61 protein-coding genes and 3 pseudogenes are annotated in these 55,971 nt (G+C 46.7%); 47 read left to right on the top strand and 17 right to left on the bottom strand.

The window, feature by feature from the left end; all coding sequences use genetic code 11:
- Positions 1 to 726 precede the first annotated feature (726 nt).
- Positions 727 to 1,194, bottom strand: a complete 468-nt coding sequence (gene smpB / locus WBA89_RS04855) for an SsrA-binding protein SmpB (protein ID WP_006631384.1) — start codon at positions 1,192 to 1,194, stop codon at positions 727 to 729.
- Between the two features lie 138 nt (positions 1,195 to 1,332).
- On the opposite strand from smpB, the gene xrtO reads away from it, so the two are divergent.
- Entirely contained in the window at positions 1,333 to 2,874 is a 1,542-nt protein-coding gene (gene xrtO / locus WBA89_RS04850) for an exosortase O (protein WP_424404403.1), read from the top strand.
- Positions 2,861 to 5,728, top strand: a complete 2,868-nt coding sequence (locus WBA89_RS04845) for a TIGR02921 family PEP-CTERM protein (protein WP_424404402.1) — start codon at positions 2,861 to 2,863, stop codon at positions 5,726 to 5,728. The genes xrtO and WBA89_RS04845 overlap by 14 nt, the downstream gene beginning before the upstream one ends.
- Positions 5,729 to 6,066: 338 nt before the next feature.
- Here WBA89_RS04845 and WBA89_RS04840 read toward each other — a convergent pair whose 3' ends face one another.
- Complete coding sequence (locus WBA89_RS04840; protein ID WP_424404401.1) at positions 6,067 to 6,366, bottom strand: Rieske (2Fe-2S) protein; 300 nt, start codon at positions 6,364 to 6,366, stop codon at positions 6,067 to 6,069.
- A 36-nt stretch (positions 6,367 to 6,402) separates the two neighbouring features.
- Positions 6,403 to 7,071, bottom strand: a complete 669-nt coding sequence (locus WBA89_RS04835) for an HAS-barrel domain-containing protein (protein ID WP_424404400.1) — start codon at positions 7,069 to 7,071, stop codon at positions 6,403 to 6,405.
- Between the two features lie 291 nt (positions 7,072 to 7,362).
- On the opposite strand from WBA89_RS04835, the gene WBA89_RS04830 reads away from it, so the two are divergent.
- A complete protein-coding gene (locus WBA89_RS04830; protein ID WP_424404409.1) occupies positions 7,363 to 7,533 on the top strand; it encodes a YkvA family protein in 171 nt (56 codons plus the stop codon).
- Between the two features lie 152 nt (positions 7,534 to 7,685).
- Here WBA89_RS04830 and WBA89_RS04825 read toward each other — a convergent pair whose 3' ends face one another.
- Entirely contained in the window at positions 7,686 to 8,000 is a 315-nt protein-coding gene (locus WBA89_RS04825; protein ID WP_424404399.1) for a zinc ribbon domain-containing protein, read from the bottom strand.
- Between the two features lie 536 nt (positions 8,001 to 8,536).
- Here WBA89_RS04825 and WBA89_RS04820 point away from each other — a divergent pair.
- The 3 genes from WBA89_RS04820 (at position 8,537) to WBA89_RS04810 (ending at position 11,380) form a co-directional block, all read left to right on the top strand.
- A complete protein-coding gene (locus tag WBA89_RS04820; protein ID WP_424404398.1) occupies positions 8,537 to 9,862 on the top strand; it encodes an RNA-guided endonuclease InsQ/TnpB family protein in 1,326 nt (441 codons plus the stop codon).
- Positions 9,863 to 9,901: 39 nt separating this feature from the next.
- Positions 9,902 to 10,483 (top strand): hypothetical protein, encoded by a 582-nt coding sequence (locus WBA89_RS04815; RefSeq protein ID WP_424404397.1) that lies wholly within the window; start codon positions 9,902 to 9,904, stop codon positions 10,481 to 10,483.
- A gap of 423 nt (positions 10,484 to 10,906) precedes the next feature.
- Positions 10,907 to 11,380 carry a TspO/MBR family protein gene (locus WBA89_RS04810; RefSeq protein WP_424404408.1) on the top strand — a complete coding sequence of 158 codons (474 nt, stop codon included), beginning with the start codon at positions 10,907 to 10,909 and terminating at the stop codon, positions 11,378 to 11,380.
- 223 nt (positions 11,381 to 11,603) lie between these two features.
- Here WBA89_RS04810 and WBA89_RS04805 read toward each other — a convergent pair whose 3' ends face one another.
- The 5 genes and pseudogenes from WBA89_RS04805 to WBA89_RS04785 all read right to left on the bottom strand — a co-directional run bounded on the left by WBA89_RS04805 (position 11,604) and on the right by WBA89_RS04785 (position 18,474).
- On the bottom strand, positions 11,604 to 11,873 hold the full coding sequence (locus tag WBA89_RS04805; protein ID WP_424404396.1) for a hypothetical protein: 270 nt from the start codon (positions 11,871 to 11,873) through the stop codon (positions 11,604 to 11,606).
- A gap of 177 nt (positions 11,874 to 12,050) precedes the next feature.
- Positions 12,051 to 13,287, bottom strand: a pseudogene (locus tag WBA89_RS04800) (RNA-guided endonuclease InsQ/TnpB family protein).
- 135 nt (positions 13,288 to 13,422) lie between these two features.
- On the bottom strand, positions 13,423 to 15,492 hold the full coding sequence (locus WBA89_RS04795; RefSeq protein WP_424404395.1) for a hypothetical protein: 2,070 nt from the start codon (positions 15,490 to 15,492) through the stop codon (positions 13,423 to 13,425).
- Positions 15,493 to 16,097: 605 nt separating this feature from the next.
- Positions 16,098 to 16,997: an Hsp33 family molecular chaperone HslO gene (hslO, locus tag WBA89_RS04790; RefSeq protein WP_424404394.1), complete on the bottom strand. Its 900-nt coding sequence runs from the start codon at positions 16,995 to 16,997 to the stop codon at positions 16,098 to 16,100.
- Between the two features lie 1,036 nt (positions 16,998 to 18,033).
- Positions 18,034 to 18,474, bottom strand: a complete 441-nt coding sequence (locus WBA89_RS04785) for a pentapeptide repeat-containing protein (protein WP_194065082.1) — start codon at positions 18,472 to 18,474, stop codon at positions 18,034 to 18,036.
- Between the two features lie 21 nt (positions 18,475 to 18,495).
- Here WBA89_RS04785 and WBA89_RS04780 point away from each other — a divergent pair, with 21 nt between their 5' ends.
- Together WBA89_RS04780 and WBA89_RS04775 are read left to right on the top strand one after the other, a co-directional pair.
- The gene (locus WBA89_RS04780) at positions 18,496 to 18,684 is read left to right on the top strand and encodes a hypothetical protein (protein WP_424404393.1); all 189 of its coding nucleotides are present in this window, start codon (positions 18,496 to 18,498) and stop codon (positions 18,682 to 18,684) included.
- A 322-nt stretch (positions 18,685 to 19,006) separates the two neighbouring features.
- On the top strand, positions 19,007 to 22,366 hold the full coding sequence (locus WBA89_RS04775; RefSeq protein ID WP_424404392.1) for an EAL domain-containing protein: 3,360 nt from the start codon (positions 19,007 to 19,009) through the stop codon (positions 22,364 to 22,366).
- A 423-nt stretch (positions 22,367 to 22,789) separates the two neighbouring features.
- On the opposite strand, the gene sipA is transcribed toward WBA89_RS04775, so the two are convergent.
- Together sipA and WBA89_RS04765 are read right to left on the bottom strand one after the other, a co-directional pair.
- On the bottom strand, positions 22,790 to 23,011 hold the full coding sequence (sipA, locus tag WBA89_RS04770; RefSeq protein ID WP_424404407.1) for a regulatory protein SipA: 222 nt from the start codon (positions 23,009 to 23,011) through the stop codon (positions 22,790 to 22,792).
- A 135-nt stretch (positions 23,012 to 23,146) separates the two neighbouring features.
- On the bottom strand, positions 23,147 to 23,572 hold the full coding sequence (locus WBA89_RS04765) for an NUDIX domain-containing protein (RefSeq protein ID WP_424404391.1): 426 nt from the start codon (positions 23,570 to 23,572) through the stop codon (positions 23,147 to 23,149).
- A gap of 199 nt (positions 23,573 to 23,771) precedes the next feature.
- On the opposite strand from WBA89_RS04765, the gene rbfA reads away from it, so the two are divergent.
- From rbfA to WBA89_RS04750, 3 genes are all read left to right on the top strand, one after another.
- Positions 23,772 to 24,221 (top strand): 30S ribosome-binding factor RbfA, encoded by a 450-nt coding sequence (rbfA, locus tag WBA89_RS04760; protein ID WP_424404390.1) that lies wholly within the window; start codon positions 23,772 to 23,774, stop codon positions 24,219 to 24,221.
- Positions 24,222 to 24,330: 109 nt separating this feature from the next.
- On the top strand, positions 24,331 to 26,007 hold the full coding sequence (locus WBA89_RS04755) for a glycoside hydrolase family 3 protein (RefSeq protein ID WP_424404389.1): 1,677 nt from the start codon (positions 24,331 to 24,333) through the stop codon (positions 26,005 to 26,007).
- Between the two features lie 355 nt (positions 26,008 to 26,362).
- Positions 26,363 to 26,596: a DUF4327 family protein gene (locus tag WBA89_RS04750; protein ID WP_424404388.1), complete on the top strand. Its 234-nt coding sequence runs from the start codon at positions 26,363 to 26,365 to the stop codon at positions 26,594 to 26,596.
- 74 nt (positions 26,597 to 26,670) lie between these two features.
- Here WBA89_RS04750 and WBA89_RS04745 read toward each other — a convergent pair whose 3' ends face one another.
- The 3 genes and pseudogenes from WBA89_RS04745 to WBA89_RS04735 all read right to left on the bottom strand — a co-directional run.
- Complete coding sequence (locus WBA89_RS04745; RefSeq protein WP_424404387.1) at positions 26,671 to 27,078, bottom strand: hypothetical protein; 408 nt, start codon at positions 27,076 to 27,078, stop codon at positions 26,671 to 26,673.
- Between the two features lie 428 nt (positions 27,079 to 27,506).
- Positions 27,507 to 28,640, bottom strand: coding sequence for an ABC transporter ATP-binding protein (locus tag WBA89_RS04740; protein ID WP_424404386.1), 1,134 nt, complete (start codon positions 28,638 to 28,640; stop codon positions 27,507 to 27,509).
- A gap of 429 nt (positions 28,641 to 29,069) precedes the next feature.
- Positions 29,070 to 29,445: pseudogene (locus WBA89_RS04735) on the bottom strand (HD domain-containing protein); the annotation flags it as partial.
- A 234-nt stretch (positions 29,446 to 29,679) separates the two neighbouring features.
- Between WBA89_RS04735 and WBA89_RS04730 the strand changes: the two are divergent.
- From WBA89_RS04730 to WBA89_RS04715, 4 genes are all read left to right on the top strand, one after another.
- Positions 29,680 to 30,306, top strand: coding sequence for a Uma2 family endonuclease (locus WBA89_RS04730; RefSeq protein WP_424404385.1), 627 nt, complete (start codon positions 29,680 to 29,682; stop codon positions 30,304 to 30,306).
- Between the two features lie 86 nt (positions 30,307 to 30,392).
- A complete protein-coding gene (gene thyX, locus WBA89_RS04725; RefSeq protein ID WP_424404383.1) occupies positions 30,393 to 31,115 on the top strand; it encodes an FAD-dependent thymidylate synthase in 723 nt (240 codons plus the stop codon).
- Positions 31,116 to 31,271: 156 nt separating this feature from the next.
- A complete protein-coding gene (dut, locus tag WBA89_RS04720; protein WP_424404381.1) occupies positions 31,272 to 31,706 on the top strand; it encodes a dUTP diphosphatase in 435 nt (144 codons plus the stop codon).
- A 38-nt stretch (positions 31,707 to 31,744) separates the two neighbouring features.
- Complete coding sequence (locus WBA89_RS04715) at positions 31,745 to 32,317, top strand: deoxycytidylate deaminase (RefSeq protein ID WP_424404379.1); 573 nt, start codon at positions 31,745 to 31,747, stop codon at positions 32,315 to 32,317.
- Positions 32,318 to 32,533: 216 nt separating this feature from the next.
- On the opposite strand, the gene WBA89_RS04710 is transcribed toward WBA89_RS04715, so the two are convergent.
- From WBA89_RS04710 to WBA89_RS04700, 3 genes are all read right to left on the bottom strand, one after another.
- On the bottom strand, positions 32,534 to 33,040 hold the full coding sequence (locus WBA89_RS04710; protein WP_424404377.1) for a salt stress protein, Slr1339 family: 507 nt from the start codon (positions 33,038 to 33,040) through the stop codon (positions 32,534 to 32,536).
- Positions 33,041 to 33,113: 73 nt separating this feature from the next.
- Positions 33,114 to 33,719 carry a vWA domain-containing protein gene (locus WBA89_RS04705; RefSeq protein WP_424404375.1) on the bottom strand — a complete coding sequence of 202 codons (606 nt, stop codon included), beginning with the start codon at positions 33,717 to 33,719 and terminating at the stop codon, positions 33,114 to 33,116.
- A 118-nt stretch (positions 33,720 to 33,837) separates the two neighbouring features.
- On the bottom strand, positions 33,838 to 34,314 hold the full coding sequence (locus WBA89_RS04700; protein ID WP_194062265.1) for an NAD(P)H-quinone oxidoreductase subunit N: 477 nt from the start codon (positions 34,312 to 34,314) through the stop codon (positions 33,838 to 33,840).
- A 547-nt stretch (positions 34,315 to 34,861) separates the two neighbouring features.
- On the opposite strand from WBA89_RS04700, the gene rplC reads away from it, so the two are divergent.
- The 32 genes and pseudogenes from rplC to WBA89_RS04540 all read left to right on the top strand — a co-directional run.
- Positions 34,862 to 35,497, top strand: a complete 636-nt coding sequence (gene rplC, locus WBA89_RS04695) for a 50S ribosomal protein L3 (RefSeq protein WP_424404373.1) — start codon at positions 34,862 to 34,864, stop codon at positions 35,495 to 35,497.
- Positions 35,498 to 35,688: 191 nt separating this feature from the next.
- Complete coding sequence (gene rplD / locus WBA89_RS04690) at positions 35,689 to 36,321, top strand: 50S ribosomal protein L4 (protein WP_194062278.1); 633 nt, start codon at positions 35,689 to 35,691, stop codon at positions 36,319 to 36,321.
- Positions 36,314 to 36,622, top strand: coding sequence for a 50S ribosomal protein L23 (locus tag WBA89_RS04685; RefSeq protein ID WP_193973604.1), 309 nt, complete (start codon positions 36,314 to 36,316; stop codon positions 36,620 to 36,622). Before rplD ends, WBA89_RS04685 begins: the two co-directional genes overlap by 8 nt.
- A 162-nt stretch (positions 36,623 to 36,784) precedes the next feature.
- The gene (gene rplB, locus WBA89_RS04680; RefSeq protein ID WP_424404406.1) at positions 36,785 to 37,648 is read left to right on the top strand and encodes a 50S ribosomal protein L2; all 864 of its coding nucleotides are present in this window, start codon (positions 36,785 to 36,787) and stop codon (positions 37,646 to 37,648) included.
- 99 nt (positions 37,649 to 37,747) lie between these two features.
- Positions 37,748 to 38,020 (top strand): 30S ribosomal protein S19, encoded by a 273-nt coding sequence (rpsS, locus tag WBA89_RS04675; RefSeq protein WP_194062282.1) that lies wholly within the window; start codon positions 37,748 to 37,750, stop codon positions 38,018 to 38,020.
- A 99-nt stretch (positions 38,021 to 38,119) separates the two neighbouring features.
- Entirely contained in the window at positions 38,120 to 38,479 is a 360-nt protein-coding gene (gene rplV / locus WBA89_RS04670) for a 50S ribosomal protein L22 (RefSeq protein ID WP_193973606.1), read from the top strand.
- Between the two features lie 208 nt (positions 38,480 to 38,687).
- Complete coding sequence (gene rpsC, locus WBA89_RS04665; RefSeq protein WP_424404371.1) at positions 38,688 to 39,416, top strand: 30S ribosomal protein S3; 729 nt, start codon at positions 38,688 to 38,690, stop codon at positions 39,414 to 39,416.
- A gap of 114 nt (positions 39,417 to 39,530) precedes the next feature.
- A complete protein-coding gene (rplP, locus tag WBA89_RS04660; protein WP_193973608.1) occupies positions 39,531 to 39,950 on the top strand; it encodes a 50S ribosomal protein L16 in 420 nt (139 codons plus the stop codon).
- Between the two features lie 158 nt (positions 39,951 to 40,108).
- Positions 40,109 to 40,417 carry a 50S ribosomal protein L29 gene (gene rpmC, locus WBA89_RS04655; RefSeq protein WP_424404369.1) on the top strand — a complete coding sequence of 103 codons (309 nt, stop codon included), beginning with the start codon at positions 40,109 to 40,111 and terminating at the stop codon, positions 40,415 to 40,417.
- A gap of 38 nt (positions 40,418 to 40,455) precedes the next feature.
- Entirely contained in the window at positions 40,456 to 40,704 is a 249-nt protein-coding gene (rpsQ, locus tag WBA89_RS04650) for a 30S ribosomal protein S17 (protein ID WP_194062287.1), read from the top strand.
- Between the two features lie 82 nt (positions 40,705 to 40,786).
- Positions 40,787 to 41,155: a 50S ribosomal protein L14 gene (gene rplN, locus WBA89_RS04645; RefSeq protein ID WP_424404367.1), complete on the top strand. Its 369-nt coding sequence runs from the start codon at positions 40,787 to 40,789 to the stop codon at positions 41,153 to 41,155.
- Position 41,156: 1 nt separating this feature from the next.
- The gene (gene rplX / locus WBA89_RS04640) at positions 41,157 to 41,519 is read left to right on the top strand and encodes a 50S ribosomal protein L24 (RefSeq protein ID WP_424404365.1); all 363 of its coding nucleotides are present in this window, start codon (positions 41,157 to 41,159) and stop codon (positions 41,517 to 41,519) included.
- Positions 41,520 to 41,680: 161 nt separating this feature from the next.
- Complete coding sequence (rplE, locus tag WBA89_RS04635) at positions 41,681 to 42,226, top strand: 50S ribosomal protein L5 (RefSeq protein WP_424404363.1); 546 nt, start codon at positions 41,681 to 41,683, stop codon at positions 42,224 to 42,226.
- Between the two features lie 22 nt (positions 42,227 to 42,248).
- Positions 42,249 to 42,653: a 30S ribosomal protein S8 gene (rpsH, locus tag WBA89_RS04630; RefSeq protein ID WP_194010353.1), complete on the top strand. Its 405-nt coding sequence runs from the start codon at positions 42,249 to 42,251 to the stop codon at positions 42,651 to 42,653.
- Between the two features lie 252 nt (positions 42,654 to 42,905).
- Positions 42,906 to 43,454, top strand: coding sequence for a 50S ribosomal protein L6 (rplF, locus tag WBA89_RS04625; protein ID WP_194062295.1), 549 nt, complete (start codon positions 42,906 to 42,908; stop codon positions 43,452 to 43,454).
- A gap of 2 nt (positions 43,455 to 43,456) precedes the next feature.
- A complete protein-coding gene (gene rplR, locus WBA89_RS04620) occupies positions 43,457 to 43,819 on the top strand; it encodes a 50S ribosomal protein L18 (protein ID WP_424404360.1) in 363 nt (120 codons plus the stop codon).
- A gap of 211 nt (positions 43,820 to 44,030) precedes the next feature.
- The gene (rpsE, locus tag WBA89_RS04615; RefSeq protein ID WP_194010356.1) at positions 44,031 to 44,579 is read left to right on the top strand and encodes a 30S ribosomal protein S5; all 549 of its coding nucleotides are present in this window, start codon (positions 44,031 to 44,033) and stop codon (positions 44,577 to 44,579) included.
- A 149-nt stretch (positions 44,580 to 44,728) separates the two neighbouring features.
- The gene (rplO, locus tag WBA89_RS04610) at positions 44,729 to 45,175 is read left to right on the top strand and encodes a 50S ribosomal protein L15 (protein WP_424404358.1); all 447 of its coding nucleotides are present in this window, start codon (positions 44,729 to 44,731) and stop codon (positions 45,173 to 45,175) included.
- Between the two features lie 102 nt (positions 45,176 to 45,277).
- On the top strand, positions 45,278 to 46,582 hold the full coding sequence (secY, locus tag WBA89_RS04605; RefSeq protein ID WP_424404357.1) for a preprotein translocase subunit SecY: 1,305 nt from the start codon (positions 45,278 to 45,280) through the stop codon (positions 46,580 to 46,582).
- Positions 46,583 to 46,587: 5 nt separating this feature from the next.
- A complete protein-coding gene (locus WBA89_RS04600) occupies positions 46,588 to 47,169 on the top strand; it encodes an adenylate kinase (protein ID WP_424404355.1) in 582 nt (193 codons plus the stop codon).
- Positions 47,170 to 47,596: 427 nt separating this feature from the next.
- Entirely contained in the window at positions 47,597 to 47,821 is a 225-nt protein-coding gene (gene infA / locus WBA89_RS04595) for a translation initiation factor IF-1 (RefSeq protein WP_006276978.1), read from the top strand.
- Between the two features lie 365 nt (positions 47,822 to 48,186).
- A complete protein-coding gene (gene rpmJ / locus WBA89_RS04590) occupies positions 48,187 to 48,300 on the top strand; it encodes a 50S ribosomal protein L36 (protein WP_015178722.1) in 114 nt (37 codons plus the stop codon).
- Positions 48,301 to 48,383: 83 nt separating this feature from the next.
- On the top strand, positions 48,384 to 48,767 hold the full coding sequence (rpsM, locus tag WBA89_RS04585) for a 30S ribosomal protein S13 (protein ID WP_193973618.1): 384 nt from the start codon (positions 48,384 to 48,386) through the stop codon (positions 48,765 to 48,767).
- 84 nt (positions 48,768 to 48,851) lie between these two features.
- Positions 48,852 to 49,250, top strand: coding sequence for a 30S ribosomal protein S11 (gene rpsK, locus WBA89_RS04580; RefSeq protein ID WP_006634980.1), 399 nt, complete (start codon positions 48,852 to 48,854; stop codon positions 49,248 to 49,250).
- Positions 49,251 to 49,424: 174 nt separating this feature from the next.
- Positions 49,425 to 50,369, top strand: a complete 945-nt coding sequence (locus WBA89_RS04575; RefSeq protein ID WP_339384149.1) for a DNA-directed RNA polymerase subunit alpha — start codon at positions 49,425 to 49,427, stop codon at positions 50,367 to 50,369.
- Positions 50,370 to 50,507: 138 nt separating this feature from the next.
- Complete coding sequence (gene rplQ, locus WBA89_RS04570; RefSeq protein WP_424404405.1) at positions 50,508 to 50,858, top strand: 50S ribosomal protein L17; 351 nt, start codon at positions 50,508 to 50,510, stop codon at positions 50,856 to 50,858.
- Between the two features lie 29 nt (positions 50,859 to 50,887).
- Positions 50,888 to 51,730 carry a tRNA pseudouridine(38-40) synthase TruA gene (gene truA / locus WBA89_RS04565; protein WP_424404350.1) on the top strand — a complete coding sequence of 281 codons (843 nt, stop codon included), beginning with the start codon at positions 50,888 to 50,890 and terminating at the stop codon, positions 51,728 to 51,730.
- Between the two features lie 199 nt (positions 51,731 to 51,929).
- Positions 51,930 to 52,385 (top strand): 50S ribosomal protein L13, encoded by a 456-nt coding sequence (gene rplM, locus WBA89_RS04560; protein WP_424404348.1) that lies wholly within the window; start codon positions 51,930 to 51,932, stop codon positions 52,383 to 52,385.
- Complete coding sequence (gene rpsI, locus WBA89_RS04555) at positions 52,385 to 52,795, top strand: 30S ribosomal protein S9 (RefSeq protein WP_194062311.1); 411 nt, start codon at positions 52,385 to 52,387, stop codon at positions 52,793 to 52,795. The genes rplM and rpsI overlap by 1 nt, the downstream gene beginning before the upstream one ends.
- A 209-nt stretch (positions 52,796 to 53,004) precedes the next feature.
- Complete coding sequence (rpmE, locus tag WBA89_RS04550) at positions 53,005 to 53,313, top strand: 50S ribosomal protein L31 (protein ID WP_424404346.1); 309 nt, start codon at positions 53,005 to 53,007, stop codon at positions 53,311 to 53,313.
- A 338-nt stretch (positions 53,314 to 53,651) separates the two neighbouring features.
- Entirely contained in the window at positions 53,652 to 54,746 is a 1,095-nt protein-coding gene (gene prfA / locus WBA89_RS04545; protein ID WP_424404344.1) for a peptide chain release factor 1, read from the top strand.
- A gap of 266 nt (positions 54,747 to 55,012) precedes the next feature.
- A pseudogene (locus WBA89_RS04540) lies at positions 55,013 to 55,971 on the top strand (chromosome partitioning protein ParA); the annotation flags it as partial.

Genomic DNA, 55,971 nt, shown 5'->3' with positions numbered 1-55,971 from the left:
AGCCTATTTCTCATTTCTGGTTTGCAACTCCACAGCCGAATGCTTGCGTAATGCTGCCACTACCTAGATGTATTCGAGCATAGGTTGATTCTTCGCGGGGCTCCAACACCTATCCGGATCATTTCAGAAAAAAGCCAGAAAAAAGCCGCAAGCCCTCAGCCTGAAAGGAAAAAGAGCCTGGACTGCTGCGGATGTTGTGAGTAATAATACTTAGTTGTGGGGCGATCGACAATAGACTTATTGTATATAGCAATCCTAAATCATTTGTGAATTTCTTACTCCCTCCCCGAACTCGCGGGGAGGGTTGGGGTGGGGTAAAAATATTTACGACTCATGCAAGGATTGCTATATAGCCTTTCAAGCTCTCATATGAGATACTATCCTGTATAGGGCATAGGGCATAGGGCATAGGGCATAGGGCATAGGGCATAGGGCTATCCTCACCACGCTTGAAAACCGCAGATGTATTTCACTAACAGAAAGAGAATGAAGAGCAATTCAAATCTAATGATTAATCGCTAATTACTAGACTTGAGTTGCACTAAAACACAGATAATATTGAATTATCTGCATCCGTCAGTGTTTATCTGCCTAAAATCTGCAGTTAACAGAGGAATATTTATGCAACTCAAGTCTACTAATTACTAACAGACATAAATGATAACTCATGGTGATCGGACTCGAAAAGCCTGTTTTTTACAGGCTTTGATAAGATTCGTCCCATCACTAAAATTGCTTCATCGCGCGTTCCATATCCCGCTTGTCTTCGCGTTTCTTCAAATCTTCGCGCTTGTCATACAATTTTTTACCTTTACCCAAACCGATATCGAGTTTAACCCAGCCGCCTTTCAAATACATTTTTAACGGCACTAAAGTCAAACCTTTTTCTTCCACTTTGCCAATTAGTTTACGAATTTCCTGCTTGTGCATCAGCAATTTGCGAGTTCGTCTGGGTTCGTGATTAAAATAGTTGCTAGCACTTCTCCAAGGCGAAATATGAACGTTTATCAGCCACAGTTCGCCGTTCCGAACTAAGCCGTATCCGTCCCGCAAATTCGCTTTTCCTTCCCGAATAGATTTAACTTCGGTTCCTTTCAACTCGATGCCCACCTGATATGTCTCTATAATTTCATAGAGATGCCGCGCTTGTCGGTTATCGCTAACAATTTTGTATCCCGGACTTTTTTCGCTCATTTTTACCTCCGCTGAAATTATTATAACGCTAGCTTGTCTGTAGAAAAAATAAAAGCTTGACAAAACTTAAATTTCAGGTCTAGGCATTACCAATGTTGCTGAGCTAAGATGTCACCAACGTGAATGTCAAGCGGTATCATGCAGCGCACCAATATTCCCGATTCTGGAATTCCAGATTCTGTTACTCCTTATCCTGCGGTTAATTTGGTTTGGCTAGCTCCTTCTTTACTGTCGCTCACTTGGTTTTTTGCCAATATCTCGGCAGTTAAATGGCTGTTATCCTCGTTTGTTGAGATACCGACACTGTACAAGATAGTAATTAGTTTTCTGATTGTAGCATTAGTAGTGCGATCGCTCAGTTCGGGAACTCGCCCGCCCGCATTGTCCCCCAAATTCGTTGTGAGGCGCTATCCGCTGGTATTAATGTTGGGTGCGAGCGTTTGCTCGATCGCCGCAGGGTGCATAATAGACATCAAACAAATTACCATCCTGCTATTTATCCTCGGAACCTACGGGCTGTACGGCTTAATGGTAGAGCCGAACTTTTGGCGAAAAAACCTGCCCATAGCGGGGCTGCTAGCTTGTATTTTACCATTCAACACTCAGCTCAATAGCGGATTGGGTTTGCCGGCGCGAGTGCTGACAGCTCAGGTAGTAGAAAAATTGCTATCGGTTTTCCAAATCGGGGCTATTTCTTCCTACGATATCATCGTCTTAGAAAACGGCATCGCTCAAGTAGACGTACCTTGCAGCGGCATTAAAACCCTCTTAGTAGGGACACTATTTTTGCTGGCTGCTACCTGGTTAGAAAGCCGCCAACTGGGTTTAAAATGGCTGGCAGTATGCGCCCTCAACTTCATAATGTTAGTTTCGGCTAACGCTTTGCGGGTAGTAGTATTAGTATTAGTTGCCCAAGTTTTTCAACAGCCAATTTATGCCGAAATCCTGCACGTACCCCTGGGAATAATCGGTTTAGTTAGCGCTTGTTTTTTGAGTTGGTTGATGCTGCAAAAAATACCAAAAATTTCCGCAGCCAAACAAATTAATCTTGAGTCCCAACGGGATGCAGAAATCCTCAAAAATCAGCCCTTAGCAAAAGCCGGACTAATTGCGGCCGTCGCTGTGTTGGCAGCAATTTCTCAATTGTATCATGTAGAAAGCGAACAAGTAGCGATCGCCCCCCTAAAATTTCCCGAACAAATCATATCCGAACCAATCCCCCTGAATCCCAGCGAACAAAAATTTTTCGGCAATTACCCAGACACAAAAACAGAAAAAAAGAGATTTATCTCCGGTAACTTGCGCGGTTCCATGCTAACCGTAGCCAGTAAATCCTGGCAGACTTACCACGCACCAGAGTTGTGCTTTATCGCCAGCGGCATCCCCGTCAACCGCATAGAAAGAAAACAGCTAACTCCTGCCATCCCAGCCCGCTGGCTGTCTGTCAAAGACAACCAACTCTCTGCCACCTACTGGCTGCAATCTTCCCAGCAAACAACCGATAACTTCTTGGCCCGAATCCGCAGCGACATCAACCACAAAAATCATACTTGGGTGCTTGTGTCAATTCTTTTTGACAATTCCGTAAACCCCGAAAGTTCCGAAGTCCAATCTTTTGCTAAAAACGTACACAACACCGTTAATTATAGCTTAACAACAGCAAAAAATGAAAAAATTTAAGCTGGCATTGAACATAATTTTTCAGTTAATATTTTGGCTGTGGAACCTGACATTTTTGTCAATTGTTTATCTAGGAATTTTGCCCTACCTGGCAATCCCGTTAATCCAAGCCACAATAGACGGAATTATCCCCCTGGAATTTGCCTTAACCTTAACAGCACTGATAGCAGTACCGACAGTATTTACAATCCTCGGATTCAAGCGTTTTCGCAAGCAACCATTGCAGCTAATGCGTCTGTTTTACGGCGTAGAAGCGCCCTTATTTTTGCTCTGCTCAATCAGGTTATTTCTGCTGCGAGAACTGAATCCACCGAGCTCTCAAATTATTTGGACAATAGGATTGTGCATCGCAGGATTTTTAGTAGAAATTCTCTACGGATATTTGGGGAGAAAAGAAAATATTCAAGATATTTCAATATCTCAAGATGCTGAAAGCAAACCGCAACCTGCGAGTGGATTAATTGGCAACAAACAAATTGCCTGGATGCAGTTAGGAGTTCACAGCTTAATGTTGCTAGTTGGCATTTGGGCGGCCGCATTGCTGATGTTTTACGCTGTACCTGTCGCAAGCGTTATCGTAGTTGGATTTTTTAGTTTTGCTTGGGTGACACCGCTGATAGAATCTTTAAAGTACAGTTCATTTGAAATAATTTGGTGGCTGCCATTATCCTTAATCTTGTTTGGTTTTACCTCCAGCTTGTTCGTAGTAATGCCTTCGCTTTACGGCTTTCTCTACATCCAATCTGCCCGCAAAATATTAAATAGTTTTGCTTCGCAATACGGAAAAAATCAAGCAATCGCGGGCAGCTTGGGAGTGATGGCAGCTTGGCTGGCTATTTTCTCCGCTTTGCAGCAGCAGCCGCAAATTCAAGCAATGAAAATTCTGGAAACTCCCGCAGCTAATGAGACGGCGCGTCAAACTTTATTAGCCAAGTCTGATATGATTCGATCGGGCTTAGTTAACGCCTATTTGTCTCCTTACCGCTACCTGAGCACTGTGGGAGAAAATAACCACATTTACGCGCTGTACAAGAATACTTTAAATTTGCCTGACAAAGCAGCTCGCAACGTACAGAACAGCTATAATATTTTAATGTCGCCGTTTTTGTATCAAGGCTCGAGTTCCGATGTCAAAAAAGCCGAAAAACTTTACGCTGGATTCTTCGATACTGAAATTCAAAAAGGTGACACAGAAGCAGTAAAACACGCGGTGCAGTCAACATCTAACCGGGAAGAAGCTAAGGCTGGTTTGTTGAATGTCAATGAGGAAAAAGTATGGTTGGATTCCCAAGAAGTTACCCTCAAAGAAAACGGCGATTGGGCTGACGTTCAAATCTACGAAGTTTACAAAAATCAAACGCCCAACTTGCAAGAAGTATTTTATTACTTTTCTCTGCCGGAAAGCGCCGCAGTTACAGGAGTTTGGCTGGGCGATACTGGGGATTTGAACAAGCGTTTTGCTTTTACTGTGTCGCCCAGAGGTGCTGCACAGCAAGTTTACAACCAGCAGGTAGTAGAAAGGGTAGATCCGGCTTTGCTCGAACAAATTGGCCCGAAACAATACCGCTTGCGAGCTTTTCCTGTTCCGCCTAAACGAGAGTTTGCACAAACTAACGGGCCGACGGAAATGCACTTGTGGCTGACTTACAAAGTGATGCGACAAGCACAGGGTTGGGCGATGCCAAGTTTAGCGGAAAAACGCAATATTTATTGGGATGGAAATACTCGTCGCACTATTGCGGGCAAACAAGTAAATTACAGTGGTAAAGAGGCAAAAGAAACTTGGCTTCCAGCGTTTGTACCCGCAGTTGCTCAGCCCAAAATAATACCGCATCTAGCGAAGTTGTTGCCGGGAGAAAATAGTATTTTGGCTCAGCCATTGATTGATATAAATTACTTTTTGCCACAAGTGAAAAAATTAGCCTTGGTGCTGGATACTTCTCGGAGCATGGCGGCGGAAAGTAGAGAACTTAAGGAGACTTTTGACTGGTTAAAAAAGAATAGTTTAGCCACAAACAATGTGGATTTATATGTGTCGAGTGCGGCGGGTGTGCCACCGAGGTTGGTGGAAAATCTACGCAGTTTAGATGTGGGAAAGTTGACGTTTTACGGTACAATTCAACTTAAGGATATTCTGCAACAGTTTGCACAGTTGCGCGCCGATCGCACTTATGATACTGTATTCTTGGTGAGCGATCGCCACAGTTACGAGTTATCGGACGATCGCAAAACCAGCGTTTCTCTAACCGCACCTTTATGGACAGTGCATTTAGGAGGTTTGCCCCCTGGCTATGACGACGCTACTTTAAAGGTGATTCAAGATAGCGGCGGCGGAGTTTCTACCGATATCAAAGAAGCAATGCAGCGAGTGGCGACGATGGCGGCGTCGGGGAAATCTGTAGTTAATGTTGTTGATGGTTATGCTTGGAGTTATGCCAAAACTCCGAAGGTGACTGCAGGGGTTCCGAAAATAACTAATGATGAAAATGAAGGTTTTAAACCGATAGCGGCGCGGCAGTTGATAACCGCACTTAGCAAGCAGAAAACTGCTAATCAATTGACTCAATTGGATGCGATGCACTCGCTTGCTAAAACTTTTAAAGTCGTCACGCCCTATTCTTCGATGATTGTGTTGGTTAATGACGAGCAAAGAGCGCAGCTAAAGGCGGCGGAAGGTAAAAACGATCGATTTGAACGCGAGGTAGAATCGGGTAAGGAGGAGTTGACGAAACCGAGCAATCCTTTGAATGTTTCGGGGGTTCCTGAACCGGAAGAATGGCTGCTTTTGATGGTTGGGGCGATCGGGCTTTTGGCGATTTTCCTCCGCCAGCGGCGCGCAAAAACGGTAGTTTGAAAGATGGTTCGGCGGTTGAAACCTGTTGACCTCAAATTCGTATGTGGCGAAGCGCCCGTCATACGAATTCGAGGTCAAACTACAAAAACAAAGTCTGCCTCCGCAGACTAACAGAGTGAGGGGGTGTTTAAGCCGGACTTGATATCATATCAAATCCGGTAGCATCGGAATGATTCAGATATATATTCTCGGACTCTGTGTACTCTGTGTACTCTGCGGTTAAATCATTCCGATGCAAGCGGAAACGATATCACATATTAATTTACAGTCGTCTTGAGACGACTTTAGCTATGAGACAGGGGTTTAAACCCCTGTCGGACTTAATGAATAACGAATAACTAATCAATTTCCACAAAAACCCGATCGCCCTCAATTTTTACCGGATAAGATTCCAGCGAATCCGGTGAATTCAAACACTTACCAGTATCCAACTTAAACCTAAATTTGTGAAACGGACAGGTAATGATGCCGTTATCAACCTTCCCCATATCGATCGGATATTCTAAATGCGTGCAAGCATTGCGGTAACAAGTGATATTTGCACCTTGGCGATTCAAAATTAGCGAAATATCCTCAACTTTTACTTTCAAAATATCCCGTTCGGGAATCTGATTTAGCGCTGCGATCTCTACCCACATAAAAAATTATACTTTTCTATTTACTTATCCCATATTCTACGGATGAATCTGACTCAAAATCACCCGCAACCGATCGTAATCATCCTTCAACAAAACACTCAAACTCCTGCCCGCTTCCACCAACCAAGATCGATCGCGCATCCGCAACTGATAAATCTCCCGAATCGTCGCCGCCGCCAGCGCATCCACCGGCGCATTAGTCACCCCCAGCAGCGTCCTCAAAAAATCCAACTGCACGGTAAAATCAACCACCTCATCCGGTTCGCAGCGATAAACCGCCTGGTGAATTTGCGGCGGGCGCGGCGGCAAATACTGATAAATTGTACCCCTCGACGGGCCGTGACCGTTGAACCTTTCCGGCGCAGCCTCAAACCCGACAATCGCCACTCGAAACTCGGTTTTGAGCATCGCAAAAATCTGCGGTTGTTCTTCCCGCAACTCTTCCAGCGACAAACCCAAGGCGCGAGCTCTGTGCACCGAGTCGATCGGGCTAGTCGTCGCGTAATAAACCACGCCGTAGATTTGATTTTTCGACTCTTCATCCTCGGCCTTAACCCAACTCCCAAAAGGCGGCATCACCGGAAAACTCAAGTCATCCGGTTCCAAACATTGAGCCATAAACTCCGAAGTTGCCGTCTCGATTACCTCAGCAATGCGATCGGGATGGCGCTCTTTTGTAGCAAATTGGGGTAAAGGTAAACGCATGATTTTTTTTATTTTTTATTTTTTATTTTTTATTTGTTGTTTGTTGGTTCTAATTTCCAGTTAAGCTGTTGCGACATTTAAATTCTATGTCAAAAAACAATTCCCCAATGAGTGGGGTGTCCCGCCCTGAATTTACAATAGACCTATTGCAAAATAATTTTATGCTACAATCAAGGGTTTGGCTTAAGTAGAGTAGATTGCCGATTAGATCGGCACTTTACAATTACGACTGAGCTTCGTGAGCCTAAAATTCAAAACCTTTAATTGTAACATAGATTTTTTTGGCAATAAATCTATTTTATATCTCCTGTCGATAGCATCCCCGATATATTAGCCGACATCGGATTTACAGACGATTTGGGAGTATTGCTGGCTGCGGTCGCGACTGTTTCAGTATACATCAATGCTGAAACTAAAGCACAAGCCAAACAAAAAATGAATGATTGGTTTGGTGGTAAATAATACGATCTGCGTTTAATTGCCCGCAGTCTAACAAGTTTGCAGTCAGGAATTTAGCTCGATCAACCTAAAAGTCAACAAAAGACCCAAGTCTTCGCTACAAACCTATCTCAGAGGACTCAAGTCCTCACTGCAAACTCGATCGATCTGGATTCTCAGTCTTTAAGCGGCTTGCCTTCTCGATTGACGATACGGCTTTCACCATCCTTAGCCGTGACATTTTCATAAACTCCTTCATCCCGCTTCACGTACTTGCTGAAACCCGAATTTTTATAATCGGTGTCGGATGTCGGCTTCATCAACCTCGGAGCGCTCAGCAAACGGCGCACCGGAGCATCTGCGGGAGTGTCTCCGGGTTCGCACTTAGCCAACTCGCACAGTTGGCCCCAAGTCGAAACTTCCTGGTTCATGCTGTGCGAAACTTCTAACTGCTGGTTGTTTTTGGGACAAAAATAATCGTATACAGGCATACTAAGAATCTCGTTTGCAACTACTAAAATTACTAATTGCACGGTTGTTGAGACTATTATAGCTCGCTCTTACTAACTGTTGAGGCAAAAAAACATAAAATTTACTATTTTTAACGGTTGGTGAAACACTAAATCAGCTATATAATTAACCCCGTGCAGTTGCTCCCAAATGCGATCGAGACTGAGCCCAAAAGTACCCTACCGTGAAATCGTCTCGCGCGATCGCTCGATCGACGGTTAGCAAATGCCCGCAAGACTTCCCTAAATGCAGTCAAAAGAGCGATCGTCAATTTCAGACTGCACCCAAATAACACATTTTAGATTTCAACTATAACAGCAGGATTCTCCCACCATACCGCCTCGGTTGGTGGCGGGTCCGACAAGCGCGTGAGGCTTGTGATTGCACCGCATATTGAATCGATCAGCGCAGCGTTCGACTCTCGATGCGGTGCATGAGTGAACGAACAAGATTTGTTACGAAGTGGTTGCTTTCTCAAACTTCACGAGTTATATTTATCTTAGAGTTTAGTGAACCCATGAGCCAAGTTATCACCGCAAAGCTAAGGTTGAATCTTACCGCCGAACAGAAGTTGGCGGTGCGTGATACTGCGCTGGCTTACCGTGATGCTTTGAACTATACTGCCATGATTGCTTTCGGCAATAGTAAGTCTAATAATGGCACTAAATTACAAAAACTCGTCTATACCCACCTGCGCTCCGAGTTCAAACTAGGTGCACAGATGGCGTGCAACGTACCTAGACAGGTGGCGGCAACCTTTAAATCCTTGTCAACCAAGCTTAAACAGAACAACGAAGCTATTAAAAAGGGATACACCAAGAAGCGCTTCAAGGGGCTTGATAAAGCTCCTAAATACGCATCTCGGACTGTGACCTTGAATTATCAGCGAGATTACACGTTTAAGTCCGATCAACAGGTCAGTATCGGAACGTTAAACGGTCGAATTGTTGTGCCTTACGAGGGTTGGAATAAGCATTTAGATTTGATCGAAGTCTGTCCCAATATTGGTGCAGCAAAGATAGTCTACCAGCGTTCTTCCAAGATTTACTATTTAATGGTAAGTCTTGAAATAGAACTACCGGACATCGACCCAACAAGTATTACCCGAATTTCTGGTGTTGATGTTGGGATGAGATATTTGGCAGTAGAAACAGATTTAAACAATAGGTCTGCATTCTACTCTGGCGCTTCATCTCGACACAAAGCCAATCAATATCAGAAGGCTCGAAGAAGTCTACAGCGTAAAGACACCCGTTCGGCGAAGCGACGACTAATCGCTTTGTCAGGACGGGAGAGACGGTTTATCGCTGATGTGAACCACCAAATCAGTAAAGAAGTTGCCAAGCCTAACAGCTTGATTGGACTAGAAAACTTGACTGGAATCCGTGATAGAACAAAATCCAAGTCTGGCAATTCGGCAAGCAAGAAACAGCGTAGGGCTAATCGAAACAAAGCTAAATGGTCATTTGCCGAATTGCATGGCTATATCGACTACAAAGCTAATTTGATTGGCAGCCTAGCAACTAAAGTTCCAGCACATTATACTTCTCAGAGTTGTCCTAAGTGTGGGCATACCTCGAAGGCTAATCGATCGAACAAGGGGCTAATGTTTCGTTGTGAATGTTGTGGGCATGAATTACACGCTGATTTGGTGGGAAGCAGAAATATTGCATTAAGAACGTTGCTCGTTCGGCAAGACTGGACGAGTACGGGGAGCTTGTCAGTATCCCCCGATGTGTCGCGCGATGAAACTAAAGCTGATCTCCTGCAAAGGTTTTCAGAATTGCGGTGGAGCGTAGATACAAGCCCTCATCATATCGGTATCCCGATTGATGACGGGTAATTGACGTTTATTCATCTACTCACCAGCGAGGATTTACCGATGAGCGATTTCAAAGTTACACCAGAAGTAGAGCTCAACATGGCTCAAATGTTGGAGAGATACCAACTGCAAGACGAGACAATTCTGCGGCGCTGGGCAAAACTGCACGGTATCAACAGCACTCGCGGTTTCTTCTATCCCGGTGAAGTAGATTTGATGGATCACGCTCACCACCACATTTATAATTTGGGAATGAGCATTGGTGAATATCAAAGTCTTTTAGACCGCCGCCGCAGCAATTCCCACACATCGGGCGATCGCAATCAAACAGTAGCAACTCAAGTTGCTGACGAAGCTTATGATGCCATAGAAATGCTGAAAGAACAGTATTCTGAAGCAGTTGATTTAATGGGAGAACGTATAGCAGACCATTTCATCGATGAACTAGATTTATCAGTGATGCGACACCTTTCTCAAAAAGTAAAAGAGCGCCGCGCTCTCAACGGTCAAGCTAAAAAACCCAACCGTTTTCTGCAAGTGATTAAAGCCGTATTGCAACCGAGCAGCGAAAATACGCTTCTAGTTCCCAGAAAAGATGATGACTCTAGTTTAGAGTTAGAACAGCATCACCGGCTCGGCTAACCGATTTAGTTGCAAGGCGAAGGGCTACTTATAGCGGTAAGGTGCGCCCGCGCACCCTACACCATGCCGGTTCTGGATTTAGGACAGGACTGTGAAGGCAATAAATGTGCTGTTTTAAATAAGTATAATTTACGTTCGCGTTATAAATTTCAGACTGGAGAGAGATGTATTTATCGCCTGATTTACCTAAAATATCTGCTTAAATATAGCAATCCTGGCATCAGTTGTACCAATATGTAGGGTTCTTGGTCTCGCGCTCGTGCGTTCGCGCTTGCATTCCCGAAGGGTAGCTATCGAGATCGCGAATATCCCCGAATATCCCGATCGATCCTAGGTAGGCACGGGTACACTACCGCTACATATTTACACAATTCCTGACCGATCGCTATAGAACCCGTCAACGTCACCCAATTGATAAAGATGATGATTAAATCCTGGATGGTAATTGGAGGTGTCGCCTTTGCGGTAGCACTGTTGGCTAACTTGCTCTCGCCCAGCGACATCCAGTGGTTCAACCGCTTGCAGCGTCCGAAATGGCTAGTATTTGAAAAAGCAATTCCCATCATTTGGACAGTAATTTTTATTTGTGCAGCTTGGTCAGCAGTGATTGTTTGGGAAAAAGAACCGGGAACTCAGGAGACTTGGCTGAGAATGGGTTTGTACCTGCTTTTAGAAATAGTAACCATATCTTATACCTCTGTGATGTGCAAACTTAAGAGCCTAAAAGTCGGCACAATCATCGGCGGAACGGGCGCTATTTTAAGCGTAATACTCGCTTTAAGCGTGTTGCAAGTTTCGCAACCCGCCACCCTGTTATTGCTGCCTTACATACTCTGGAGTCCGATCGGCACTTACACGACTTGGGCAATGATGCACCTGAATCCGGCCGATGTTTAGCATTTCATGGAATTAGTCATTTTAATGGGGTTGCAAGCATCAGGAAAAAGCACCTTTTAAACCTAAAAGGCGCTCGCTGTTATATCCCCGGCTTCTTTAATGAGTCCGGGATCGGGGTATTCTGTTTTTGGAAATTTGGCAATTAACGATCGCATATCTCAAACCAGATCGACTGCCATAAACTTTAATTCTTTCTTTCTACCTTAAATTTATCACAATAGTTTTATGTATCAGAGCGCAAGTTTTCGATCGCGGAAATGAGTTGTTGCAGTAGCTCACCCAAGCCAGCCATCTGTTCATCAAAAGCATCGCCATTCATTACATAAAGGTCGTTCTTTCGTTCACTTTCAAGCACTTCCTTTGCAGCTATAACTTCTGCGACACTAATGCCATGCTTCTTGGATAATTTGACTGTCACTGCAATAAAAGCATCCAGATGTGAATCTTCTACTGTGCAGTAATTTCGCTCTTTCTGGCTAAATAAAGTGCCCATCTGGTTTCTCAAAATAGTTATTTCTTAAAAATACCACAATTATTCATGATATTCATTTTTAATAAAGACTAAAACAGCAAAAAAATCTGTACAAATTAACGCTACAAATTAACGCTTGCTTTTACAGATAATTGACATACTCCCCGACCTAAAGGCACGGGGATTCTAATTCATGGTTCACAGAAGTCCACTTGCTATATCAGATTGCTCATCAATAGTAGAGGCGGTATTCTCCCCATGCTTTCCCTCTTCCGAGGCGGATTCTTCTTGCCCAGAAGTACCGTTTTTCTGCCACTGGGTACCCAGTAGATTCATGCCTTTCTGCAAAATATTGAGAGCCGCATTGGTATCACGGCACAGTTCAATTTTGCAATTAGGACATGAGTGTGTTCTGGTACTGAGTGCTTTCTTTGCTCTGTGACCACAATTAGAACAATCTTGCGAAGTATAGTTAGGCGATACAGCCACAACTGCTTTATCCCAAATCTTGCCGTAGTAGTCCAGCCATTGAGTGAATTGATACCAACTAGCATCAGAAATAGACTTAGCCAAGCAATGATTTTTTACCATATTGGCAATCTTCAAATCTTCATAGACAACCACATCGTTAGAGTGGACTACGTACTCCCGCTTGCTTAATCGCCCAGTCTTTACGCTGCCTCTGAATTTTTAGATGGATTTTACCCAGTCTCTTCCTTTGCTTGTGATAGTTCTTTGATTGGGGTTTAGCACCCTTGACAAATTTCTTACTCAGGCGGCGTTGGGCTTTCTTCAGTCGCTTTTCTGACTTTCGCAGGAATTGTGGATATATCACGGCGTTATCGTTTTGGTCTTTGGTGAAGAATTTCAACCCCAAATCTAACCCGACAACATTGCCTGTATATTCCCCTTTCTCTTTACGGTCAACATCAAAGCAAAACTGAGCATAATAACCGTCCGCTCTTCTCACTACCCGCACCCGATTAATTTTTAATCAAGGCCAAGTCTTCCTGAGTTTCATTATTGCAAAATATAGAGAAAGTTCCAGCCTCAAAACCATCAGTGAAAGTAATTAACTTACAATCTTCTGACAACTTCCATCCTGAAACTTTATACTCTACCGAGCGACAATATTTCTTAAACTTTGGATAGCCTTTCTTTCCCGCACCTTTTTTACACCGGGAATAAAAGCTAGAGATAGCAGCCCAAGCCCGTTCAGCACTAGCTTGTCTAGCAGCAGAGTTTAACTTCTTTGCAAAAGGAAACTCAGACGCTAAGTCCTTGCATAGTACAAAACAGCTTTACTAACCCCTTGATTATCCATCCAAAAACGCACGGCTTTATTTCTAATAAACTGTGCTGTACGGATAGCCTCATCAAGTGCTAAGTATTGCTCTTTCGTTCCGTTCTTTAGCTTTGCTTCTCTTACTATCATGTTCTAAGTATAACATATTTATCTGACATTATAGTGGATAAATATAGTAGAATAATCAAAGCCGTCCTAGAAGGACGGGGCTTTAGACCCAAGTTTTTGGTAAAGATATTAGGTAACAGTTTCTCACCCTCAAATTTAGGGACTCGGAGACGGGATCGGAGGCTCGGTTTCCGGCGGATCGGGAACCGGAGACGGAGAGTCAGCAGCCGGAGGATTCAGCGACTCCTCCCAAACTTTGATTTGCGATCGAGCTTGCTCGAAAGCCCTAGCTCCCGAGGGAATTTTCTTCAAAGTGGCGATCGCCCCAGCCAGATCCGACGACGACTGTTCCACAGCAAGGGCCAAAATCCGCTGGCTCCATTCATCAATCGCCTCACTCGCCTGCCAGCGGAGCGAACTCGACTCTGGAACCTGAAGGGCAAGGGAAATAGCCCTTTCCAGAGCGTCAGCAGTCCCCGGTATGGCTGCGGTACGGGCGCTCTGCAAACCTTGTTCGCCCAAAAATTGAGCCTCCCAAGTCCGAATGTTCGATCGAGCTTCCCCATAAAGCACCCGTCCCGATCGAATCCGGCGGGCCATCTCAATTGCCTCACCCAAATTGCCCCCAGCCGCTAGCTGCTGAGCTCTATCCAAAAACGGCTGGTCTTGAAGGCGCTGTCTTCTCTCGATCCAAGCTTGTATTTTGGCTTGAGCTTCCCCGTAAAGCGCCCTACCTCTAGAAATCCGAGAAGCTTGAGCCACGGCGGCTTCCAGAGAATTCGGATCGCCCGCGACGGCCAAATCGTTAGCTCTTTGCAGGTACGGACTGTCTTCCAACAGCTCGATTTGACGGCTCAAGCCAGCAATTTGACTGCGAGCTTCCCTAGAGCGGGGATTTGATTGGGGGACTGTTTGCAATTGGGCGATCGCAGCCCTCAAATCATTTACCCCTCCCGGCGCCGCCAGCCTGCTTGCGGCATCCAAAGTTTTGACATCAGCCATTTCTTGCTGCCAGCGGCCGACCAAATCTTGAGCTTGTTTGTATAAAGGGCGGCCCTCCTTCAACTTTTTAACAATTTCGATCGCCTTAGACAAACCCTCAACAGAGCCAGTCAAAGCCTGAGCCGTACCGCTCGCCAACTGATTAAAATCCTGAACTTGTTCGTTTAAATTTGCCGAGTCTGGAATCTTGGACGCGATCGCGACCGCCTCCTGCCAATCCCCTGCCTGCAAGCGTTTTTGGGCGATCGCCATAATTTTATTGCTAAATTCCGCGATCAGCTTATTAGCAGCTTGATACAAATAACTGCTTCGATCGATTCCCTGAGCCAGCTTAATTGCCGTCACCAGATTCTCCAGCCCTCCCTCCGAGGCTGTGTTTCGGGCTTTTGTCAACTTGTTGCCCTCTGCCTTGGTCGTCTCAATTGCCTGAGTCAGTTCCTCATACTTAGTCGATTCCCAGAAAGTATTTCCCGTATCCAACAGCAGAGTAGCTTTGCTGAAAGCCTTAGTCCACTCTTCCTGACGCAAGAAATCTACCGCAGTGCGGTAAATTTTCTCTGCATCGTTCCAGATCGACTGCCACTGTTCAACCTGCTTTTCCACCGTCGCGTAAGCCGGAACATTTCGAGGAACCTTGCGAGCGATCGCGATCGCCTCATCGAGTTTCCCTTCTTGGAACCTAGCATTTCCCAACCTGAGAATATCCTGCGACCAGCGATCGATTTGACCGTTAATTCTCGGTCGCAGCGGGTGATCGGACGGCAAAGCATTAACTAATTCGATCGCCCGCAGCAAATCATCTACCGTCCGCTTGCTAGCTGCTTCTTGAGCGCAAAAAAAGCGATCGTTAGCAGAAGCCGTCGGCCAAAAAATCTTCGAGCAATTCGACTGCGCTGTCAGGTTGAGCAAAGACGAAATTGCCACAAACCCCATACCTACCGACAGCATCAAACTCACCGCCAGCCAAAACTGCCACTTTTGCGACCACCTCCGCCACAGCGGACTGTGTTCTCCGGGAGACTGCCAGTTTTCCCCAGACTCTGTGGGCCGCTGTTCCAAATACCCTTCCGGCTGTTTTCCCGAAGTAACCAACTCACGGATCTCTTTCAGTCGCTGGGCCCGGTTTTTCCTAGCGGGAATTGGCACCAGCGAGGAAGTATCCTTTTTGGGATCGAAGGATTCTGATGCAGACCAACGGCCTGGTGTTTTGCGATCTTGACTCATACATTGCTTACCACAAACAACAACCAGGAAGTCTTAAATACTTCAAAACAGCGAGGGCTACTATTTTCCTGATAATTTTTACATCTCAACCGTGTCAACTTGCCTTCTTTCTGCTGACTCCAATCACCCAAGACTTACGCGCGCGCCGTCTGTCCAATTTGAGATTTGAGATTGAACAATCAGAGATTTGCTTTGCGGATGAATCTGGGAGCAAGAACCGCCTTCTAAAATTTGGAGCTTGCAACGATAGGAGTACGCGACACGGCATTCTGTTTTGGGCGGGATGAAAAACCCGATATTTGACGAGATTTCAAGCCGCTCCATCCAACTTTTCGAGCCATTCCTGGTTTTTCAGGTCAGCGCGTCCTACAATTTTTGAGTCCACCACACAAATTCCAGTTTGGCGATGGGTGAGTCCCTGACGGCAAAACCGAGTTTGATGTACGAAAACCTCTCGTGGAGCGCCATCGCTCCGGGTTAAACAAACTCTCAATCTCGATCGCGGTCGCGTAAGTCCCGTAGGTAATTGATAATGTGTAATTGGCAATTGGTCAAGGCCTCGCTCCGCAACTCGCATTCAAAGGAACCAATTACACATTATCGTCTCAAGAACCCGAGTTCGATCGCAAATCCCCGATCAGTTCAGCCAATTCGTCGCTGCTAGCCTTGTAAACCTCGTTGCAGAAATGACAAGTAGCCTCAGCCCCGCCATCTTTTTCGATCATGTCTTGGAGTTCAGCTTCGCCCAACATTTTCAGAGCTCCCAAAACTCGATCGAACGAACAGCCGCAGTGAAAGCGCACCATCTGAGTTTCCGGAAAAATTTCCAGCCCCATATCACCGAGTAACTCTTCCAGAATCTGGTGCAGCGTTTTACCCGATCGTAGCAGCGGCGTAAAACCCGACAGTGCAGCCACTCTAGATTCTAGAGTTTTCACCAATTTTTCATCCCTTGCGGCCTTCGGCAGCACCTGCAACAGCACGCCCCCAGACGCTTGCACCCCGCCCGCCCCCACAAACACCCCCAACACCATAGCCGAAGGAGTCTGTTCCGAGGTTGCCAAATAGTGAGTCAAATCGTCGCCAATTTCGCCGGAAACCAATTCTACCGTACTCGAGTAAGGGAAGCCGTATCCAACATCCCGCACCACGTACAAATAACCGTCACCTATAGCGCCGCCGACATCAAGTTTGCCTTTAGCATTAGGTGGCAATTCCACTGCGGGATTGCTCACATAACCTCGAACCGTCCCATCAAGTCCCGCATCAACCAGCAGTCCACCCAGAGGCCCATCTCCTTTAATGCGAATGTTGACTCTCGATTCGGGCCGTTTCATGCTGGAGACGAGTAACAGCCCCGCCGACATCGTGCGTCCAAGGGCGGCTGTAGCCACGTAGGAGAGCTTGTGCCGCCCTCTTGCTTCTTCGGTGAGACTTGTGGTAATCACCCCTACAGCGCGAATTCCGCCGTCTGCGGCTTTGGCGCGAATTAATTGATCTGCCATGAAAAACCTTACTTTGTCTTTTGATACCTTCTCGAACTATTTTAGAAGTTATTGAAAATTGTGGCAGCAGGTAGCAGCAGTTGACTTAGCGCAGCCCGGAGCGCGATCGAACTTATTTTAACTCTCAAAGCAATAATATTACCTTTGGCAATTTATGTCGATAAAAACTTAATTTACATTGAAAAAAATTACAAGCCGTGTACGCTTGGCGACATAGAAAAAAAAACAGTATAGCAGTTTTCAGTAAAATGAGGTACGCACAACCGAGCGGTAATAGGTAGTAATAGGTAATTGCAGAATTGGCAATTTGAGTTCGGGTTAGCTACCAGCTATGATTTCTGTCCTCCGCTTTGCTTGCTTCGCCCATTACCGATTACCCATTACGGGAGCGTACCTCACCTAACTGAGAAAAGCTATAAACGAGACATCATTCAGGTAGTTAACGATCGAGACAAACCCACTTATTATACAGTATTAAATCTGCACATACAATAATTATTGTGAGTCATTTCAAATTCGGTAGCATCCCAATTGTAAAATTTAGTCAACAGTCAACCGCAGACGCCGCAACCGGAATCGATCTAATTCATCTGCGTTAATCTGTGTTTATCGGCGGTCTGTATCTGCGGTGAAAAAAAAAGAGAATGTATAACCGCAGATGACAATTGATTCACGCCGATTCGCGCAGATGCAGAAAAGAGATATATGAAGAATTCCGATATTAACAGATTTGAACTGGCATCTGTACACACTTCTCGATAGTTAAACGATTATTTCAGTTCATTTAGACCTGCTACAGAATCAAGTTGTTCTTTGTTGAATACTCGTTCCATTAAGTCGCGTACCGTGAAACAGAGATGACTCTGCTTGACAAATCGTTCTTTGATGGCATCTAACATTTACCTGCTCAGTGATAAGGAACACCTTAACAGGGCTGGGTTTGCAGCGAACAGCCTACAAAAAGACTAAAAACCCGGTTTCTGGGCAGAAACCGGGTTTTTAACTGAAAATGGGTTGTTTGCATTCTTGGAACGAGTTATTGGTCGTAGCTGCCGCCGACACCGATTTGTGTATTGTAGATTTTGGCATCAGTGATGGTCATATCTTCCATTGATGCACCGGATACGTCAGCCGTGTTAATGATGGCTGCGGTCAGATTTGCCCGATCGAGGTCTGCATTGTTTAAACTGGCGTTAGTCAGGAAAACTGCCGTCAAGTCAGCCCCCGTCAAGTTGGCCCCCGTCAAGTCAGCACCTTCGAGGTTAGCGCGGTAGAGGTTGGCGCCTTGCAAATTTGCTTCTCTCAAATCTGCGCCAATTAAATGAGCTCCTGTCAAATCTGCTCCCGACAAGTCGCACCTAAAGCATTGGCCGGTTGACAGTAACTGTTTGACTTGAGCCGGATTTTCGGCGCGAGCCGGGCCGCCGAACAGTAGGGGACTAATTAAAAGAGTAGCGGCTAAAAGATGGCGTTTCATATTTTTTTTCCTCGGTTTATTATGTATTTAAGTTCTGCTGTTTATATCTACAATTTTACCACGGTGGTTTTCGCAACTTGCGATCGCATTCACAGATATGTTGTGACATCGATTCCCCTTGACAGCGCACAAATGGTTTCCGAAAGCTCGCAAAACTTGTATGTCGCAAAACTTAACACTGCTGAACTACAAGACAGTGCTGTTTTGTAGTAATATGTTCTATGTTAGCTAAAATTGCCCACAAATGTGTCTTTCTAAAGATGGATAAGTTCGGCAATGGGATAGATAATTTTAGCAGGTAACTCGATCGCGAAAAATCGAAAAGAAATACATTTTTTTTAATAAAAGTGTCGCGAGACAGAAAAATCAACTTAAAATAAAGATTGACTTATAACTTTATAGGTAGAGGGTGAGCCGTCACCGGCGAGTTCCCCAGCCAAAAATCGGGTTATTTTTCACGAGAAATTTTTTATTAGGTCTCAGCAGCGCTGTAACAGTCAACGTAGTGCTTGGAAAGCAGCGCTTTTTTGGAATGTCGCAAAGTCTGCGCGATCGCAAAAATCAATTAAATATGTTCAAAAACGACTCCTCCAAGTATCTGCCGACTTTAGATCGAGTAATTGACCGATCGCCCTTGACAGTTGCGCCCGATACCCCATTAGCAGAAGTAATTACCCTGATGGGCCAACAGCGCCCGAGTTGCTCTCTAAACGCAGGCACTCCGCCAACCGATATCTACCAGCAGCTAACAGAAATCGCAAATCCCCCCAGCTCAAACGTCCTCAGAGATGCCAGAGGTATCTGCGTCTTTGTTGTGGAAACATTTTTAGACAAATCAGACCGGCAATCTGCTCAAAAAAATAGTCAATTGCAAGGAATTTTCACCGAGAGGGATCTCGTCGATTTGATTGCTTCAGGCAAAAACTTAAAAAATGTCACCGTCGCAGAGGTGATGCGACAGCCTGCGGCAACTCTCACCCAAGATGAAAATCGAGACATTTTTAGCGCCATAATTCTGCTGGGCCAACACAAAATTCACCACCTGCCAGTATTGGATGGCGCAGGTCAACTCTTGGGAGTAATTACGCCCGAAAGCATTCGCCAAGCGATGGTGCAACCGGCAAATATCTTAAAAATGCACAGCGTCAAAGAAGTAATGACTGCAGAAGTCATTCAAGCGCCTGTCACCGCGTCGGTTATTAGTTTGGCGGAGTTGATGGCGCACCACCGCGTTAGCTGCGTGGTAATTACAGAGTTATCGGTGAATTTGCCGTTTCCTATTCCTGTAGGTATCGTCACAGAACGGGATATTGTGGAATTTCACGCTTTAGATATAGATTTGTCGCAAACGATCGCCCAAACTGTGATGAGTACCCCTTTGTTTAGCCTTCAACCAGAAGACTCGCTGTGGGTAGCCCATCAGGAAATGCAGCAGCGTTTAGTCCGCAGGTTGCTAGTAAGGGGGGAACGCGGAGAACTCCTGGGAATAGTTACTCAAACTACTTTGCTGCGCGTACTCGACCCAATGGAAATGTCCGGGGCGATCGACATTTTACACGCCAGCGTCCAAGAACAGACTAGCGAATTGCAAAAAGCGATCGCATCCCTGAGCTTGAGTAACAGCCGGCTGGAAAAAGAAATCGCTATTCGCCAGCAGGCAGAGGTGCGGCTGCAACTGCTAGAATCTGCGGTAGTTAACGCTAACGACGCGATCGTGATTATGGATGCGGGAAACCGCGATATCTCCGATCCGGCCATTATCTACGTCAACGAAGCTTTTACCCAAATGACCGGTTATCGGCCCGAAGAAATTATCGGCCAAACGCCCAGTTGTCTGCGGGGCCCCGATAGCGACGGCGCTCAAGTTGCTAAAATTCGCCGCGCTTTCTCTCGCCTTGAACCGCTGCGCTTGGAATTGATCAACTACCGCAAAGACGGTTCAACTTATTGGGTGGAACTCAACAGCGTACCCGTTGCTGACGAGTTGGGGAATGTCACTCACTGGGTGTCCGTGCAGCGGGATATTAGCGATCGCAAGCGCATGGAACAAGCATTTTTTGAAGAAAAAGAACTCGCTCAAGTTACTCTACATTCGATCGGCGACGCAGTAATCGCTACTGACAGCGGCGGCTGCATTTCCACCCTCAATCCTGTTGCTGAAAAACTCACCGGTTGGTCTACTTCGGAAGCTAAAGGTTTGCCCCTGGCTAGGGTGATGAGAATTGTTGACGAAACTACCCGGATGCCGATCGAAAATATCGCCGAAATCGCTTTGTACGAAGGTCGAATAGTTGACCAAGGACACAACAGCTTGCTGGTGGCGCGCCACAACCGCGAATTTGCCATCGACCACTGCGTCGCCCCCATCCACGCCAGCAACGGCCAAATTGTCGGGGCCGTGGTTGTGTTCCGAGATGTCACCCAAGTGCGAACTCAAGCGCGACAACTCACCTGGCAAGCGACTCACGACCCCTTGACGCAATTGGTCAACCGCCGCGAATTTGAGTACCAGCTAGAACACGCCCTGCACAGCGCTCAAGGTTACGGCGAAGAACACGTAATGCTTTACCTCGACCTCGATCGCTTCAAAATAGTTAACGACACCGCAGGTCACGTTGCAGGCGACGAACTGCTGCGCCAAGTCAGCCAGCTATTTAAAAGCAATATCCGCAAAACCGATATTTTGGCTCGTCTGGGCGGCGATGAGTTTGCTGTACTCCTGTACAATTGCCCCCCAGAACAGGGCTTAGATGTTGCAAAATTGCTGCTTCAAAGCATTCAAAAATTCCGGTTTGGGTGGCAGGACAAAACTTTTTCGATCGGCGTTAGTATCGGTTTGGTGGCAATTAATCCCAAAACAGCATCGACATCTGCGGTGTTGAGCGCGGCCGATCTAGCCTGCTATGCTGCTAAAAATAAAGGCCGCAACCGAGTGCAAATTTATCGATCGGGCGATCGGGATTTAATCAAACAGCACGGCGAAACCCAGTGGGTAGTCCAAATTAATCGAGCTTTAGAAGAGAATCGGTTGCGCTTGTACTCTCAGCCGATCGTACATTTGCTCAACCCATCCACCACCGGCACCCACTGCGAAATCCTGTTGCGCCTCCAACTCGAAACCGGTCAGTTGGTATCGCCGATGGCGTTTATTCCGGCAGCCGAACGCTACAACTTGATGCAGGCGATCGATCGCTGGGTAATTCGCACTTTATTTAGCAAATTATCTAAAATTTTCACGACAAATTTATTAGTCCAAAACCCCGGCGCAGACAGCGATCGAATAGTTACCTTGCCCGCAGGTTCTCTCCTGTCTAATTCGCAATCCTCATTTGCAAAATATCCCAGCCTTTATTCCATCAACCTTTCAGGCGACAGCATTAACGAAGAAAAGTTGATCGAGTTTATTCAGGAGCAGTTTTCAATCCATCAAATACCGCCGGAAATAATTTGTTTTGAAATCACCGAAACCGTGGCGATCGCCAATCTCAGCAAAGCAGCAAGCTTAATTTGGAAACTCAAGGAACTCGGCTGCCAGTTTGCCTTAGACGACTTCGGCAGCGGGATGTCTTCCTTTGCTTATTTGAAAAGCTTGCCGGTTGATTTCCTCAAAATCGATGGCAATTTTATTAAAAATATTGCCGACAATCCTATTGATGTCGCAATGGTGGAAGCTATTACCAAAATAGCTCACGTCATGGGAATTAAAACTATTGCCGAGTATGTGGAAAATCAAAAAATTATGGATAAAATCAAGGAACTTGGGGTAGATTACGCTCAAGGTTATTATTTGGGAAAACCTCAACCTTGTAACTTCATATCTCCTATTTTAGAGGGAGTTTTGGGGGAATTTCCTGTTAATTCTTTGGTTTTGGAGGCTAAGCTGGCTTCTTAAAAATGGAAGTTTGGCAACGAATTTTTTAGAGAATTTAACGGATGTAATGAACACCTATTATAGCCTTTCTCAGAAAGATGAGGTACTGTCGGGCATAGGGCATAGGGCATAGGGCATAGGGCATAGGGCATAGGGCATAGGGCATAGGGCATACCTCACTTTTTTGAGAAAGGCTATACATTCATTCGAGATCATTTTTTAAAATTATCTGCGTCTATCAGTCTTAATCTGCCTTGCATCTGCGGTTGACATATCCATTAAATAAAGATTTATGCAATAAGTCTAGAAAAGAAGCAAAAGGCAAAAAGGAAAAGGCAGATTTTAATTGTGATATCAATTCCCAATTCCCAATTCCCAATTCCCAATGCCAACTAACAACTAACAACTACCAACTGCCAACTGCCAACTGCCAACTGCCAACTGTCAACTGCCAACTGCTTCAATGTACTGACTGTCTAACAGAAAAGCACCTTTTTCAAAGCGAATGCCCCAATAATTGCCGGGACGCCGATCGATCACAACGCCTTCTGCGCCGATCGCAATTACATTCGCAGGCCGCAGCATCGGCATCGGTTCGGCAGTTTTCACGTAGGGCGGCATCGCCACAACTCGCACTTTTTGACCGACAGTAAATTCTTTTTCCATGAGTTTTCTTTCCTTTGACAATCTGCTGAGCTTAGCGGTGACTTTAGTATTAGACATCTCCCATAATTATTGTGGAACAGGCATCCTGCCTGTTCTTGAGTATCTTTTTAGGAGAGGTCTATTGTATGTAACTTTTTATATTAAATACTCCTGCAACAATTTCCAAGCCATTTGAGTACCTTCCCCTGCGTTTACTTTCCTAAAATCTACATCTTTTCTCAAAACCACAAAACCCACACCTTCTTTGATTTCTATGTCCTCAAAATTGCTAACTCTCGCCAAAAATAAGTGATTTTCCTGTATAATTTCGGGATTATTTTGCGTCTTTGGGTGAATAAAAGTTGTGATAAATTCCATTGTGTAATTGGTTTGGAGGCAAGTTTCTTCCTCCAGTTCTCGGACTGCCGCTTGCTTTGGACTTTCTCCAATGTCCACGGCGCCTCCAAAAGTAGACAGCATCCCTTGACTTGCAATACCTGGAATATTATCTCGCAGTTGTGCCACAATCTGACCCTTCGGGAGGATGAGAAAAATGCGAACAATTGACTTAGGAATATTCATATTCGATGTATTTGAGGTTGAGAGTGAGTCCTGGACTAGGTTTGCACAATTGACTAACTGCGCTCGATCGTCCTGCTTCTCCATCCCTGTCATAACTAATCCTAATTTTGGGGCCGATCGCCCGTAACACCGATACCGATCGCGGTACAGTTATAGATCGGGATGAAAACGGCCGATCTAAAAGTAGGGGATAGTTGCTATGGCTACAAGTCGTCGCATTGAGCGCGTAGCTTCAATGATTAAGCGGGAAGTCAGCCTGATGCTGCTGAACGGAATTAAGGACGATCGCGTCGGTGCAGGTATGGTTAGCGTTACCGATGTAATTGTTTCGGGAGACCTTCAGCATACAAAAATCTTTGTCAGCATTTACGGTACTGATGAGGCAAAGGCCGAGACTATGGAAGGTTTGAAATCGGCAACTAGCTATGTCCGCAACCAGTTAGGCCAGCGGGTGCAACTGCGCCGGACACCGGAAGTGATATTTCTCGAAGACCGTTCCCTGGAACGCGGGGATAAAATGCTGGTACTGCTGAATCAGCTTTCTGCCGATCGCAAACCCGGTATGTTTGATGACGAAGAATTGACCGAAGATGGCGAAAAATTGACCAATGATGATGATGATGAAGATTTAAAAACAGACGGGGATTAGTGTCCGAAGCCAACTGACAACCGCCAACTGACAACTAAGAGGGCGGGCCAGGGGGCACCGCCCCTACCAACCGCCAACTGACAACCGCCAACTGACAACTGACAAATTCATGATTGACAATCTTTCCTTGCCCGAATTGGTAGCCCAGATGTTCGTGGTGCGCGCTTCCGGCTGCTTGTTCGACCACCAAATTCGTTATCCCGAATGGGAACCAACAGCCGACAAACTCCGCTATTATCTGGAAAACTTGGGCGTGGGCGGGGTGATTTTGGTGGGGGGAAGTGCTGCAGAGTTGGCAGTTCGATCGCACCAATTGCAGTCTCGGGCAAAATTTCCGCTGCTGCTGGCGGCTGATATTGAGGAAGGTGTCGGCCAGCGTTTCGCCGGGGCGACTTGGTTCGGGCCGCCGATGGCTATTGCCGAAATTGCGCGGCACGATGCAGCGGCGGCCGATCGCTATGCTGAACAAATGGGCGCTGTCACGGCGATCGAAGCTGGGGCGATCGGTCTAAATTGGATTCTCGCACCAGTCGTTGATGTGAACAACAATCCCGACAATCCCGTGATTAACGTCCGCGCTTTTGGCGAAACGCCGGAAATTGTCGGCAAATTAGCTGCGGCTTTTATTCGCGGCGCAGGCGAACACCCGGTTTTGACAACAGCTAAGCATTTTCCCGGCCACGGCGATACGGCGGTTGATTCTCACTTGGAATTGCCGGTTTTGCCGCATTCGCCCGATCGATTGGCCGAGGTTGAGTTGCCTCCTTTTGTCCGGGCGATCGCCAGCGGAGTCGATGCAATCATGAGCGCTCATTTGCTGATTCCGGCTTGGGATTCCCAGTTTCCTGCTACTCTTTCTCGCAAAATTTTGATCGGGAAGCTGCGAGAAGAGTTGGGATTTGAAGGTTTGATCGTGACTGATGCTTTGGTGATGGGCGCGATCGCCAATAAGTACGGCACCAGCGAAGCTGCTGTTTTGGCGGCACAGGCCGGTGCTGATGTTTTGCTGATGCCGCTCGACCCGGAAGCGGCGATTTTGGCTGTCTGCGAAGCTGTCACTCAAGGGCGGATTTCTTTATCACAAATCAAGGAATCTGTCAAGCGAATTTGGAAAGCGAAAAATAAGGTGGGTTTGCCGATTTTTGACCCCCCCCAGCCCCCCCTTGCTAAGGGGGGGAGTAAGAATCAAACTGCTGTTGTTGATACAGGGAGCAAGAATTTACAATTTATCGACTCGATCGACTTAGGTTTGCTGGCAAATCCTCAAGCAAGGGCAACTGCTGTCGATATTTTGCGAGATTCTTTGAAATTTGGGGGGAATCTACCTTTAGCCCCCAAAAAACCCTCAGCAAATCAAATTTTGCGGAATTTGATTGTTGTAGATGATGTTTTGAATTGCGAGTTTTTGGGCAGTCACACTCCGGCGATCGCCCGGCCCGAAAAGTTTGGTTACGAATTGCAACTAATTGACGATCGCACAGGGGCGATCGCCCATAATTCAAGTGCAGAGCATTTCTCTCCGACACTGCTGCAAATTTTCATTCGCGGTAATTGCTTCCGAGGCAGTGCGGGTTTAACCCAAGCCGCTAAAGATTGGTTTAAAAAATTATTAAGAACGGGAGAACTGCAAGCTGTACTAATTTACGGTAGTCCCTACGTTTTAGAGCAATTTTTGCCGCATTTACCCAACAGCATTCCTTATGTATTTTGTTTCGGGCAGATGCCCGCAGCCCAATCTCTTGCTTTAGAATTGCTGTTGGGCACTGACAAAACCGGCAATCCTTGAGTTGTCCGACTCCTGAATATTTCCTTTGCTGTCTCAGAACTTAAATCGATATACCCGGTTTCTCGCCAAAAATTTTGCTGACTGCAGCAAAGCATTTAGAAACCGGGAATCGGACACTGGTGTCTGAGTCCGGAATAAAGTTTTGTAGCAGATTTGCTTGTTCGTCTCGAACATCTGCCGCGTCTCAAAATCCGAAAACAGATCCGATCGCTCGATCGTCATTCCTATAACTTTTTTAAATCGATCGCTCAAGAGTATCTGTGTATACAGAAAAAAATAACTTACATATTCAGAAGTTTGGACTATATTATTACCAGGGCCATAAATTTTTTTAGTAAAACCTTGAAGGGGCATTATGATTCAGTCAACTATTCACCAACTCCGCTACTCTTTAGACGTGATCCAGGATGAAGCGCGCCATCTCGTGCACGAGGGCGTACTTAGCCGGCAACAGCCTATCTACACGCTTTGTCAGTTCATCCCGCCCCGAGAATGGTCTTGCGTCGAGGGAGAACTCGAAAAATGCGACTTCTTGCTGCGCGATCGCATCGCCGACCTGATCGGTTCTGAAAACTGGGAGAATGACTAAACTTCGGTTCTGTTAAATAAGTTTGCAAGTAAGTTTGCAAATAAAATCCGGCTGTGTTAAAGATGCTTGATTCTTTAATCCTGGGAATTTTCGGCGCGCAAATTTTCCAATTGAGCCCTGAGCGCTGCCATCTGTGCAGTTAATTCTTGAATCTCTTTTACGTCAGGCTGTACAACCGAATCGCCAGGAGTGTCAGTGGCTGTATCTGATTCCTGGTGCGAGACGGATTCGTCATTAGGTGCATTCTCCCTCACGCCCGGTTGAGAGAAAATTGTATCGACAAAATTCCGCGCTTCTCGATCGGTCATTTCTCCTTTTTCCAGCAACTCATCCGCGAGAAGGCTCAAATCTGACTGCTTGAGCTTGTCGAGATTTTCTTCTCGCTTTAAGGGATCTTGCAATGTTTCCATTAAAAAGGAAGTTGCACCTAAAGTCAGGTGAAATCCAGTTTGCAGCATTTGAGGCAGGTTGTCGGGATTCATCTACAGATGCCACTAAAACAACGTTGTTGCGAGTTTTTAGTTCGCGAATTTCGCACAGGCGGCGGGTTTACCGCTTCTCTAGGGATGCGAAGTTGTCGCCCGCGATCGCCCGGAATCAGGAAATATTAGCCTGTCGGGGACACTTTTGCCTTGCGAACATACTAACTTTACCATTACTCTGTAACTTGAGAAACGTCAAGTGTAAAGTTTTGTAATCAGCGGTTGAAATATCCTCGCAGGAACGATTCGGTAAGTCGATTTGAGATTGAACAAGAGTTACCAACTCCGATCGCAGAAACCCGGTTTCTGGGAAAAATTGACCGCCAGAAACGATAAATCTAGGAAGAAATGCGGTTTTTAGCTTGTCGCAAGTACATAAATCCGATTAATTTGAGATTGGATCGTTGAAGATTTGAGGTTTAATCGAGTTAAGGATACAGCGCCTCGCCGGTGGAGGGGTCAAAAATAAATAGCCGATCGAAGTCAAGCTGTACCGTCAGCCGATCGCCCGATCGGCAGCGGACACTCGCAGGTACTTGCAACTGTACAGTAGTTTCAGCGCTCAACAAAGGCAAACTCGCCCGGATTAAAGTTTCTCGCCCCAGAGGTTCCACTACTTTTACCTCAACGTCGAGAGGGACTTTTTCTAAAGCCCAAACATCCCTTTTCAAATCATCATTTTCTGCTGTTGACGGCGTAAAAAATTCTATACTTTCTGGACGGATGCCCAAATCAAATCCTTGTCCTTCCTTCGGGTGCAATCTTTTTTGAAGTGACGGCGGACAGGCTAAAGATTGATTTCCCAATTGAAATGATTCGTTAGCATAAATTGCGGGCAAAATGTTCATAGCCGGATTGCCTAAAAATGCCGCAACCATGCGGTTAGCTGGTTTAGCATAAATGCTTTGCGGGGAGCCTATTTGTTGAATTTTTCCCTTATCTAAGACTACAATCTTATCAGCTAAAGTCATCGCTTCTACTTGGTCGTGGGTAACGTAAACTGTGGTAATTCCCAGCCGTTGATGCAGTTGTTTGAGCTCCGCCCTAGTGTCGTCTCGCAGTTGGGAATCTAGGTTGGAAAGCGGTTCGTCTAAGAGGAAAACTTTGGGCGATCGGGCGATCGCCCTTCCCAGTGCTACGCGCTGCTGCTGTCCGCCTGATAGCTGTTTGGGCTTGCGGTTGAGGAGATGGTCGATCGAGAGCGATCGGGCTACAGTTTCGACTCTTTCTTTAATTCTTGCAGCATCAACATTTCGCATCCGCAGCCCAAATGCGAGATTCTCTGCGACAGTCATGTGCGGGTAAAGCGCGTAGTTTTGAAACACCATTGCGACATCCCGCTGTCTAGCCGGAATGTTGTCAACCAAACTATCTCCGATGTAAAGATTGCCAGAAGTTGCAGTTTCTAAACCTGCGATCGTCCGCATAATTGTGGATTTTCCGCAGCCGGAAGGCCCGACTAATACCCAAAATTCCCCATCCGGGATTTTGAAGCTGATGTTTTCGATCGCGGTGACGTTTTGGTAGCGTTTGGTAATATTTTCTAAACGAACGTTGGCCATTTGTTAGTAGTTATTGGTTATTAGTTATTGGTTGCTGATTTTTATTCTTTGTCTTCAGCAACCTTATTGACTTCTAAAACTGTGCGGGCTAATTCTTCAACGAGCGGCGTTGATTCTGCTTGGAAAAACGGGCGTTGCTGAATACAAATATGAATTCAAGATTTCCCAATTGCTATCAGCCAAGTATGGTGAGCTTTGTAACATTAAGCGAAAAGTTGATTCTGAATCAGCAACGCCTTTTTTTTTACCGCAGAGGGCGCTCTTGGCGCAGAGAGAAGAGGGAATAGAGGTCTTGTGGTAATGTGAAATCCAGGGCGTTGCTGAATACAAATATGAATTCAAGATTTCCCAATTGCTATCAGCCAAGTATACTGAGCTTTGTAACATTAAGCGAAAAGTTGATTCATATTTAGAATCAGCAACGCCGAAAAACGCTTTTGCTAAAGAATTATAATACCAGAGAGTACCATCTTTTTTGCCTTTGAAGCGTTCCCAAACAGTATCACCTAATTGACAACAATCTTTGAGGATCGATCGCACATTATAAAGTTTATCAGCCGCCGAAACCAATTTGACCGAGCAATTACGCTATAAGAATGCGATCGATCGCTGTGACTGTATCGCCAAACCGGCGGCGGATGGCTTCGCGGGTGGTGGGGCCGCCTCCATCTGCGATCGCGTCGCGAAACAAAGGTGCGATCGGCTCATCTTCCGAAGCCCCATATTCTAAAGCTATACTAGCAGTACCCAACAAATGAGCAATGTAGGGAACGCCGGAACCTTTGCGGACTTGAGTTGCGTGCAATTCGGCGGCCTAGGTGACGGCTTCAGAAAAACGGTTTGAAAGAATCATAAAAGTCAACCTTCTGAATTGCTATGATATATAAATTGTAGGGCAAAGTTGAATAGAAAGACATGAAAAAACATTTTTTTGTTTCGATAGCTGATATCAACTAGCCTGAAAATAGAATCAAATCATCAAACGCGATCGCTCTTCGATCGCCCCTCAAATTAGAATCATCAAACAGAGGTTTTGCTCGTGACAGCTACTACAATTTTACCCAAAACAGCCGACACAAAATTAGAGCCCAAATCACATCAGACCGTAGAAAACACAGCCGAAATTCAGCCAGAATCAGAGCCACAAAAAGTCATATCTCTCGAAGAGTTTTTAGTCAAACCTGCTGATAGAATGGAGTGGGTTGACGGCAACTTAGTGGAGAAAACAGGAATGACATTCAAGCACGGTCTGGCTCAAGTCAATCTAGCTACTTGCTGGAAAAATCACAAAAATTCCAGCGCACAGGGAGGAGAAGTTGTTACAGAAGTCCTTTGCCGCACTAGCAAACAGGGCCGCCGTCCCGATGTCGCTTACATCACTCCCGAACTGCTGCAACAAGCAGGCAATTTTACAGCATTATCCCAAAGTTTTCCCCTGATAGCAGAAGTTGCTTCCCCCGAAGACAGCGGCGAAGAATTATTTGCCAAAGCTCAAGAATATTTGGAATCGGGATGTTTAGAAGTTTGGCTGCTGTTTCCTGAAGCGAGATTGATATTTTTGAATGCAGGAAAGAACTGGCTGTTGTTTGATTCGGATGAAATCGTTAACACTCAAAGAGTCCTTCCAGGTTTTAGCGTAGCTGTCAGCGAATTATTAGCATCATAAACTTGCCAAGAATGCCATCTTATGAAATAATCTATGATGTTCCAATTTCCCACTATAGGGATTTTCAAAAATAAACATATCATATAATGGATAGATTCAGAGTAGAAGTTATTTCTCAAACACCAAATCCTCAGCAAGTAATTTATGCGGCACTCCATCAAGACTATACCGAGAATTTCGTATTTGACCAACGCGACTCCTGGCCCAGTGAGGCAGAATGCGGAGAAATTATCGTTAAAAGGCTCCTCGCAGGCGATCGGGGACATTACGGCCCCCTAGAGCATCCCCAAATTATCTTCAATTGCGGGTACTTTCCCCACAGCGTCATGCAGCAGGCGAGGACTCATCGTGTCGGAGTATCATTTGATGTTCAATCCCTGCGCTATACAGGCCATCAATTTCTGGATGCAGCAGCCGGCAAAAAAGACATAGAAGATATTTTTTACCTGCGTCCAGTAGATTATTATACAGACCGCGAAGGCAAAAAATATTACTATTCTCCCGAACAAAGAGAACAAGATTTAGAGTGGTGTAGAGAAGCCGCTAAACGTTACAAAATAGACTTCGACGGCGGAATGTCCGAGGAACACGCCAGAGGCAAATTACCCTTTGACTACCGCCAGCATTTTGTAGTCAGCTTCAATCTCAGGTCTTTTCTACATTTTTCCGACTTAAGAAACAAGAAAAATGCTCAACTAGAAATTCAAAAACTCTGCGAAATGATGTGGCCTCACTTTGAAAATTGGGCCCCCGACATTGCCAAGTGGTACACAACTACTCGCTTGGGAAAAGCCAGACTAGCCCCGTAATAATTGCCATCATCGAAATTATTCATCTCTCTCTTCTCCTCCTCTGTGTCCTCTGCGCTCTCTGCGGTTAAATCATTCCGATACAACTGAAATTGGGATAGCTAAAAACTTTTCTGTACGATCATTCTTCCTTCTTCCTTCCACTCACAAAACAAAATGAAACTAAAAATCCTGCAACTTAACGAGTTAGCCATAATTCCCAAATATGCCCATGAGACTGATGCTGGATTGGACTTGTTTTCGATAGATGAATTAGAAATAACTCCGGGGAAAAGCCAGTTAATTCATACAGGTATATCCATAGAATTACCCGAAAAAACAGAAGCACAAATTCGTCCCAGAAGTGGTTTAGCTCTCAAGCACCAAATCACCGTACTCAATTCACCAGGAACTATAGATGAAGGCTATCGAGGTGAAATCAAAGTCATCTTAATCAATCACGGTCAAACTTCGTTTCAAGTCACAAAAGGCATGAAAATTGCTCAAATGGTAATCGCACCAGTAATTCGCGTCGAAATTGAAGAAGTTAAAATGTTAAATTGCAGCTCTAGGGGAGATAATGGATTTGGCTCGACTGGAATTTCCCAATAAATCCCTCGTCTGAATATCATTCTAATTCTACATTTTAAATGAACATCAACACAGCAGAGAATTACGAACCTCCTCAAAGACCAACCTGGGACGAATACTTTTTGATGTTGGCAAAATTGGCTGCTACTCGATCGACTTGTCTGGCTTTTCCCGTGGGTGCGGTAATCGCTAAAGACAGGCAAGTTTTAGCCACGGGTTACAACGGATCGCCGTCGGGTTCGGCACACTGCACGGCTCAAGGCTTCTGCTATCCTGGTTTGAGCAGTTGCGACGCCAGCAAAATTTTGCCGTCGCGGGCGGTTCACGCTGAAGCAAATGCGATCGCCAAAGCTGCCAAACACGGGATATCTACCGCTGGATCTAGCATTTACGTGACTTTAGAACCCTGCATTTACTGTTTGAAATTAATTATTTCTGCCGGGATTCGCGAAGTATTTTACGAAACTGTTTTTAACAGCGGAGAAAAGGCGGATTTGAGAGATTCTTTTATCGCTGAAGGTATTGTTGAGTTCACACAAATTAAGCTGTCTGAAGATACAGCAAAAAAGGCGGCTTCATTTCTGCTGAATCCTACGTCTGTTCCAAAAGGCGATCGACCATTTGGTTTGTAGTGGGGACTTTTAGGATCGAAAACTTAATAGCTTAAGCACCTCCTACAGTCCTCTATCCTGTAAGTTGCGAGAAAGAAGGAGGCAGAGCCTCCGGATCTGCATTACCAGGCTCTTCCTGGTAACGAGAAACGAGAAATCGCTTAAGTTATTAAATTTTCATTCCTTAGTCCGCATTCTGAATTTAACAGTCAACAGTCAACATTCAACAGTCAACATTCAATCAAACTCATTCACAGCTTGCAAATAGTCGATCGCCGCATCTATCCTCGAACTATACTTAAAAGCAAACTGATCGAACCAATATCTCTCATCGGAATTTTTATCCAACTTTTTCAGCCAAACCTGAGCTTGCCTCACTTTTTGCCTGCGGGTTTGTACGTCTAACTCTGACTGCACAATCTTTTCTGGGGATTGCGGTGCGAGTGCAGTCACTTCCTGAGCTTTATTTTCTGCTTTTTGCGGAGACTTAAGCGGTTCCTGCACAGCCACTTCCTGAAGTTTATTTTGTGCTTCGCATTCAGCCTTAATTTGAGCTAAATCCTTGTCCAAAGCACCAGCATACAAATTTATATCTGTTGTTTTTAATGTTTGATTTGACGGCGCTGCTGCTGGTTGCGAAAGCGGTTGTGCTTCCAGCGGCGGCTGACTTTTCAGCTCGCGATTCTTTTGAGACTCTTGATATTCTGCCTTAAGTTCAGCTAACAGCCGATCGATCGATTCCATAAATTAAACCCCTCTTAAAAAATGCTTCCCAACAACCAAGCACAAATATAATCCCCCACAATTCGCCCTCTCCTCAATCAATTATTGCATTCAGCAATACTTCTGTCAGAGTCATTCCTTCAATATCATCCATCGTCACAGTATCAACGATATCAAATTTAGCTCCGGCGCTTTGCAGTTCGTCATCCAATATCTTGAGAAACTTAGTAGCGTCGGGCGCATTCCCTACTTGAATAAAAGAAATTGCCAACTCTTCATCTCGATCGATCTTCCGCGAAGCCTCTATAATCGTTTTCATCACTTCTTTGCGATCGTCCGGTTCGCCATCCGTCACCACTAATATTGTCTCCCCATTTTGCTTGGTCTTGCCGGATGCTTTGCGCTGAAAATAACTGTTCAGAGCATCTAGCAGCACCCCAGCTAAATTTGTAGTGCCCGAAGGTTCGTTTTCTTGGAATATTTGCACGACTTTTGCTGCTGTTACATTGTCGTACCGTTTGAAGCGACCGGAAAACACGTAAGCTGTGATGCCGTCGGGGTCTAGTTCTTCGCATTTGTTCGCCAGGGCGATCGTCGATTCTTGGATCAGCGCCCACCGACTTTTACCCCCAGGCTGGTCTTTGGTGTACATACTGCCGCTTTTGTCAATGATGATTGTATAATCCCGGTTCTGAAGCATCAGATTTTCCTGTTAATTAAGGTTTTTCCAAACAAAATCAAAAGCAGCGAGCAGAAGCGGTTTAATCTTAGTTGCTCGCTGCGTTTTTTAGTTGATTTGCGATCGCAAATAGCAGAATTTAAGCTGTAACTAAAGCTTCTGTAAGCGGCTTCCAGCTAAAAACTCGATCGCCCCCCATCTCTACTGCTATTTTAACTCGCGGTTCTAGCGTCGGCAAAACAGTCAAATACTCAACTTCCTGACTCGACAAAACTTGCCCTTCAATAATCCACAGCACCAGTCCTTTTGCTTTTGGCGGCAAATTGTCTAATTGAGTTTTCAACATCGGCGGCAGGTAGTAGGTATAACCGACAGCACCTTCATTGCCAGTAGTTTTCTTGCCCAAATGCGGAGGCCGCACCCCGTGAACCCCCGTCAAATACATCGCCAAATCGCCCAAGCCCCGCGCCGTAATCGTATATGCACCGTAGCCTGCAGCCCTCAGCCGCCGCAGGTAGCGGCCCTCAAATCCTCCCTCTAAAGGAACGTACAGGGCCAGGGACCCCGACTTTTCCAAATCCCGAATCATATCTGAACCAGTTGTAATCAGTCCCATAAATTTGTCTTGCCTGCGGTTTAAAATTTGGTCGATCGCACCAGAGCGAGCTTGAAACATTATAAATCCTCAAGCTCAGGCAAAAAGTTTAGTCCAAGACGCATTCGGAATTAAGAAACCGGGTTTTTCAGCTCGATCGAACGTTTTGGGCAAGTATTGTCCTGAAAAAACCCGGCTTCTGGCGACTGCACAACTCATAAAGTTATCCAGAACGGCCTTGACAAACGGCAAACACTTCATGTACTATTTTGAGTTGTCGCCGTAAAGGATACTGAGTAGCTTGCCGCTCAAGTCCTGGCGCAAAACAGCAAGACCGAGACAAAACTCGGAGGTCGAACAGGTAAAAAACCTCGAATCTCAACCCTTGCAAGGCTTCCACAAGCTCGCTCCCAAATTTAAAACTCAAATTTTAAACACCGAGGAAAGCTGTTGGTTGATAACAGTTAATTGCAGGAACGCTGAAATAAATGTTTCTGCACAAGAGCAAGCGGATTGACTTAAACCAAGCAATCCGAAACCTCTTGCGTAAATAAAAGGAAAAAAATCCGTGTCTGTAGGCATTCTTGGTACAAAACTAGGCATGACTCAAGTGTTTGACGCTGAAGGAAGAGCAATCCCCGTCACCGTCATACAAGCAGGGCCTTGTACAGTAACTCAAATCAAAACAAAACAAACTGACGGCTACGGTGCCGTTCAAGTTGGATACAGCGAAGTTAAACCAAAGGCTCTCAACAAGCCAGAATTGGGACACCTTGCCAAGTCGGGGGCGAATCCGTTGCGCCACTTGCACGAATACCGATTGGAAGACACCAGTTCCTTTGAATTAGGTCAACAACTAAAAGCAGATAGTTTTACGCCCGGACAGCTAGTAGATGTAATCGGTACAAGCATCGGTAAAGGTTTTGCAGGCTTTCAAAAGCGCCACAACTTCAAACGCGGCCCGATGTCTCACGGTTCCAAAAATCACCGCGAACCCGGATCGATCGGACCTGGAACAACTCCGGGACGTGTCTATCCCGGCAAAAAAATGGCAGGAAGGATGGGCAACGTTCAAGTCACCGTCCGCAAACTCACAATTGTCCGGGTGGATACAGAGCAAAATCTGTTGCTCATCAAGGGAGCTGTTCCCGGCAAACCTGGCGCCTTGGTCAATGTTGTGCCTGAGAAAAAAGTAGGACGTTAGTCAGCAGTCAGCAGTCAGCAGTCATTAGTCATTAGTCAGCACTCATTAGTTGGCGGTCAGCAGTCAGCAATAACTAATAACTAAAAGCTGAAAAGTCAAAGCTGAAAACTAAGAGCTAATAACAGACAACAGACAACTGCCCAAAAACAACTACCGACAGACAACTAAAAAACAGACCGAGGACAAAAAATATGGTTAATTGTGTAGTGCGAAATTGGCAAGGCGAAGAAGTTGGGGAAACAACTTTAGAGCTTCGTGTAGCCAAAGAAGAAAATGCGTCTCACGTGGTTCACAGAGCTCTGAGACGGCAAATGGCAAACGCCCGTCAAGGAAATGCTTGCACCAAAACTCGATCGGAAGTCAGAGGCGGCGGCCGCAAACCTTGGCGTCAAAAAGGCACCGGTCGAGCCAGAGCGGGTTCAATCCGTTCTCCGCTGTGGCGGGGCGGCGGTGTCATCTTCGGACCAAAACCGAGAGACTTTGAAATCAAGATGAACAAAAAGGAACGCCGTCTCGCTTTGCGAACAGCGTTCCAAAGTCGCACCGATGACATGATTGTGGTCGAAGAATTTGCAGAGCAATTTCCCAGACCGAAAAGCAAAGAACTGCTGAGCGCGATATCCCGCTGGGGCATCGAACCCGATACAAAAGTTCTGTTAATCTTGCCAGAACCGCAACTTAACGTCTACTTGTCAGGACGCAACATCGAATTAGTAAACGTCATCTTGGCAACTTCCCTAAATGTTTACGACGTTCTCGCCGCTGACAAAATTATCGTCACCTCTACAGCCATAGCAAAAATTCAGGAGATTTACGGTGAGTAAAATCGACCCCCGCGACTACGCAGATTTGATCCAGCGTCCGATTCTCACCGAGAAAGCTACCAGAATGATGGAATTAAATCAATTCACATTCGATGTAGCGCCCAAAGCGACGAAGCCTCAAATAAAAGCAGCAATCGAAGAGCTATTTAAGGTTAAAGTCATCGGCGTAAACACCCAAAACCCGCCGCGCAAAAAGCGCCGAGTTGGTAAATTCGTCGGCTTTAAACCTGGTTACAAGCGAGCAACAGTAACTCTGACCGACGGAGACTCGATCCGCAAACTGCTATTCCCAGAAGTTTAAAATTTAGTAATAGGTAATCGGCAATGGGTAGTCGCCAATCGGCAATCGGCAATTAAAAAGTATGAAAGATGAATTCGGACTTCACAACTTTTAATTACCTTTTTGCCAACTACCTTTTTCCCAATTACCAATTACCAATTACCAACTACCGATTACCAAATTATGGGCATTCGTTCTTACCGACCTTATACCTCCAGCACCCGAGAAAAAACCGTCTCGGACTTTGCTGAAATTACCAAGTCAGAACCAGAAAAGTCTCTAACCAGCAACAAGCACACCAAACAAGGCCGCAACAACCGAGGCGTAATCACCTGCCGCCACCGGGGAGGCGGTCACAAACGGCTTTATAGAGACATCGACTTCCGCCGCGACAAACACAGCATTCCTGCTACCGTCAAGGCGATCGAATATGACCCCAACCGCAACGCCCGCATCGCCCTCGTTTTTTATAAAGACGGCGAAAAACGGTACATCCTGCACCCGCTCAACTTAGCCGTCGGCACAGTAATTGTCTCAGGCCCAGACGCGCCGATCGAAATCGGCAACGCTCTCCCCCTGAAGAACATTCCCCTCGGTACCAGCATCCACAACGTCGAGCTAGTACCCGGAAAAGGCGGACAAATCGTCCGTTCCGCAGGCTCTAGCGCTCAGCTAATGGCAAAAGAAGGTAGCTACGTCACCCTCAAACTGCCCTCCGGCGAACAGCGCAAAGTCCGCGCCGACTGCTACGCCACCATCGGTCAAGTCGGCAACACAGACGCCAGAAACATCAGCCTCGGCAAAGCCGGCCGCACCCGCTGGAAAGGCCGCAGACCCACCGTTCGCGGTAGCGTCATGAACCCGGTAGACCACCCGCACGGCGGCGGCGAAGGCAGAGCGCCCATCGGACGTTCTGGCCCAGTTACCCCTTGGGGCAAACCAGCATTGGGTGCCAAAACCCGCAAGAAAAACAAGCGCAGCGACGATTTAATCGTCCGGCGCCGCCGCAAATCTTCCAAGCGCGGCAAGGGCGGCAGACAAAGTTAGTCATCAGTCATCAGTCCGGAGTCATTAGTTTTTATTGATTGACAACTGGCAGATGACAGCAGACAACTGACAAATGACAACTGACTCACTAAAAAAACCATGTCTCGATCGCTAAAAAAAGGCCCTTTTGTAGCAGACCACCTGCTGACAAAAATTGAAAAGCTCAACGCCGAAAGCAAAAAACAAGTAATTAAAACTTGGTCGCGCTCTTCCACAATACTGCCCCAAATGGTAGGTCACACGATCGCAGTTCACAACGGCAGACAGCACGTCCCAGTCTACCTCACCGACCAAATGGTAGGTCACAAATTAGGAGAATTTGCTCCTACTCGCACCTTTAGAACTCACAGTGATAAAAAGGCAAAAAGATAGCGGAATTAGGTGACAGGTAATAGGTAATCGGATCGACTTTTTCCCAAATTACTAATTACCTTTTTCCCAATTGCAAATTACCTACTTACCCAAATCGAAATGGTTATAGATACCACATCCGAAATTAAGGCGATCGCCCGTTACATCAGAACTTCACCATTTAAAGTGCGCCGAGTTCTCGACCAAATTCGCGGCAAAAGCTATCAAGAAGCACTGATTCTCCTAGAATTCATGCCCTACCGCGCCTGCGAACCGATAGTTAAAGTTTTGCGATCGGCAGTAGCCAACGCCGAACACAACGCCGGACTAGACAAAACCAAGCTAGTAGTTTCTCAAGCTTACGCAGACCAAGGCCCAGTCCTCAAGCGCTTCAGACCCCGCGCTCAAGGTCGCGCCTACCAAATCCGCAAGCCGACTTGTCACATCACCGTAATAGTAGCTCCGCTCCTAGAGGACTAAACCAGGGAAAACGTAATAGGTAATAAACAGCTTAAAGTTGAAAAAATAGGTAATTGCCAATTACTTTACTTCAAGGAACGGAAATCAAGGAGTGGCAGACCGTTGTTTTTTACCTCTTCCTTCTTCCTTCTCTCCCGACCACAACTAAAGTCTTGCTTCTTGCTTCTTCCTTCCCTATTACCAATTACCAATTAACTCATCAAATATTATGGGCCAAAAAATACATCCAATTGGTTTTCGTCTCGGCATTACCCAAGAGCACCGCTCTCGCTGGTTTGCTGACCCGAAAAACTATCCAGAACTGTTGGAAGAAGACTCCAAAATCCGCAAATACGTTCGCAAAACCCTCAGCAATGCAGGGATTTCCTCGGTAAGAATTGAACGGAAAGCCGATCAGATCGACCTAGAAGTGTTCACCGCCAGACCGGGCGTTGTCGTAGGCCGCGGCGGAGCCGGGATCGAAACTTTGCGCGTCGGTTTGCAGCAGCTACTCGGCAACAACCGCCAAATCCGCATCAACGTAATCGAAGTTCAGCGCGTAGATGCAGATGCCACGCTGATCGCAGAATATATTGCCCAGCAACTAGAACGGCGCGTATCCTTCCGCCGAGTCGTGCGCCAAGCAATCACCCGCGCCCAAAAAGTCGGCATCCAAGGCATCAAAATTCAAGTCAGCGGACGGCTCAACGGTGCAGAAATCGCCCGTACCGAATGGACGCGCGAAGGCAGAGTCCCGCTGCACACCCTGCGGGCCGACATCGACTATTCCTGCTGCACCGCTCAAACCATCTACGGTATTCTGGGCATTAAAGTTTGGGTTTTCAAAGGCGAAATTATTCCCGGACAAGAACAAGAATCTGCACCAAATGCAGCAGTACCCCGGACTAAACAAAAGCGCCGCCGCCAGAACTTTGAAGATCGATCGAACGAAGGCTAACTAATTGTTAACTGTTAGTTGTCACTTGTTAAGTGTCAGTTGTTCCAAACCAACGAGCAATTAACAATCACCAATTACCAATTACCAATTACCAATTACCCAACTCCCAAAGCCATGTTAAGCCCTAAAAGAACAAAATTCCGCAAACAACAGCGCGGGCGAATGAGCGGTCAATCCACCCGCGGCAACACAGTTAGCTTTGGCGACTTCGCGCTCCAAGCGATCGAACCCGCCTGGATAACTTCCCGCCAAATAGAAGCCGGACGGCGCGCCATGACCCGCTATATCCGCCGGGGCGGCAAAATCTGGATTCGTATTTTTCCCGACAAACCAGTTACCCAGCGAGCCGCAGAAACCCGGATGGGTTCCGGTAAAGGCGCACCAGAATTTTGGGTTGCCGTCGTCAAACCCGGCCGGATCATGTTTGAAATTGGTGGCGTAAACGAAGAAACCGCCCGCGAAGCAATGCGTTTAGCATCCTTCAAATTACCAATTAAAACCAAGTTCATCACCCGCGAAGGAGACCAATCATAGCGACAATCGCCGCAGTAAAAGTAGGTCGGCATCCGTCATAATTTTAAACGGCTACAGCAATTTAAAATCTGGCCTGCACAACTTTTTTCCTGCGACTTTCAGTATCTAAACAATTGGGTCTTCACGCTATCCGATCGCTCACGATAAATCACACAACTATGTCTTTGACCAAAATTAAGGAAGCTAGAGAATTAAGCGATGCAGCAGTAGCAGAGCAAATTTTAGCCGTCAAGCGCCAACTAATGGAACTGCGGCTCCAGCAAGCTACCGGCCGCATGGATAAGCCTCACCTGTTCAAGCACGCCAAACATCGGCTGGCTCAACTAATGACAGTTGAACGCGAACGCCAAATCGCAGCCGATGCCAAAGCTACAGCCGAAAAAGCCGAAGCCGTTGGAGCCGAACAGCCCGCTGCAACTGCAGCCAGCCCAGAGACAGAAGCAGCCGAGCCGGCGATCGCACAATAGTTCAAAAAAACTCAATTGCACAACAAAGATAGGTAGCTATGGCTGTTAAAGAACGAGTTGGCGTAGTAGTCAGCGACAAGATGGATAAAACCGTCGTGGTAGCGATCGAAAACCGCTCCTCCCACAGTAAGTACGGCAAAATCGTAGTCCGCACCAAGCGGTACAAAGTTCACGACGCAGAAAATCAGTGCAAACCGGGCGATCGCGTCCGCATCACTGAAACGCGCCCCCTGAGCAAAACCAAACGCTGGACGGTTGCTGAGATTTTCGGGACAAAAAACGGCTGATGGCGATCGTCAAAAGATCGACCGTCAATTAGCAGTCAACACTCAACAGTTAACAGTTAACAGTTAACAGTCAACAATCACCATGATTCAACCCCAGACATACCTCAATGTCGCCGACAATAGCGGAGCCCGCAAACTCATGTGCATCCGCGTATTGGGAGGTGGCAACCGCCGCTACGGCGGAGTCGGCGATGTCATCATTGCCGTCGTCAAAGACGCCATCCCCAATATGGCCGTCAAAAAATCCGATGTCGTCAGAGCCGTCATTGTCAGAACCCGCAAATCCTTGCGTCGCGACAGCGGCATGAGCATTCGTTTTGACGACAACGCCGCCGTGATTATCAATCCAGAAGGCAACCCCAAAGGCACTCGCGTTTTCGGTCCTGTCGCCCGCGAACTGCGCGACAAAAACTTTACTAAAATCGTTTCCTTAGCCCCGGAGGTACTTTAAAATGTACGGAAAAAAGGGTAAAGCAACTAGCGAACCGCAGCGCTACAAAATGCACGTCAAAACAGGCGACACCGTGCAAATAATTACTGGCAAAGAGAAAGGAAAAGTCGGAGTAATCTTAAAGACAGATCCTAAAGCCAGCAAAATAATTGTTAAAGGTGTAAACATCATAACCAAGCACGTCAAGCCCCAGCAAGAAGGAGAGTCCGGGAAAATAGTCACCTTTGAGGCTCCCATTCACAGCTCAAATGTCATGCACTATTCCGAAAAAGAGAAAATCGCCAGCCGCGTTTGCTATACATTTAGCGAAGATGGCCGCAAACTGCGACAGCTCAAAAAAACCGGAGAAATCATCGATAATTAGTTATTGGTTATTGGTTATTGGTTATTGGTTATTGGTTATTGACCACAAATAACAAATCACAAATAACAACTAACAACTGGCAACCGACAACTGACAGCCGACAACTGACAAAGAACAAATCCCTGACCAAGCCCAGGGAAAGTCAACGAAACACAAAAACTATGCCGGACAAACTCAAAGTTCTTTATCAAGGAAAAATCGTTCCGAAACTGATGGATCAGTTTAAATATACTAATATCCATCAGGTGCCCAAACTCGTCAAAGTCACCGTGAACCGCGGTTTGGGAGAAGCATCTCAAAATGCTAAGGCACTAGATTCATCCATCAACGAAATTTCTATCATCACCGGACAAAAACCAGTGGTGACGCGGGCAAAAAAAGCCATCGCCGGCTTCAAAATCCGCAAAGGAGTACCCGTTGGCGTGATGGTGACGCTGCGCGCCGATCGGATGTATGATTTTCTCGATCGGCTGATCAACCTCGCACTGCCCCGCATCCGCGACTTCCGCGGCATCAGCCCCAAAAGCTTCGACGGTCGCGGCAACTACAGCTTGGGCCTGAGAGAACAGCTCATCTTTCCAGAAATAGAATATGACAGCATCGATCAAATTCGAGGCATGGACATTTCAATTATCACCACAGCAAAAACCGACGAAGAAGGACGCGCTTTGCTTAAAGAAATGGGAATGCCGTTCCGGGACAACTAAGCACTAGAGTAAGAAGCAAAAGATGGCAGCTAACGATACCATAGCAGATATGTTGACGCGCATTCGCAATTCTTGCATGGCGCGCCACCAGACAACACAAATTCCAGCTACAAAAATGACCCGCAGCATCGCCCAAGTCCTCAAAAATGAAGGCTTTATCAGCGAATTTGAAGAAGCAGAACCAGAAGGGGTCAAGCGAACTATAGTGCTTTCTCTAAAGTACAAAGGTAAAACTCGCAAGCCCATTATCACCGCACTCAAGCGAGTCAGCAAACCAGGACTGCGCGTTTACTCGAACCGTAAAGAATTGCCCAGAGTATTAGGCGGAATTGGCATTGCCATTATCTCCACCTCCAGCGGCATTATGACCGATAGAGAAGCCCGGCGCCAAGGTTTGGGCGGAGAAGTGCTTTGTTATGTTTGGTAGTCATTAGTCAGTCGATTTTAGATTTTAGATTTTAGATTTTAGATTGACGCTCCAGCGCAGTGAATCTGAGAGTTTCAACAAAAATCTAACTTTTTGGGAGCATCCACTCAAAAGTATCGGGGGCACAGTACCCGTTTATTGCGGGTCATCAGTCGCCGATTATTGGCAACAAACTCCAGAATCGATCGCTAAAAACTAATAACTAAAGACTAACAACCAAGCACTAATCACTAAAAACAAAGGACAAAAAATATGTCGCGAATTGGCAAGCGTCCGATTAGCATTCCCACTAAAGTCACCATCACCCTAGACGGCCAAAAAGTAGCCGTCAAAGGCCCAAAAGGTGAACTTTCCAGAGTGATACCAGCAGAAATCCTCATGGGACTCGAAGGCGAGACTTTACTCGTTACCCGCCGAGACGAATCTCGCGTCGCCAGACAACTGCACGGCTTGTGCCGCACCCTAGTAGCCAACATGGTCGAAGGTGTATCAGAAGGTTTTGTGCGCCGCCTGGAAATTGTCGGCACAGGTTATCGGGCACAGGTTCAAGGACGGAACCTGATTTTAAACGTCGGTTACAGCAAGCCAGTTGAAATGCCCCCTCCAGAAGGCATCACAATGGCAGTTGAAGGCAACACCAACGTCATTGTCTCCGGCATTGACAAAGAACTCGTAGGCAATACAGCAGCCCGCATCCGCGCTGTGCGTCCGCCTGAAGTCTACAAAGGTAAAGGCATTCGTTACAGCGGCGAAGTCATCCGGCGCAAAGCTGGTAAAACAGGCAAAACAGGTAAGAAGTAAACATGAAGCTTACTCGCAAAGAATCAGTCCACCGCAGACACCGCCGCGTGCGGCGCAAGGTGTTCGGTACCGCCGAGCGTCCCAGATTAGCGGTATTTCGATCGGACCAGCACATCTACGCCCAAGTAATCGACGATACGGCACAGCATACTTTAGTTGCTGCGTCAACCCTCGACCCAGAACTGAAAGCCGAACTCAGTTCCGGCAACAACTGCAGCGCCAGCAGCAAAGTCGGTCAGTCGATCGCCAAACGCTGTGCCAGCGCTGGCATAACCAAAGTTGTATTCGATCGCGGAGGCAACCTCTACCACGGTCGCGTTAAAGCCCTCGCAGAAGCAGCTCGCGAAGCCGGGTTAGACTTTTAGGAAGAAGGAAGTTCGGCAACGGATTTTGTAACGGATGTAACGGATGTAACGGATGTAACGGATAGAAGGAATCAGGAATCTCGAATAAAATTCTTAATTTTTTTAGATTAAGAAGGAAGAAATAATCGAGAACAAAATTCTTAATTCCTAATTGTTAATTTCTACTTGCCAACAACCAGTTAGCAATCTTCAATTCCCCCAAGACAAAACTATGGCAGAACAAAAAGAACAGCGCACCAAGAAAAAAAGCAGCAGCAACAACAAAGGACGCGAAAAAGAATCCGAATGGCAAGAACGGGTTGTTCAGATTCGCCGCGTTACTAAAGTAGTCAAAGGCGGTAAAAAACTCAGCTTCCGCGCCATAGTCATTATCGGCAACGAACGCGGTCAAGTTGGAGTGGGAGTCGGCAAAGCTAGCGACGTAATCGGTGCCGTTAAAAAAGGCGTCGCTGACGGTAAAAAGCACCTAATTGAAGTCCCCCTCACCAAAGCCAACTCCATCCCTCACCCCATCAACGGTGACGGCGGCGGAGCCAAAGTCATGATGCGTCCGGCCGCAGCCGGAACAGGCGTAATTGCGGGGGGAGCAGTGCGAACAGTTCTCGAACTAGCAGGAGTCCGCAACATCTTAGCCAAACAGCTAGGTTCCGGAAACCCGTTAAACAACGCCAGAGCAGCAGTCAACGCCCTCTCCACCCTCCGCACCTTGTCCGAAGTTGCTCAAGAACGCGGAATTCCAGTAGAAAACCTCTACGGTTAGGGGGCCCCCTAATGGCAAACTGTCAGTTTTGAGTGTTAAGTGCTGGCGTTGAGCATCAAAAAAAAATCCGCAACTCAAAACTCACCCACTCAAAACTACTGCGCGCCGGCTCTGTCTACACCAAATACCAATTACCAAATACCAAAACTATGAGATTGCAAGACGCCCGACCAAAAGCGGGTTCCACAAAACGTCCGCGCCGCTTGGGCAGAGGTATTTCTGCCGGTCAAGGCGCGAGCTCCGGTAAAGGGATGCGCGGTCAAAAATCTAGAGCCGGCAGCGGCACTAGACCCGGTTTTGAAGGCGGTCAAAATCCTCTCTACCGCCGCCTGCCCAAGCTTAAAAGCTTCCCGATCGTGAACCGCAAAGAGTACACTACCATTAATGTAAGTAAATTAGCATCGCTGCCAGCAAACACAGAAGTTACTCTCACCTCTTTGATGCAAGCAAAAATTGTCACCGCTGACGATGGGCCGCTGAAAATCTTAGGAGATGGCGAACTAAATGTGCCCCTGCAAGTGCGCGCCAAGGCTTTTACCGCAGGTGCTCGCACCAAAATTGAAGCCGCAGGCGGAAGTTGCGAATTAATTGCCTGAAGATTTGAGGTTTGAGAAAAAGTCCAAATCTCAAATCCTCAAGCTTGCTATCAGAAAATGATTTAGTCGAAAATCCCAAATCTAAAATCCCAAATCATAACTATGGACGTTAGTAGAGAAAAAGCGCCAACTGCACAAGAGACGTTCATGCAGATGGCTCAAGCTGCAGGTTTGCGGGGCCGCATCCTCGTAACCCTTGGCTTATTGATTTTAGTGCGTCTGGGTGTCCACTTGCCAGTCCCCGGAATCGATCGAGTCGCCTTTGCCCAAAACGTCCAAAATAGCCCTTTAATTGGCTTTCTGGACTTGTTTTCAGGAGGCGGCCTGTCAGCTTTGGGGATTTTTGCCTTGGGGATTTTGCCCTACATTAATGCTTCAATTATCGTGCAACTTCTAACCGCGGCTCTGCCGAGTTTAGAAGACTTGCAGAAAAATGAAGGAGAAGCTGGGCGGCGCAAGATATCTCAAATTACTCGGTACGTTTCTTTGGGCTGGGCAATTCTGCAAAGCATTGGCATTGCGATTTGGGTCAGCCCTTTTGCTCAATCTCCAGCGCCTTTATTCATAGCACAAACTGCTTTGGCCCTGACTGCTGGGTCGATGTTTGTCATGTGGATATCGGAATTGGTCACGGAGCGAGGCATCGGAAACGGAGCGTCGCTGCTGATATTTATCAACATTGTGTCGGTTTTGCCCCGTTCTTTGGGACAAACTTTTGAATTGGCCCAAAGTGGCGACAACGCGATTGTCGGTCGCGTAATTGTGCTGCTGCTGGTATTTTTGGTGACGATTGTCGGGATTGTTTTTGTTCAGGAAGGTACTCGCCGGATTCCGATTATTTCGGCACGCCGCCAAGTCGGCCGCAAAGTTTATCGGGAGAGTCGCAGCTATCTGCCCCTGCGCTTGAATCAAGGCGGAGTGATGCCGATTATTTTTGCATCTTCGGTGTTGATTGTGCCTTCTTTCCTCGCCCAGTCTCTGAATAACCCATTTTTGGTTCAAGTTGCTAATGTTTTGAGTCCTAACGGGCCTGCGCCTTGGGCCTACGCGCTGTTTTATCTGACTTTGATTCTGTTCTTCAGCTATTTCTACGCTTCGTTGATTGTCAACCCCGTAGATATGTCTCAGAACTTGAAGAAAATGGGCGCCAGTATTCCTGGCATTCGTCCGGGTCAGAAAACCAGCGATTATGTGGAGAAGGTTTTGAACCGTTTGACTTTCTTGGGCGCGATATTTCTCGGTCTGGTGGCTATTGTACCAACGGCTGTAGAAAGTGCGATCGGCGTGCAAACTTTTAGAGGTTTTGGTGCAACTTCCCTGCTAATTCTAGTGGGTGTGGCGATCGAAACTGCTAAGCAAATTCAAACTTACGTCATCTCCCAACGATATGAAGGAATGGTGAAGTAATCGCAATGCAACTGATTTTTATGGGGCCTCCAGGGGCGGGAAAGGGAACTCAGGCTCAGATTTTAGCCGCTCTCTGGAAAATACCCCACATTTCTACTGGTGACATCCTGCGCGCCTGCGTGGTGGCGAAAACAGCCTTGGGCCTACAGGCGAAAGCCTACATGGATGCTGGTGAGTTGGTTCCCGACCAGTTATTGATGGATATCATACAAGAACGCATGGATCAACCAGATGCAACTGCAGGCTGGATTCTGGACGGCTTTCCCCGCACTGTCGCACAGGCAGCGTTTTTTGACACACTACTGTGTGATATTACCGGTGCTGGGGGTAAATCTGGTAAGGACTGCGATATCAGAGCTATCAATTTGGACGTACCTGATAATGTTTTGGTGACTCGCCTATTGTCGCGGGGGCGCCAGGATGACAATGAGGAGACGATCCGCCGCCGGTTGCAAGTTTATCGCGAACAAACTGAGCCTTTGATTGAGTTTTACAGCGTCCGCGAACAGTTGGTTGCGGTTGATGGCGACCGCGACATGGAATTAATCACGGCAGAACTGGAACAAGCTCTGTCTGGCGACTCTTGAACCCTCTCAACAGAGCTTGTTATTCACCAAATTTTGCTAAGATATGTTAACTAGGAGCTTTTTGTGCGATCGGGTTTTGTGAGGGTTGCTAGAAACAGGATTGAACTCGATACTAATTGCCACAACTTTACTCGAGTAAAGCTAAAGCGATCGAGAAAGTTGAGTCTTTAAGTCGATCGAGTCGCCCGAATAATTGCCCCCTTTCCGTTTGACGGGTCCAAAACAGATACAATTCCCAGACAATCGCGGCAGTGATTCCCAAATTTTAGAGGAAAGTTCAAACTCTCAGATTTATTTGTCGAGTCGATTCTTCAATCTAAAATTATTCAATTCTTCAATCGACTGACTCCTGCGAGTAAATCGGTTTTGAGGCTGCACAGCGGGACACTCCTAGTTAATCAAATGTAGAGTTGAGGTAAATACCAAATTGTCTAAGCAAGATTTAATTGAAATGGAAGGGACAGTGACGGAATCCCTTCCCAATGCGATGTTTCGCGTTGACCTAGATAATGGGTTTAACGTGCTAGCTCACATTTCCGGCAAGATCCGTCGCAACTACATCAAGATTTTGCCCGGCGATCGCGTCAAAGTCGAATTAACTCCCTACGACTTGACCAAAGGCAGAATTACCTATCGCCTTCGGAAAAAATAGGCTTAGATAAAACTTTCTAAAAACTAATTTTAAGTTTAATTAGAGAGAATTTGGTAAAAAGCTTCAAATTCATGATATAATGCTACGTTTGTAGTGTTGGCGAGAAGGGCGCCAACAACCCACCAATGTACTGGGCAAAGTCACTGTTACGCCGTAAAATTATCGATCGCCCACATTTTTGTGCAAGCGAACTTTACCCCAGCAAGTGGGAGTAGGTGCAAGCGGGTTCCTTCATGAAACAACCCGTACTTTAATACAATTTAATCGAGGAGAGGTCTACACCTTGCCCAGCCTCTCCTCCCACCGCTCTACAGACCAGCGTGCCTGAGATCCGGTAGAGCGGGGTTCTCCAGGCAGGAAGAAAGATGAAAGTTCGAGCATCTGTCAAAAAAATTTGTGAGAAATGTCGCGTCATCCGCCGTCGCGGTCGAGTGATGGTGATATGCACTAACCCGAAACACAAACAGCGCCAAGGTTAGAAAACAGAAAGAGTGGGAACTGCACGCAAGTGCCGCCTCATTCAACATTGTAGCCAAACAGGAAAATTAGGGAGACAAAAAGTGTGGCACGGATTGCCGGGGTAGACCTTCCACGCGATAAGCGCGTCGAAATAGGTCTGACATACATTTTCGGAATAGGCCTGTCGCGGGCCCAAGAAATCATCGCTGCAACAGGCGTAAATCCTGACACTCGCGTCAAGGATTTAACAGAGACGGACGTGACTGCTCTGCGGACTCACGTAGAAAGCACCTACCAAATAGAAGGAGACCTCCGGCGCTGGGAGTCAATGAACATCAAGCGCCTGATGGATATCGGGACTTACCGCGGTCGGCGTCACCGTTTGGGTCTGCCGGTGCGGGGCCAGCGAACCCGTACCAACGCCAGAACCCGTCGCGGCGTTCGCCGAACAGTTGCGGGCAAGAAAAAAGCACCTTCCAAGAAGTAACTTCTGGTGGGGCAAACTGCGCTGGGGGCTGCTGGCTCCTAGCGCTTCGGAACATTAGTTGAGAGAAACGTTAAAGAGACTAATATGGCGCGACAACAAACAGGCAAAAAATCTGGTGCAAAAAAGCAGAAACGGAATGTACCCAATGGGGTAGGCTACATCCAGTCTACCTTCAACAACACAATTGTGACTATTACCGACCTTAACGGCGAAGTAATATCTTGGGCATCGGCAGGTTCCAGCGGTTTTAAAGGAGCGAAGAAAGGGACTCCCTTTGCAGCTCAAACAGCAGCAGAAAGTGCAGCCCGCAGAGCTAACGACCAAGGAATGCGGCAAATCGAAGTAATGGTGAGCGGGCCCGGAGCAGGTCGAGAAACTGCTATTCGGGCCCTGCAAGGGGCGGGACTGGAAATTACCCTGATTAGAGATGTTACTCCAATTCCTCACAACGGCTGTCGCCCTCCCAAGCGGCGTAGAGTCTAAAACGATTTGAGATTTTAGATTTTAGATTTTGGATCGTGGCTAACTGCTTAAAGTCAAAAACTAATGGTTCTAACTGTTGCCCCGTCCGTCCAAAATCCGAAATCCGTTCAGGGGTATGCTCTGCAATCTAAAATCCCAAATCAAAAATCCAAAGTGGAAAAGGGAGGTCACTCCGTGGCGCAGTTTCAAATTGAATGTATAGAGTCTAACACTGACAAAGACCGCAGTCAGTACGGAAAGTTTGTCTTGGAGCCGCTCGCGCGCGGTCAGGGAACAACTGTCGGGAACGCGCTTCGGCGAGTTCTGCTGTCAAACCTGGAAGGAACGGCAGTAACTTCAGTCCGCATCGCGGGCGTCAATCACGAGTTTGCTACGATCGAGGGGGTACGCGAGGACGTTCTAGAAATTCTCCTGAACATGAAAGAGGTCGTCCTCAAAACTCATTCTCAGCAGCCCCAAATTGGCAGGTTGCGGATTGAGGGGCCAGTGACTGTGACGGCCGATAGGTTCGATTTGCCCTCTGAGGTGGAATTGATCGATAAATCGCAGTACATTGCAACTCTCTCCCCCGGCTCAGTTCTGGAAATGGAATTCCGAATCGAAAAAGGCATCGGATACCGCGCAGTAGACCGCAGTCGCGATGATGGGTCGGCTTTGGATTTTCTCCAAATTGACGCCATCTTTATGCCGATTCGCAAAGTCAACTACAGCGTTGAAGATGCTCGGGTAGGTGGGACGGTCGAGAAAGACCGGCTGATTATGGAAATCTGGACAGACGGCAGCGTCACTCCTCAAGAAGCTCTGAGTCAATCTGCCCATATCCTGGTAGATTTATTTGCACCTCTCAAAGACATCACCCACGATTCTCTGAAACCAGAGTATCCAGGTGAGGCAGATCCTACAAGCCAAATTCCGATCGAAGAATTGCAGTTGTCAGTCCGGGCTTACAACTGTCTCAAGCGAGCTCAGATCAACTCAGTGGCTGACTTATTGGATTATACCCAAGAAGACTTGCTCGAAATCAAAAACTTCGGACAGAAGTCCGCTGAAGAAGTGATTGAAGCTTTACAAAAACGCTTGGGCATTACCTTACCACAGGAAAAATCAGCTAAAAGTTAATCAAAGGGTAATGGGTAATGGGTCATGGCAATTGGCAGCAGGCTCAAAGATGAAAAAAAATTTTCACGGGTAGCTAATTACCAATTACCAATTACCAATTACCAATTACCAATTACCAATTACCAATTACCAACTACTATGCGTCACCGCTGCCGCGTTCCCCAACTAAGTAAACCGGCTGACCAGCGCCGCGCCCTACTGCGCTCGCTGACCACCGAATTAATCCGCCACGGTAAAATCACTACCACTCTCGCCCGCGCCAAAGCGCTGCGTTCAGAGGCTGACAGGATGATTACCCTGGCCAAAGATGGTTCCTTGGCCGCTCGCCGCCAAGCTATGGGCTATATCTACGACAAACAGTTAGTACACGCTTTGTTTGAAGCAGCAGCAGAACGGTACGGCTCGCGCAACGGGGGCTACACCCGCGTAGTGCGAACTGTCCCCCGCCAAGGAGATAATTCCGAAATGGCGATCGTCGAACTGGTTTAATGAAATTTTGGGTTGGATATTTTTGATTTATGACTGAAAATCCCAAATCGGAAATCGACAACCCCAAATCGATGCAGCGCGTTGCTCTGGTGATCCAATACCTCGGTACCAACTTTCACGGTTGGCAGCGACAGCCGAACCAGCGTACAGTACAAGAAGAAATTGAAACAGCAATATCGACTGTTCTGGAGGGCCCGGTTACGCTGCACGCTGCCGGGAGAACGGATGCGGGAGTTCACGCCGCTGCTCAAGTAGCCCATTTTGATGCCTGCAGCCCAATTCCGGCTCACCGCTGGGCAAGCGTTCTCAACTCTCGACTGGCAAAAGATATTTTAATTCGAGCTTCGGCAAAGGTGGGACCTACCTGGCACGCTCGGTTCTCAGCCAGTTGGCGGCGCTATCGCTACACCCTTTATACAGACCCGATCCCGAATTTGTTTGTGCGTCCTTTTGCTTGGCATTACTATCACGCGCCTGTGGATGAATCTTTGATTCAGGCAGCAATGGCACCGCTAGTCGGGCGGCACCATCTAGCAGCTTTCCACCGCGCGGGGTCTGCCCGCCCCCATTCCTGGGTGGACGTGCAAGCTGCAGAGTGTCACCGTTCTGGGCCTCTGATCTATATTGAGGTTCAGGCGAGCGGGTTTCTGTACGGGATGATGCGGCTGCTGGTGGGGTTGCTGGTGCAGGTGGGTCGCGGCTCCAGGCCGATCGACAATTTTACAGATATCTGGGTCAACGAACGCCGAGAAATGGTAAAATATGCCGCTCCCGCTCAAGGTTTGTGCCTGCTGCGAGTTGGCTATCAAGATTTTCCCTTTTCTCAAGATGTCTGGTACGACACTCAGCCAAAATTAGTTATTGGTTATTAGTTATTGGTTATTAGTTATTGGTTATTAGTTATTGGTTATTAGTTATTGGTTATTAGTTATTGGTTATTAGTCATCAGTCATTAGGCAACAACTGACAACTAACAACTAATAACTGACAACTAATAACTGACAACTAACAACTGACAACTGACAACTGACAACTGACAACTAACAACTGACAACTAACAACTGACAAACAATGAACAAAAGTTACGTTCCTACTCAAGACTCCCTAGAGCACAAGTGGTACGTGGTCGATGCCGCCGACCAACGGCTCGGTCGTCTGGCAACTGAAGTTGCCACGTACCTCCGGGGAAAACACAAACCCACCTACACTCCTTCAATGGATACCGGCGATTTTGTGATAGTCATCAATGCTGACAAAATCGCTGTTACTGGCAAAAAACGCACCCAGAAAATCTACCGCCGCCACTCTGGCAGACCGGGCGGCATGAAAACAGAAACTTTTGCCAAATTGCAAGCACGTTTGCCAGAAAGAATTGTCGAAGAAGCTATTCGGGGAATGCTGCCTCACACTTCTCTCGGCAGACAACTGTTTACTAAACTTAAGGTGTACGCTGGCCCCAACCACCCGCACCAAGCTCAAAAACCAGAAGAATTAATTGTTCGCACGATTCCGGGAGGAAATGAGTAATGCAAGCAACAGATACCGGCCGCGCCGTGTACTGGGGTACCGGTCGCCGCAAGCGTTCCGTAGCGCGGGTACGTTTGGTTCCCGGCACTGGCACGTTGACTGTCAACGGTAAAGAAGGGGATTTGTACCTGCAATTCAACCCAACTTATTTGGCTCTGGCTAAGGCTCCTTTGGAAACTTTGGGTCTGGAAAATGAGTACGATATTTTGGTAAAAGTCGAAGGCGGTGGCTTGACAGGTCAGGCTGACTCGATTCGCTTGGGTGTCGCTAGAGCACTCTGCCAATTAGACCCCGACAACCGCAAACCTCTGAAGACTGAGGGGTATTTGACTCGCGACCCGCGGGCAAAAGAACGGAAAAAGTACGGTCTGCGGAAAGCTCGGAAAGCTCCTCAATACTCGAAACGGTAATCGAGCAAAGAAGGAAGAAGGAAGAGGGAAGAAGGAAGAAGGAAAAGGCAAGAATCATTCAGATTTTATCTGCCTTTTTTTCAAGTTTATTTCCGATTCCTGATTCCCGGTTCCAACAGGTATAAGACAAAATTGGTGCTGTTGTTGGTGGTGTACAAGTCCTGCGACAGCTAAAATGGTTGTAAAGTCAAAATTAGAGGGCAAAAACAATGGCGAAAGCTGGCATTCACCCTGAGTGGTATCCCGAATCTCAGGTTTTTTGCAACGGGGAACACGTGATGACGGTTGGTTCGACTAGACCAAAGCTTCAAGTTGATGTTTGGTCGGGAAATCATCCTTTTTATACTGGCACTCAGAAGACTATTGATACTGAAGGTCGTATAGAACGCTTTAGGCGGAAATATGGGATGACAGATGTGGAAATGCCCAAGGTAGATGCTTCCTCTGAACCGCTGAAAATGGAAGACCCGAAAGCAGATGCTGCTAAGGCTGCTGCTAAAGGCAAAAAGAAGAAGTAGCCGGAGTGTCATTTGTCCGCAGTTTGTTTAGAGTAGTTCTTTCTACCGACAACTTACCGCCCTCGGATTTGAGATTTTAGATTGAAGACTTTCTATGCAGGTAGTTTAGTTCGATCGACATTCTATCCTAACTGCTCTTCAAATCTAAAATCTAAAATCTAAACTCTAAACATCGATCCGCCCTCGGATGGTGGAGTTTAGATTGAAGAGTTGCTGTGCAGGCAGTTTAGTTCGATCGAGTTTAGTTCGATCGAGATTCTATCCCAACTAATCTTCAAATCTCAAATCTCAAATCTCAAAGCTCAAATCTCAAATCGATTGACGGAGGACAACTGACAATGGCTGAATCTTATTTGCTGGATAAATTGAAGTCGGTAGAGCAAACTTTTAATGAGTTGACTCGCCGCATGGCTGACCCGGATGTTGCTAGAGATAATTATGAGTTTCAACGGGTGGCAAAAGTTCGATCGTCCTTGGAGGAAGTGGTCGATACTTTTGCTCTGTGGAAAATCGCGACTGATGATTTAGCGGGCGCGCGACAAGTGCTCAAGGAAGCTGCGGGCGATCGGGAAATGCAAGAAATGGCCGCCCTAGAAGTTGAGGAACTTGAGTCTAAATTAGAAAATTTGGAAGCTCGCTTGAAGGTTTTGCTGCTTCCCCGCGATCCGAACGACGACAAGAATATTATGCTGGAAATTCGGGCCGGTACTGGCGGAGATGAGGCCAGTATTTGGGCGGGAGATTTGTTGCGGCTGTACAGCCGTTACGCTCAAACTCAAGGCTGGGATGTGAAGTTGGTGAGCGAGTCACTGGCTGAGATGGGCGGGTTTAAAGAGGTGATTCTGGAAGTTGTGGGCGACAGCGTTTATAGCAAGCTGAAGTTTGAGGCTGGGGTGCACCGGGTACAGCGGGTGCCGGTAACTGAGGCTGGGGGCAGGATTCATACTTCGACGGCGACTGTGGCTGTGATGCCGGAGGTGGATGATGTGGAGATTCACATCGATCCGAAGGATATTGAGATGAGTACGGCTCGATCGGGCGGTGCTGGCGGTCAAAATGTGAACAAGGTGGAAACTGCTGCGGATTTGTTTCACAAGCCGACGGGGATTCGGATTTTCTGTACTCAGGAGCGCAGCCAGTTGCAGAATAAGGAACGGGCGATGCAGATTTTGCGGGCTAAGCTCTACGAGATCAAGTTGCAGGAACAGCAGGATGAGGTGAAGTCCCGGCGTTTGGCTCAGGTTGGTACTGGTTCGCGATCGGAAAAAATTCGCACTTACAACTATAAGGACAATCGGGCGACCGACCACCGTTTGGGGGAAAATTTCTCGCTCAATACTGTCTTGGAAGGGGATATTGAGGGGATTATTCAGACTTGCATTTCTCAGGATCAGCAGGAACGTTTGGCTGAGTTGGCTGCTTCTACTAATTGATGGAGTGATGGGGAACTAGGCGCATTTTTGGGTGTGCCTTTGTTCTGTGATGGCTCGGCGGATGTGGTGGAGCAGGGCGTCCCAAATTGCATCGGCGCTTTGAACGGGATACTTGAAATGTTCGAGGTCGTATTGTACTATGATTTCTAGGGGTGCGAGGGCTTGCTGGTTTCGGGTGGTTTTTATGGCTGCGATCGCCTCTTGTTGCCAACGCGCAAATAATATGTAGCTGAAGTTATATTAGATATATTCTCACTCAGATTCATTTGGCTGTTGAGCTTATGAAGCACATTATAAAGCAAAAACTTCCCCGGATCGACCCGACTACGCTGATTAAGAGTTTGGGGCGACTTACCCTGATCGCGACATTTTCTTTGAGTCTGGGGACTTGGAAAAACTGGGGACATTATAACAGCTATTGGCATGGCACAATCTTTCGTGTGCAAACAGTTGATTTCAATATGTTATCTCATACTCTGCCAGGAAAACTATCCTATACCTTATTACAAGGAAACATAGGAGAATTGCAGCGAACTTTAGACAGCAACTATGGATTATTTGGGCTGATTGTTACTGATTGCAAAATATCTACCAAAGATTGCCTATCCGAGCAAATTCTTTATCAATCAAAATCTTCTCAGCAGTGGACAAAGGAAATTTCATTAGCAACTTTGTCAAATCATCCATACGACTTACTACAAAATCCACCTCCGCTGCAAGCAGAGCGGCAATATGCTAAACCTCGTGATAGTAAACCCATCCCTACTGGTAGAGTTAACTCAGGAGAAATAATCGGTCGTGTGTACTATGTCCGGGGAGTACCGCCGACATTTATTGAAGATTATAATAATTGGATTAAAAATCCCTTTCAAAGAACAGGTTCCCGGACTCTTTACACATTGACAGTCGCTTTATTTTTCGTTAGTGGTTTGAGCGCGTGGATAATTATTGAGGTAGTTTTATCTGCCAAACGGAATGAGCAGCACCTTGCACAGCAACAACGGGAACAATTAGAGCGAGAAATTCAACAGATTAAGCTGCAATTAGAAGAGAAAAACCAGCAAACTATTGAATTAATTGACCAGCGAGAGAGAGGCCTTGCTGAACTGGAATCTTATCGGCAAGAACAGGAGCAAAATAAGAGAGAACTGGAAAATCAAATTGCATCTTATGAAAGCGAACTGGCTCTTAAAGAACAGCAACAGCAAGAAACTGCTCAAACTTT

Source organism: Microcoleus sp., assembly GCF_049646505.1.
Taxonomy (GTDB): domain Bacteria; phylum Cyanobacteriota; class Cyanobacteriia; order Cyanobacteriales; family Microcoleaceae; genus Microcoleus.
This window is presented reverse-complemented; position numbering and strand designations above follow the sequence as displayed.

Excerpts from the sequence above, each read along its gene's own strand:
- smpB (WP_006631384.1), bottom strand. The coding sequence starts at position 1,194 with ATGAGCGAAAAAAGTCCGGGATACAAAATTGTTAGCGATAACCGACAA.
- xrtO (WP_424404403.1), top strand. The coding sequence starts at position 1,333 with ATGCAGCGCACCAATATTCCCGATTCTGGAATTCCAGATTCTGTTACT.
- WBA89_RS04845 (WP_424404402.1), top strand. The coding sequence starts at position 2,861 with ATGAAAAAATTTAAGCTGGCATTGAACATAATTTTTCAGTTAATATTT.
- WBA89_RS04840 (WP_424404401.1), bottom strand. The coding sequence starts at position 6,366 with ATGTGGGTAGAGATCGCAGCGCTAAATCAGATTCCCGAACGGGATATT.
- WBA89_RS04835 (WP_424404400.1), bottom strand. The coding sequence starts at position 7,071 with ATGCGTTTACCTTTACCCCAATTTGCTACAAAAGAGCGCCATCCCGAT.
- WBA89_RS04825 (WP_424404399.1), bottom strand. The coding sequence starts at position 8,000 with ATGCCTGTATACGATTATTTTTGTCCCAAAAACAACCAGCAGTTAGAA.
- WBA89_RS04820 (WP_424404398.1), top strand. The coding sequence starts at position 8,537 with ATGAGCCAAGTTATCACCGCAAAGCTAAGGTTGAATCTTACCGCCGAA.
- WBA89_RS04815 (WP_424404397.1), top strand. The coding sequence starts at position 9,902 with ATGAGCGATTTCAAAGTTACACCAGAAGTAGAGCTCAACATGGCTCAA.
- WBA89_RS04810 (WP_424404408.1), top strand. The coding sequence starts at position 10,907 with ATGATTAAATCCTGGATGGTAATTGGAGGTGTCGCCTTTGCGGTAGCA.
- WBA89_RS04805 (WP_424404396.1), bottom strand. The coding sequence starts at position 11,873 with ATGGGCACTTTATTTAGCCAGAAAGAGCGAAATTACTGCACAGTAGAA.
- WBA89_RS04795 (WP_424404395.1), bottom strand. The coding sequence starts at position 15,492 with ATGAGTCAAGATCGCAAAACACCAGGCCGTTGGTCTGCATCAGAATCC.
- hslO (WP_424404394.1), bottom strand. The coding sequence starts at position 16,997 with ATGGCAGATCAATTAATTCGCGCCAAAGCCGCAGACGGCGGAATTCGC.
- WBA89_RS04785 (WP_194065082.1), bottom strand. The coding sequence starts at position 18,474 with ATGAAACGCCATCTTTTAGCCGCTACTCTTTTAATTAGTCCCCTACTG.
- WBA89_RS04780 (WP_424404393.1), top strand. The coding sequence starts at position 18,496 with ATGTATTTAAGTTCTGCTGTTTATATCTACAATTTTACCACGGTGGTT.
- WBA89_RS04775 (WP_424404392.1), top strand. The coding sequence starts at position 19,007 with ATGTCGCAAAGTCTGCGCGATCGCAAAAATCAATTAAATATGTTCAAA.
- sipA (WP_424404407.1), bottom strand. The coding sequence starts at position 23,011 with ATGGAAAAAGAATTTACTGTCGGTCAAAAAGTGCGAGTTGTGGCGATG.
- WBA89_RS04765 (WP_424404391.1), bottom strand. The coding sequence starts at position 23,572 with ATGAATATTCCTAAGTCAATTGTTCGCATTTTTCTCATCCTCCCGAAG.
- rbfA (WP_424404390.1), top strand. The coding sequence starts at position 23,772 with ATGGCTACAAGTCGTCGCATTGAGCGCGTAGCTTCAATGATTAAGCGG.
- WBA89_RS04755 (WP_424404389.1), top strand. The coding sequence starts at position 24,331 with ATGATTGACAATCTTTCCTTGCCCGAATTGGTAGCCCAGATGTTCGTG.
- WBA89_RS04750 (WP_424404388.1), top strand. The coding sequence starts at position 26,363 with ATGATTCAGTCAACTATTCACCAACTCCGCTACTCTTTAGACGTGATC.
- WBA89_RS04745 (WP_424404387.1), bottom strand. The coding sequence starts at position 27,078 with ATGAATCCCGACAACCTGCCTCAAATGCTGCAAACTGGATTTCACCTG.
- WBA89_RS04740 (WP_424404386.1), bottom strand. The coding sequence starts at position 28,640 with ATGGCCAACGTTCGTTTAGAAAATATTACCAAACGCTACCAAAACGTC.
- thyX (WP_424404383.1), top strand. The coding sequence starts at position 30,393 with ATGGATAGATTCAGAGTAGAAGTTATTTCTCAAACACCAAATCCTCAG.
- dut (WP_424404381.1), top strand. The coding sequence starts at position 31,272 with ATGAAACTAAAAATCCTGCAACTTAACGAGTTAGCCATAATTCCCAAA.
- WBA89_RS04715 (WP_424404379.1), top strand. The coding sequence starts at position 31,745 with ATGAACATCAACACAGCAGAGAATTACGAACCTCCTCAAAGACCAACC.
- WBA89_RS04710 (WP_424404377.1), bottom strand. The coding sequence starts at position 33,040 with ATGGAATCGATCGATCGGCTGTTAGCTGAACTTAAGGCAGAATATCAA.
- WBA89_RS04705 (WP_424404375.1), bottom strand. The coding sequence starts at position 33,719 with ATGCTTCAGAACCGGGATTATACAATCATCATTGACAAAAGCGGCAGT.
- WBA89_RS04700 (WP_194062265.1), bottom strand. The coding sequence starts at position 34,314 with ATGGGACTGATTACAACTGGTTCAGATATGATTCGGGATTTGGAAAAG.
- rplD (WP_194062278.1), top strand. The coding sequence starts at position 35,689 with ATGGTTAATTGTGTAGTGCGAAATTGGCAAGGCGAAGAAGTTGGGGAA.
- rplB (WP_424404406.1), top strand. The coding sequence starts at position 36,785 with ATGGGCATTCGTTCTTACCGACCTTATACCTCCAGCACCCGAGAAAAA.
- rpsS (WP_194062282.1), top strand. The coding sequence starts at position 37,748 with ATGTCTCGATCGCTAAAAAAAGGCCCTTTTGTAGCAGACCACCTGCTG.
- rplV (WP_193973606.1), top strand. The coding sequence starts at position 38,120 with ATGGTTATAGATACCACATCCGAAATTAAGGCGATCGCCCGTTACATC.
- rpsC (WP_424404371.1), top strand. The coding sequence starts at position 38,688 with ATGGGCCAAAAAATACATCCAATTGGTTTTCGTCTCGGCATTACCCAA.
- rplP (WP_193973608.1), top strand. The coding sequence starts at position 39,531 with ATGTTAAGCCCTAAAAGAACAAAATTCCGCAAACAACAGCGCGGGCGA.
- rpmC (WP_424404369.1), top strand. The coding sequence starts at position 40,109 with ATGTCTTTGACCAAAATTAAGGAAGCTAGAGAATTAAGCGATGCAGCA.
- rpsQ (WP_194062287.1), top strand. The coding sequence starts at position 40,456 with ATGGCTGTTAAAGAACGAGTTGGCGTAGTAGTCAGCGACAAGATGGAT.
- rplN (WP_424404367.1), top strand. The coding sequence starts at position 40,787 with ATGATTCAACCCCAGACATACCTCAATGTCGCCGACAATAGCGGAGCC.
- rplX (WP_424404365.1), top strand. The coding sequence starts at position 41,157 with ATGTACGGAAAAAAGGGTAAAGCAACTAGCGAACCGCAGCGCTACAAA.
- rplE (WP_424404363.1), top strand. The coding sequence starts at position 41,681 with ATGCCGGACAAACTCAAAGTTCTTTATCAAGGAAAAATCGTTCCGAAA.
- rpsH (WP_194010353.1), top strand. The coding sequence starts at position 42,249 with ATGGCAGCTAACGATACCATAGCAGATATGTTGACGCGCATTCGCAAT.
- rplF (WP_194062295.1), top strand. The coding sequence starts at position 42,906 with ATGTCGCGAATTGGCAAGCGTCCGATTAGCATTCCCACTAAAGTCACC.
- rplR (WP_424404360.1), top strand. The coding sequence starts at position 43,457 with ATGAAGCTTACTCGCAAAGAATCAGTCCACCGCAGACACCGCCGCGTG.
- rpsE (WP_194010356.1), top strand. The coding sequence starts at position 44,031 with ATGGCAGAACAAAAAGAACAGCGCACCAAGAAAAAAAGCAGCAGCAAC.
- rplO (WP_424404358.1), top strand. The coding sequence starts at position 44,729 with ATGAGATTGCAAGACGCCCGACCAAAAGCGGGTTCCACAAAACGTCCG.
- secY (WP_424404357.1), top strand. The coding sequence starts at position 45,278 with ATGGACGTTAGTAGAGAAAAAGCGCCAACTGCACAAGAGACGTTCATG.
- WBA89_RS04600 (WP_424404355.1), top strand. The coding sequence starts at position 46,588 with ATGCAACTGATTTTTATGGGGCCTCCAGGGGCGGGAAAGGGAACTCAG.
- rpmJ (WP_015178722.1), top strand. The coding sequence starts at position 48,187 with ATGAAAGTTCGAGCATCTGTCAAAAAAATTTGTGAGAAATGTCGCGTC.
- rpsK (WP_006634980.1), top strand. The coding sequence starts at position 48,852 with ATGGCGCGACAACAAACAGGCAAAAAATCTGGTGCAAAAAAGCAGAAA.
- rplQ (WP_424404405.1), top strand. The coding sequence starts at position 50,508 with ATGCGTCACCGCTGCCGCGTTCCCCAACTAAGTAAACCGGCTGACCAG.
- truA (WP_424404350.1), top strand. The coding sequence starts at position 50,888 with ATGACTGAAAATCCCAAATCGGAAATCGACAACCCCAAATCGATGCAG.
- rplM (WP_424404348.1), top strand. The coding sequence starts at position 51,930 with ATGAACAAAAGTTACGTTCCTACTCAAGACTCCCTAGAGCACAAGTGG.
- rpsI (WP_194062311.1), top strand. The coding sequence starts at position 52,385 with ATGCAAGCAACAGATACCGGCCGCGCCGTGTACTGGGGTACCGGTCGC.
- rpmE (WP_424404346.1), top strand. The coding sequence starts at position 53,005 with ATGGCGAAAGCTGGCATTCACCCTGAGTGGTATCCCGAATCTCAGGTT.
- prfA (WP_424404344.1), top strand. The coding sequence starts at position 53,652 with ATGGCTGAATCTTATTTGCTGGATAAATTGAAGTCGGTAGAGCAAACT.